The 55,714-nt window shown below is 66.2% G+C and carries 55 protein-coding genes (1 of these 55 cut by a window edge); 25 read left to right on the forward strand and 30 right to left on the reverse strand.

Annotated features, from left to right (window positions below):
* Positions 1 to 124: 124 nt before the first annotated feature.
* A complete protein-coding gene (locus I8J34_RS19560; RefSeq protein WP_214363319.1) occupies positions 125 to 361 on the reverse strand; it encodes a hypothetical protein in 237 nt (78 codons plus the stop codon).
* A gap of 802 nt (positions 362 to 1,163) precedes the next feature.
* Here I8J34_RS19560 and I8J34_RS19565 point away from each other — a divergent pair.
* Positions 1,164 to 1,571: a VOC family protein gene (locus I8J34_RS19565; protein WP_214363320.1), complete on the forward strand. Its 408-nt coding sequence runs from the start codon at positions 1,164 to 1,166 to the stop codon at positions 1,569 to 1,571.
* On the opposite strand, the gene I8J34_RS19570 is transcribed toward I8J34_RS19565, so the two are convergent.
* On the reverse strand, positions 1,568 to 1,873 hold the full coding sequence (locus I8J34_RS19570) for an enolase C-terminal domain-like protein (protein ID WP_214363321.1): 306 nt from the start codon (positions 1,871 to 1,873) through the stop codon (positions 1,568 to 1,570). The genes I8J34_RS19565 and I8J34_RS19570 overlap by 4 nt on opposite strands.
* A gap of 7 nt (positions 1,874 to 1,880) precedes the next feature.
* On the opposite strand from I8J34_RS19570, the gene I8J34_RS19575 reads away from it, so the two are divergent.
* Entirely contained in the window at positions 1,881 to 2,246 is a 366-nt protein-coding gene (locus I8J34_RS19575; RefSeq protein WP_214363322.1) for a hypothetical protein, read from the forward strand.
* A gap of 98 nt (positions 2,247 to 2,344) precedes the next feature.
* Here I8J34_RS19575 and I8J34_RS19580 read toward each other — a convergent pair whose 3' ends face one another.
* From I8J34_RS19580 to purL, 4 genes are all read right to left on the reverse strand, one after another.
* Entirely contained in the window at positions 2,345 to 2,773 is a 429-nt protein-coding gene (locus I8J34_RS19580; protein WP_230411924.1) for a hypothetical protein, read from the reverse strand.
* Between the two features lie 65 nt (positions 2,774 to 2,838).
* Entirely contained in the window at positions 2,839 to 3,180 is a 342-nt protein-coding gene (locus I8J34_RS19585; protein WP_214363323.1) for a hypothetical protein, read from the reverse strand.
* Between the two features lie 313 nt (positions 3,181 to 3,493).
* Positions 3,494 to 4,354 carry a PEP-CTERM sorting domain-containing protein gene (locus tag I8J34_RS19590; RefSeq protein ID WP_214363324.1) on the reverse strand — a complete coding sequence of 287 codons (861 nt, stop codon included), beginning with the start codon at positions 4,352 to 4,354 and terminating at the stop codon, positions 3,494 to 3,496.
* Positions 4,355 to 4,676: 322 nt separating this feature from the next.
* Entirely contained in the window at positions 4,677 to 8,603 is a 3,927-nt protein-coding gene (purL, locus tag I8J34_RS19595; protein WP_214363325.1) for a phosphoribosylformylglycinamidine synthase, read from the reverse strand.
* A 203-nt stretch (positions 8,604 to 8,806) separates the two neighbouring features.
* Between purL and I8J34_RS19600 the strand changes: the two genes are divergently transcribed.
* From I8J34_RS19600 to I8J34_RS19620, 5 genes are read left to right on the forward strand one after another with little or no spacing between them, the layout of a single operon-like run.
* On the forward strand, positions 8,807 to 9,595 hold the full coding sequence (locus I8J34_RS19600) for a phosphatase PAP2 family protein (protein ID WP_214363326.1): 789 nt from the start codon (positions 8,807 to 8,809) through the stop codon (positions 9,593 to 9,595).
* Positions 9,592 to 10,509, forward strand: coding sequence for a lysylphosphatidylglycerol synthase transmembrane domain-containing protein (locus I8J34_RS19605; protein WP_214363327.1), 918 nt, complete (start codon positions 9,592 to 9,594; stop codon positions 10,507 to 10,509). The genes I8J34_RS19600 and I8J34_RS19605 overlap by 4 nt, the downstream gene beginning before the upstream one ends.
* A complete protein-coding gene (locus I8J34_RS19610) occupies positions 10,506 to 11,558 on the forward strand; it encodes a glycosyltransferase family 2 protein (RefSeq protein WP_214363328.1) in 1,053 nt (350 codons plus the stop codon). The genes I8J34_RS19605 and I8J34_RS19610 overlap by 4 nt, the downstream gene beginning before the upstream one ends.
* A complete protein-coding gene (locus I8J34_RS19615) occupies positions 11,555 to 13,102 on the forward strand; it encodes an ArnT family glycosyltransferase (protein WP_214363329.1) in 1,548 nt (515 codons plus the stop codon). Before I8J34_RS19610 ends, I8J34_RS19615 begins: the two co-directional genes overlap by 4 nt.
* Positions 13,099 to 14,553 (forward strand): ArnT family glycosyltransferase, encoded by a 1,455-nt coding sequence (locus tag I8J34_RS19620; protein ID WP_214363330.1) that lies wholly within the window; start codon positions 13,099 to 13,101, stop codon positions 14,551 to 14,553. The genes I8J34_RS19615 and I8J34_RS19620 overlap by 4 nt, the downstream gene beginning before the upstream one ends.
* Positions 14,554 to 14,601: 48 nt before the next feature.
* On the opposite strand, the gene I8J34_RS19625 is transcribed toward I8J34_RS19620, so the two are convergent.
* The 6 genes from I8J34_RS19625 to ppsA all read right to left on the reverse strand — a co-directional run bounded on the left by I8J34_RS19625 (position 14,602) and on the right by ppsA (position 20,368).
* Entirely contained in the window at positions 14,602 to 15,459 is an 858-nt protein-coding gene (locus I8J34_RS19625) for an SPFH domain-containing protein (protein ID WP_214363331.1), read from the reverse strand.
* 9 nt (positions 15,460 to 15,468) lie between these two features.
* Positions 15,469 to 15,924 (reverse strand): NfeD family protein, encoded by a 456-nt coding sequence (locus I8J34_RS19630; RefSeq protein ID WP_214363332.1) that lies wholly within the window; start codon positions 15,922 to 15,924, stop codon positions 15,469 to 15,471.
* A 33-nt stretch (positions 15,925 to 15,957) separates the two neighbouring features.
* Positions 15,958 to 16,404, reverse strand: a complete 447-nt coding sequence (locus I8J34_RS19635) for a bactofilin family protein (RefSeq protein ID WP_214363333.1) — start codon at positions 16,402 to 16,404, stop codon at positions 15,958 to 15,960.
* Between the two features lie 78 nt (positions 16,405 to 16,482).
* Entirely contained in the window at positions 16,483 to 16,836 is a 354-nt protein-coding gene (locus tag I8J34_RS19640; protein ID WP_214363334.1) for a hypothetical protein, read from the reverse strand.
* Between the two features lie 17 nt (positions 16,837 to 16,853).
* On the reverse strand, positions 16,854 to 17,783 hold the full coding sequence (locus I8J34_RS19645) for a M23 family metallopeptidase (protein WP_214363335.1): 930 nt from the start codon (positions 17,781 to 17,783) through the stop codon (positions 16,854 to 16,856).
* Positions 17,784 to 18,001: 218 nt separating this feature from the next.
* Positions 18,002 to 20,368, reverse strand: a complete 2,367-nt coding sequence (ppsA, locus tag I8J34_RS19650) for a phosphoenolpyruvate synthase (protein WP_214363336.1) — start codon at positions 20,366 to 20,368, stop codon at positions 18,002 to 18,004.
* Between the two features lie 109 nt (positions 20,369 to 20,477).
* On the opposite strand from ppsA, the gene ppsR reads away from it, so the two are divergent.
* The 3 genes from ppsR (at position 20,478) to I8J34_RS19665 (ending at position 23,814) form a co-directional block, all read left to right on the forward strand.
* Entirely contained in the window at positions 20,478 to 21,308 is an 831-nt protein-coding gene (gene ppsR / locus I8J34_RS19655) for a posphoenolpyruvate synthetase regulatory kinase/phosphorylase PpsR (RefSeq protein WP_214363337.1), read from the forward strand.
* Between the two features lie 80 nt (positions 21,309 to 21,388).
* The gene (locus tag I8J34_RS19660; protein ID WP_214363338.1) at positions 21,389 to 22,558 is read left to right on the forward strand and encodes a DUF2863 family protein; all 1,170 of its coding nucleotides are present in this window, start codon (positions 21,389 to 21,391) and stop codon (positions 22,556 to 22,558) included.
* Positions 22,559 to 22,677: 119 nt separating this feature from the next.
* The gene (locus tag I8J34_RS19665; protein WP_214363339.1) at positions 22,678 to 23,814 is read left to right on the forward strand and encodes an ABC transporter substrate-binding protein; all 1,137 of its coding nucleotides are present in this window, start codon (positions 22,678 to 22,680) and stop codon (positions 23,812 to 23,814) included.
* Between the two features lie 27 nt (positions 23,815 to 23,841).
* Here I8J34_RS19665 and I8J34_RS19670 read toward each other — a convergent pair whose 3' ends face one another.
* Both I8J34_RS19670 and I8J34_RS19675 read right to left on the reverse strand, forming a co-directional pair.
* Positions 23,842 to 24,747 (reverse strand): alpha/beta fold hydrolase, encoded by a 906-nt coding sequence (locus I8J34_RS19670; RefSeq protein ID WP_214363340.1) that lies wholly within the window; start codon positions 24,745 to 24,747, stop codon positions 23,842 to 23,844.
* Between the two features lie 11 nt (positions 24,748 to 24,758).
* Positions 24,759 to 27,110 (reverse strand): DNA internalization-related competence protein ComEC/Rec2, encoded by a 2,352-nt coding sequence (locus tag I8J34_RS19675; RefSeq protein ID WP_214363341.1) that lies wholly within the window; start codon positions 27,108 to 27,110, stop codon positions 24,759 to 24,761.
* A 68-nt stretch (positions 27,111 to 27,178) separates the two neighbouring features.
* On the opposite strand from I8J34_RS19675, the gene I8J34_RS19680 reads away from it, so the two are divergent.
* Positions 27,179 to 27,745 carry a DUF2062 domain-containing protein gene (locus I8J34_RS19680; RefSeq protein WP_214363342.1) on the forward strand — a complete coding sequence of 189 codons (567 nt, stop codon included), beginning with the start codon at positions 27,179 to 27,181 and terminating at the stop codon, positions 27,743 to 27,745.
* Between the two features lie 36 nt (positions 27,746 to 27,781).
* On the opposite strand, the gene I8J34_RS19685 is transcribed toward I8J34_RS19680, so the two are convergent.
* The 3 genes from I8J34_RS19685 to I8J34_RS19695 form a co-directional block, all read right to left on the reverse strand.
* Positions 27,782 to 29,803, reverse strand: a complete 2,022-nt coding sequence (locus I8J34_RS19685) for a methyl-accepting chemotaxis protein (RefSeq protein ID WP_214363343.1) — start codon at positions 29,801 to 29,803, stop codon at positions 27,782 to 27,784.
* A 204-nt stretch (positions 29,804 to 30,007) separates the two neighbouring features.
* Positions 30,008 to 30,688 carry a lipoprotein-releasing ABC transporter ATP-binding protein LolD gene (gene lolD / locus I8J34_RS19690; protein WP_214363344.1) on the reverse strand — a complete coding sequence of 227 codons (681 nt, stop codon included), beginning with the start codon at positions 30,686 to 30,688 and terminating at the stop codon, positions 30,008 to 30,010.
* On the reverse strand, positions 30,681 to 31,934 hold the full coding sequence (locus I8J34_RS19695) for a lipoprotein-releasing ABC transporter permease subunit (RefSeq protein ID WP_214363345.1): 1,254 nt from the start codon (positions 31,932 to 31,934) through the stop codon (positions 30,681 to 30,683). The genes lolD and I8J34_RS19695 overlap by 8 nt, the downstream gene beginning before the upstream one ends.
* 137 nt (positions 31,935 to 32,071) lie before the next feature.
* On the opposite strand from I8J34_RS19695, the gene I8J34_RS19700 reads away from it, so the two are divergent.
* From I8J34_RS19700 to I8J34_RS19710, 3 genes are read left to right on the forward strand one after another with little or no spacing between them, the layout of a single operon-like run.
* On the forward strand, positions 32,072 to 33,088 hold the full coding sequence (locus I8J34_RS19700) for a hypothetical protein (protein WP_214363346.1): 1,017 nt from the start codon (positions 32,072 to 32,074) through the stop codon (positions 33,086 to 33,088).
* Complete coding sequence (recJ, locus tag I8J34_RS19705; RefSeq protein ID WP_214363347.1) at positions 33,085 to 34,776, forward strand: single-stranded-DNA-specific exonuclease RecJ; 1,692 nt, start codon at positions 33,085 to 33,087, stop codon at positions 34,774 to 34,776. The genes I8J34_RS19700 and recJ overlap by 4 nt, the downstream gene beginning before the upstream one ends.
* Before the next feature lie 15 nt (positions 34,777 to 34,791).
* Positions 34,792 to 35,169 carry a winged helix-turn-helix domain-containing protein gene (locus I8J34_RS19710; protein WP_214363348.1) on the forward strand — a complete coding sequence of 126 codons (378 nt, stop codon included), beginning with the start codon at positions 34,792 to 34,794 and terminating at the stop codon, positions 35,167 to 35,169.
* A gap of 17 nt (positions 35,170 to 35,186) precedes the next feature.
* On the opposite strand, the gene I8J34_RS19715 is transcribed toward I8J34_RS19710, so the two are convergent.
* From I8J34_RS19715 to mltG, 6 genes are read right to left on the reverse strand one after another with little or no spacing between them, the layout of a single operon-like run.
* Entirely contained in the window at positions 35,187 to 35,888 is a 702-nt protein-coding gene (locus I8J34_RS19715; protein WP_214363349.1) for an ankyrin repeat domain-containing protein, read from the reverse strand.
* Positions 35,889 to 35,894: 6 nt separating this feature from the next.
* A complete protein-coding gene (locus I8J34_RS19720) occupies positions 35,895 to 36,659 on the reverse strand; it encodes a TatD family hydrolase (RefSeq protein WP_214363350.1) in 765 nt (254 codons plus the stop codon).
* A 3-nt stretch (positions 36,660 to 36,662) separates the two neighbouring features.
* A complete protein-coding gene (locus tag I8J34_RS19725) occupies positions 36,663 to 37,022 on the reverse strand; it encodes a PilZ domain-containing protein (RefSeq protein WP_214363351.1) in 360 nt (119 codons plus the stop codon).
* On the reverse strand, positions 37,019 to 38,065 hold the full coding sequence (gene holB / locus I8J34_RS19730; RefSeq protein ID WP_214363352.1) for a DNA polymerase III subunit delta': 1,047 nt from the start codon (positions 38,063 to 38,065) through the stop codon (positions 37,019 to 37,021). The genes I8J34_RS19725 and holB overlap by 4 nt, the downstream gene beginning before the upstream one ends.
* Positions 38,062 to 38,694: a dTMP kinase gene (gene tmk / locus I8J34_RS19735; RefSeq protein ID WP_214363353.1), complete on the reverse strand. Its 633-nt coding sequence runs from the start codon at positions 38,692 to 38,694 to the stop codon at positions 38,062 to 38,064. The genes holB and tmk overlap by 4 nt, the downstream gene beginning before the upstream one ends.
* Positions 38,691 to 39,704, reverse strand: a complete 1,014-nt coding sequence (gene mltG, locus I8J34_RS19740) for an endolytic transglycosylase MltG (RefSeq protein WP_214363354.1) — start codon at positions 39,702 to 39,704, stop codon at positions 38,691 to 38,693. Before mltG ends, tmk begins: the two co-directional genes overlap by 4 nt.
* Positions 39,705 to 39,836: 132 nt before the next feature.
* Between mltG and ygfZ the strand changes: the two genes are divergently transcribed.
* The 3 genes from ygfZ to I8J34_RS19755 are packed head-to-tail and all read left to right on the forward strand — an operon-like array spanning position 39,837 to position 41,955.
* Positions 39,837 to 40,883: a CAF17-like 4Fe-4S cluster assembly/insertion protein YgfZ gene (gene ygfZ / locus I8J34_RS19745; RefSeq protein ID WP_214363355.1), complete on the forward strand. Its 1,047-nt coding sequence runs from the start codon at positions 39,837 to 39,839 to the stop codon at positions 40,881 to 40,883.
* A 29-nt stretch (positions 40,884 to 40,912) separates the two neighbouring features.
* Positions 40,913 to 41,203 carry a DUF4936 family protein gene (locus I8J34_RS19750; RefSeq protein WP_214363356.1) on the forward strand — a complete coding sequence of 97 codons (291 nt, stop codon included), beginning with the start codon at positions 40,913 to 40,915 and terminating at the stop codon, positions 41,201 to 41,203.
* Positions 41,194 to 41,955: an NRDE family protein gene (locus I8J34_RS19755; protein ID WP_214363357.1), complete on the forward strand. Its 762-nt coding sequence runs from the start codon at positions 41,194 to 41,196 to the stop codon at positions 41,953 to 41,955. Before I8J34_RS19750 ends, I8J34_RS19755 begins: the two co-directional genes overlap by 10 nt.
* Here the strand turns inward: I8J34_RS19755 and I8J34_RS19760 are convergent.
* From I8J34_RS19760 to tadA, 3 genes are read right to left on the reverse strand one after another with little or no spacing between them, the layout of a single operon-like run.
* On the reverse strand, positions 41,942 to 42,373 hold the full coding sequence (locus I8J34_RS19760) for a GNAT family N-acetyltransferase (protein ID WP_214363358.1): 432 nt from the start codon (positions 42,371 to 42,373) through the stop codon (positions 41,942 to 41,944). The genes I8J34_RS19755 and I8J34_RS19760 overlap by 14 nt on opposite strands.
* Entirely contained in the window at positions 42,370 to 42,846 is a 477-nt protein-coding gene (locus tag I8J34_RS19765; RefSeq protein WP_214363359.1) for a L,D-transpeptidase, read from the reverse strand. The genes I8J34_RS19760 and I8J34_RS19765 overlap by 4 nt, the downstream gene beginning before the upstream one ends.
* Position 42,847: 1 nt before the next feature.
* Complete coding sequence (gene tadA / locus I8J34_RS19770; RefSeq protein ID WP_214363360.1) at positions 42,848 to 43,315, reverse strand: tRNA adenosine(34) deaminase TadA; 468 nt, start codon at positions 43,313 to 43,315, stop codon at positions 42,848 to 42,850.
* 114 nt (positions 43,316 to 43,429) lie between these two features.
* On the opposite strand from tadA, the gene I8J34_RS19775 reads away from it, so the two are divergent.
* The gene (locus I8J34_RS19775; protein WP_214363361.1) at positions 43,430 to 46,300 is read left to right on the forward strand and encodes a PAS domain S-box protein; all 2,871 of its coding nucleotides are present in this window, start codon (positions 43,430 to 43,432) and stop codon (positions 46,298 to 46,300) included.
* A 12-nt stretch (positions 46,301 to 46,312) separates the two neighbouring features.
* Here the strand turns inward: I8J34_RS19775 and I8J34_RS19780 are convergent, their stop codons facing one another.
* Complete coding sequence (locus tag I8J34_RS19780; protein WP_214363362.1) at positions 46,313 to 46,501, reverse strand: DUF6116 family protein; 189 nt, start codon at positions 46,499 to 46,501, stop codon at positions 46,313 to 46,315.
* Positions 46,502 to 46,590: 89 nt separating this feature from the next.
* A complete protein-coding gene (locus I8J34_RS19785) occupies positions 46,591 to 46,890 on the reverse strand; it encodes a hypothetical protein (RefSeq protein ID WP_214363363.1) in 300 nt (99 codons plus the stop codon).
* 318 nt (positions 46,891 to 47,208) lie between these two features.
* Between I8J34_RS19785 and I8J34_RS19790 the strand changes: the two genes are divergently transcribed.
* The 4 genes from I8J34_RS19790 to I8J34_RS19805 are packed head-to-tail and all read left to right on the forward strand — an operon-like array spanning position 47,209 to position 49,930.
* Entirely contained in the window at positions 47,209 to 47,523 is a 315-nt protein-coding gene (locus I8J34_RS19790; RefSeq protein WP_214363364.1) for a hypothetical protein, read from the forward strand.
* Between the two features lie 27 nt (positions 47,524 to 47,550).
* A complete protein-coding gene (locus I8J34_RS19795; protein ID WP_214363365.1) occupies positions 47,551 to 48,276 on the forward strand; it encodes a proteasome-type protease in 726 nt (241 codons plus the stop codon).
* Positions 48,277 to 48,284: 8 nt separating this feature from the next.
* Positions 48,285 to 49,127, forward strand: a complete 843-nt coding sequence (locus I8J34_RS19800) for an N-formylglutamate amidohydrolase (RefSeq protein ID WP_214363366.1) — start codon at positions 48,285 to 48,287, stop codon at positions 49,125 to 49,127.
* Complete coding sequence (locus tag I8J34_RS19805) at positions 49,124 to 49,930, forward strand: transglutaminase-like domain-containing protein (RefSeq protein ID WP_214363367.1); 807 nt, start codon at positions 49,124 to 49,126, stop codon at positions 49,928 to 49,930. The genes I8J34_RS19800 and I8J34_RS19805 overlap by 4 nt, the downstream gene beginning before the upstream one ends.
* A gap of 15 nt (positions 49,931 to 49,945) precedes the next feature.
* On the opposite strand, the gene I8J34_RS19810 is transcribed toward I8J34_RS19805, so the two are convergent.
* Positions 49,946 to 50,635 carry a Crp/Fnr family transcriptional regulator gene (locus tag I8J34_RS19810; protein ID WP_214363368.1) on the reverse strand — a complete coding sequence of 230 codons (690 nt, stop codon included), beginning with the start codon at positions 50,633 to 50,635 and terminating at the stop codon, positions 49,946 to 49,948.
* Between the two features lie 464 nt (positions 50,636 to 51,099).
* Here I8J34_RS19810 and I8J34_RS19815 point away from each other — a divergent pair, with 464 nt between their 5' ends.
* On the forward strand, positions 51,100 to 51,303 hold the full coding sequence (locus I8J34_RS19815; RefSeq protein ID WP_214363369.1) for a hypothetical protein: 204 nt from the start codon (positions 51,100 to 51,102) through the stop codon (positions 51,301 to 51,303).
* A 203-nt stretch (positions 51,304 to 51,506) separates the two neighbouring features.
* On the opposite strand, the gene I8J34_RS19820 is transcribed toward I8J34_RS19815, so the two are convergent.
* On the reverse strand, positions 51,507 to 52,220 hold the full coding sequence (locus I8J34_RS19820) for a Crp/Fnr family transcriptional regulator (protein ID WP_230411925.1): 714 nt from the start codon (positions 52,218 to 52,220) through the stop codon (positions 51,507 to 51,509).
* Positions 52,221 to 52,889: 669 nt separating this feature from the next.
* Between I8J34_RS19820 and I8J34_RS19825 the strand changes: the two genes are divergently transcribed.
* Together I8J34_RS19825 and I8J34_RS19830 are read left to right on the forward strand one after the other, a co-directional pair.
* Positions 52,890 to 55,322 (forward strand): bifunctional diguanylate cyclase/phosphodiesterase, encoded by a 2,433-nt coding sequence (locus I8J34_RS19825; protein WP_214363370.1) that lies wholly within the window; start codon positions 52,890 to 52,892, stop codon positions 55,320 to 55,322.
* A 303-nt stretch (positions 55,323 to 55,625) separates the two neighbouring features.
* Positions 55,626 to 55,714 carry the 5' end (the start) of a hypothetical protein gene (locus I8J34_RS19830; RefSeq protein ID WP_214363371.1) on the forward strand. 127 nt of this gene lie beyond the right edge of the window, so only the first 89 of its 216 coding nucleotides appear in the window; the start codon lies at positions 55,626 to 55,628; the stop codon falls past the right edge of the window.

Below are 55,714 nucleotides of genomic sequence, written 5' to 3' on the forward strand. Positions count from 1 at the left end.
GCTCGAACCGATCGGGTATATCCCGCCTGCAGAAGCTGAGGCAAACTACTACAGGCAACTCGCCAGCGAGGCCGCCATCCCGGCCTGACTTAAACCAAACGGCCTCCACCGAACCCGGGGCGATTCAAACGGCCTCGTCAAGCAAATCCACATCGGTGTCGCTTCCACGCTCCAATACGACCAATTCTCCACTCTCTCCGTCCGCGTAGTGGTTTAGTAGAATGGCATGCAACGCTTCCGAATTTTTCGATCCGCGGGTCTTGTAGAAAATGTCGTAGACCGCATCCAGGCCGATGCGACCTTCGCGGTACAAGCGCTGAATGAACTCAACCTGGGTGGGTATATTGATTGCCATGCTCATCCTTTAAATACTCCACTGCAATCTGATCCGCACCACAAGGCTCATGGGTTCGACATGGAAGCGCAGAGGAAACTTAACAGCACAGTATTTTGTGCGTTCCAACTCAACAGCCGGATTAGTATTTGACCGTGTAGAGTGCAACAAACAGCACTGGCCATGAATCCATTAACCGGCTGATGAGCGAGGTGATCAATTCACTGGCGATACTCCTCCACCAATGGCGTTGGTCCGCTGCTGAACCAGGTCCAGATCCGGATCCGGGCGCGGCGGCAACTGTGGGGGATTGTATTCGGGCAGCGGCCGGGTGCAAGCGTTTTGCATAGTACGGTGCTACGCCGGGTGTGATCGAGTTCGTGAAGCTTTCGCACTGCACCAACTCCTTCGGCGGCAGTAGCTGCGATGGAAGGTGAGGCGCACGCTCAGACCGGGGGCGATGGCGTCGCACTCTTCCTAGGCGCGGGTAGCGTCGTCGCACAGGCGGGCGGTCTGGTTGCTGGCTTCGGTCAAGGCCTGCTGCAGCTCGATGCGTGGCACCTTGAACAGCGCTCGGCGTTGCACCAGACGCGGATCTCGTCCTTGTCGTTGGGTTCGCCGATGAAGTAATAGGCCAGCCCGGCGGCACACAGCGGCTCGGTAATACCGGCGCGGTCGCTCCGGCGTATTGCGCTTGGCCGCCCGCGGTTGGGCTGCGCGGACGCCGCTCGGCCCGCAACACTGGATTGCCGGTGCTTCCCGTCCTAAGCTTGATCACGGCCACAAGGCACTTGGTAGCGCCCGGCACTGGGCGAAAGGATTACTACATATGCTGGCCAATACGACAGTTACGACGATGCTCCCGGTCGTCGACATGGCTCGGGCGCGCGAGTTCTACGAGAAACGTCTCGGACTGGTGCCCGGCGGGTTCCGACCCGACGGCAAGTTCGTCTATCGGGTTGGGGGCAGCACGCTAGCGCTCTTTCCGAGGCCGGAAGGCACCAAGGCCGAGCACACCGCGATCAGTTTCCAGGTGCCGGACATTGTGGCGAGCATCGACGCGCTGGAAAAGGCGGGCGTCGTGTTCGAGGATTACGATTTCCCCGACTTCAAGACGGTCGATCACGTCTGCGTGCTGGGCGCCGAGAAGGCGGCCTGGTTCAAGGATACGGAAGGAAACTACCTGTGCCTGCACGAAGATATCCCACAGGACGCTCCACTGCCCTCTGACACCTAGATCACCGGGTACCGCGCCACCGCAGACTCATTCCACTCGATGCCGGAACCTGCGCGTTCATCGAGCACAGCGCGACCATCGAGCCCCTCCAGCAGCCGGGCGATGACCGGGTCGGCATATTCCTGCCACTGGGCGGTCGGCGTGGCACACAGCGGGTGGGTACTGACCTCGATGAACAGATGATGTGACAGCCGGATGCCATAGGCGGCGGTCGGCATCTCCAGCCAGCCGCTGACGCCGCCGATCTTCGTCACACCCGGCACTATCAGATCGCAGGCCGAGGCATCGACGGCATGGCGCATCTACAGCGTGCTCCACCAGTTTTCGCCGCACTGCACCGACAATGGTGTGCCGCAAGCCCCGGCACGCTGCGTGGCCGGCCTCGACGAACTCCACTCCGCGTTCGACCTCGTCGAACTCGCGGAAGAGACCGGCCGCGATCTGCGCTCCGCCTTACGCGACAGCCTCTCGCTGCACGCCCGCAACCTCGCCACCAACGCGTTGCGCCTGTCGATCGAACTGACCGACCCGGAGGAGCCGATGCGGGCCGGGGAGACCCAGCACGGCACCCAGATCGAACGCAGCCAGCAACTGTTCGCCGACATCAAGAGTTTGTCCAGCACCGACATGCCGATGCTGTCCGTCACCTTGTGGGAGCTGCGCAACCTGGCCTGACCCACCGTGCGGCGCCAACACGGCGGCGCGCGGGGCAACTGGGCACCACTGGCGCGGCGCCCGGTGGGACGATCTGGTGCCGGGCAACGGCGAGTCGGCTACAGCCGTTGCCACACCTGAACGAGGCCGACCAGATGCACCAGGCCGATCACCAGGCAAATGGTGGAGGAGACCACCCAGAACGCGGCACTATTGCCGGGAAATGCCGGTTGGATCAGTGGAAAGGCCAGCGCCCGGATCAGGTAGATGGCCGTAATGCAGATCAACACACCGCGCACATACGGCAGCGGCCAAATCACCCCTGCGCCCGATAACGCATAGAGAGCCCAGACACTCAGCAGAACGCCAACGGCAAAGGCAACGAGACGAGGATACCAGTGCCCCACTGCCGCCAGGGCGACGATCGGCTCACCAGCCCCGAGCAGCCGGAAGCCATTCGCTCCCCAGAAGATGCACGAGAAATGCAAAACCGCCGCGATCTGGCTGAGCGCGGCACCCATCACGAGCCATGTGTTGTAGGTCATCATCGTCAGGGCTGTCATGTCCGGCCGGCGTGCCGGCTTCAACCGCCAGCACCTGCGTGTAGCCGCGATCAGTCCGCCGACGGCGTCGTGGCCATGGCGCCGCCCTGCATCGCCAGCGCATTGGCTTTTGATTTCAGATAGCGGGCGAGCTGGGCAAAGCGTTGCAGGGGCTCGATCCCGGGATGTCGCCCCGCCTGCTGGGGCAGCGCGTTGACCGACACCGAATGGTGGCGGTCGTCTATGGCAAGTGTCAGCGATGTGGTCGACGCATCGGCAATCCGCAACCGGGGCTCGCCGGCCTGCGACAGCGCCTGGTCAATGGCGTCCGCGTCGATCTCCAGCGCGCCATACCGTGACACAACGGTGTCGAGCAAGGCAGTGGCCTCTGCCCGTGACAGCTGAACTGCCATGCGGGCTCCGCCAGGGCGCGGCGCTCTAACACTGGCAAGGCCAGCGGCAGACAGCGTCAGGAGCGGCCCGTCCGTTCGGGGGCGCTGGCCGCCCGAGATATCGAACACGAGGACGAGATCGGGCTGATCGCCGATCTGGTCGGCGCCAGCGTGGCGCAAGCCGAACCCGCCAGCCACGAGTGCAGCGACACAGCATCGGATCAACCAGCGTGAGATCAACGGCGCTCGCACAGCACCCTCCTGTCAAAACAACGGTTGTGAGATTCACGCCGGCGCAGAAGCATCCTCCTGCGCCGGGTCCTGACGCAGTCGATCAGGCAGCGCGACGGCGCTTGGCAATACCGAGGCCGGCCAGGCCGGTGAGCATCATGAGCCAGGTTTCGGGTTCGGGCACCGGACTCACAGTGGTGTAGCCAATATCACGGAAGGCCCCCAGCGTGGCGTTGCTGAAGGTCGCATTGGCCACAGCATACGGCGTCATCAGCTCGAGGTCGTTCGTGGCGTTCGGCTGGCTTTGGTCAGCGACGCAATTCGGGTCGCCATTGACCTGGGCGCGCCAGCATTCGCTCCAGTGGCCACCACCATCTTCGAGCAGGATGCTCGACACGTTCTGACCGAACTCCTGGTTGAACGCGGCCACGGCCTGTGCGCCGATGTAGTTGTTGCCGGACAGAACACCGTTCTCGGCGAACAAGGTGCCGAAGCCAAGGGCATGAGCCATTTCGTGCTGAACGGAATCGATGAACTCCTGCATTAGGAACTCACCGCGGGTAAACGGCGTGTCGCCCGGCCCCCAGTCCTGCGAGTCGAACTGCATGAAGCCGCTGGTCGGCAGCGTAAATCCTCCCGAGGTCTGGATGAGGTCGGGGCCGGCGTAGGCCAGCGAGTTGTACTCGCCATCTTCCGGCGCGAACGCAGCCGTGATCGTGAACGTGGGAATGCTGATATTGCCCTGGTAGCCGGTGATCTTGCTCTCCCAGAACTGGGCGGCGCTTTCGAAGGCGGCCTTTTGTTGCGTCGAGAAGCTGATCGGTGTGCCGGTGCCCCACGACGGCTGTGTATCGCCGGCTTCTAGAAAATTGATGACAATGTCAAATCCTGGCAAAGCGAGCGCAGGTGTTGCGGACAGCGCCATCGTCACGGCGGCGGCTGACGCGAGCAAACGTGTCTTCATGGAAAATCCTTTGTGCTATCGGGCGACGGTGTCGCAATGGGGTCGTAAATTGCTGTTGGATGAATGCCGTCTGCGCCAGACAGTGCGGATCTGACATGACATCCACCGCGATCGTAACAAGCAAATTACATACCGCAAAAGCATATTCCATTCAGAAACAATTGTTTGACATTCTCCACAGGTACGCACTTGTCATGCACTGTAAAAGAATTCGACAAATAGCGTTGGCCCATCAGCGGGCAATACCGGCACTCCGCCTGCCCAAAGAGAAACGGAGCGCCAAACGCGCTCCGTTTCTCGATCATAGGGCTGCTGCGGCCGGTCACCCTACCCAGTGCCGCGCATTACGGAACATACGCATCCAGGGCGAATCCTCACCGCTGCCGGCCGGGTACCACGACATCTGCGTGCTGCGGTGGGTGCGCTCGGGGTGCGGCATCATGATGGTGAAGCGGCCGTCGGCGGTGGTGACACCGGTGATGCCCTCGGGCGAGCCGTTGGGGTTGAAGGGGTAGCGCTCGGCCACCTCGCCGTGGTGGTCGATGAAGCGGATGGCGCGGATGACCGACGCCTGCGCATCGCCCTCGAACACTGCCCGGCCTTCGCCATGCGAGACGACGATGGGCATGCGGCTGCCGGCCATGCCGTCGAAGAAGATCGACGGGTTGTCGAGAATCTCGACCTGGCTGAAGCGGGCCTCGAACTGTTCGCTGCGGTTGCGGTGGAAGGTGGGCCAGTGCTCGGCGCCGGGGATGATGGGCGCGAGGTGCGACATCATCTGGCAGCCGTTGCACACGCCGAGGGCAAAGGTATCGTCGCGGCCAAAGAAGGCTTCGAAGGCGTCGCGCAGCTTGGGGTTGAACAGGATGGACTTGGCCCAGCCCTGCCCCGCACCGAGCACGTCGCCGTACGAGAAGCCGCCGCAGGCGGCGACGCCTTTGAAGTCGGCCAGCGCGAAGCGGCCGTTCTGCAGGTCGGACATATGCACGTCGAAGGCTTCGAAGCCTGCGCGGGTGAAGGCGGCGGCCATTTCGACATGGGAGTTCACGCCCTGCTCGCGCAGCACTGCGATGCGTGGGCGAGCGCCGGTGGCGATCATCGGGGCGACGATGTCTTCGTTGGCATCGTAGGTGAGGCGCACGCTCAGGCCGGGGTCGGTGGCGTCGGCGATGGCGTCGAACTCTTCCTGGGCGCAGGTGGCGTCGTCGCGCAGGCGAGCGATCTGGTAGCTGGTTTCGGTCCAGGCCTGCTGCAGTTCGATGCGCGGCGCCTGGAACAGCAGCTTGGCGTTGCGCCAGACGCGGATCTCGTCCTTGTCGTTGGGCTCGCCGATGAAGTGGTAGGCCAGCCCGGCGGCACGCAGCGGCTCGGTGATGCGGGCGCGGTCGCTGCGGCGGATCTGCACCACGGCGCCGAGTTCTTCGGCGAACAGCCCGCCGAGGAGCTTGTCATGGAAGCGGCCCTTGAGGGTGTCGGGCTTCTTGTCGAGGCCGTCGACATCGTTCATCCACTCGTCGTAGCAGACGGTGTCGAGCACCAGCGACAGGCCGCAGTGCGAGGCGAAGGCCATTTCGCACAGCGTGGCCCACAGGCCGCCGTCGCTGCGGTCGTGGTAGGCGAGCAGCAGGTCGTCCTGGCGGAAACGCTGGATGAGCGCGAAGAATTGCTTGAGCTGCTCGGGGTCGACATCCGGCGCGTGCTCGCCGACGCTGTTGTAGGCCTGCGCCAGCGCGGAGCCGCCGAGGCGGTTGCGGTTGTTGCCCAGGTCGATGAGGACCAGCTCGGTGTCTTCATGCGCGAGTTGCTGGAGCTGCGGCGTGAGCGTGCGGCGCACGTCCTGCACCGGGGCGAAGGCGGTGACGATGAGCGACAACGGCGAGACCACCTGTTTGTCGTTGCCCTCCTCCTGCCAGGCGGTCTTCATCGACAGCGAATCCTTGCCGACCGGGATCGACAGGCCAGCGCGCTGGCAGAACTGCGAGACGGCGGTAACGGTGTCGAACAGGCGCGCATCTTCGCCGCGGTGGCCGGCGGCGGCCATCCAGTTGGCGGAGAGCTTGATCTGCTTGATGTCGGCGATGTCGGCGGCGGCCACGTTGGTGATCGCCTCGCCCACCGCCATGCGGCCACTGGCCGGGGCGTCGAGGCAGGCGACCGCGGTGCGCTCGCCCATGGCGAAGGCCTCGCCCTTGTCGCCATGGAAGCTCATCGAGGTGACGGCGACGTCGGCGACCGGCACCTGCCACGGGCCGACCATCTGGTCGCGTGCGGTGAGGCCGCCCACGCTGCGGTCGCCGATGGTGATGAGGAAGTTCTTGGAGGCCACGGCCGGCATGCGCAGCACGCGGCGGCAGGCGTCGTCGAGCGTCAGGTCGGTGAGGTCGAAGGGCGGCAGGAACACGGCGCGGCGCGACACGTTGCGTGTCATTTTGGGCGGCTTGCCGAGCAGCACCGACATGGCCATATCGACCGGCTTGTTGTCGAACTGGCGGTCGGTCACGGTGAGCTGGCCATCGTCGGTGGCCACGCCGACCACCGCGAAGGGGCAGCGCTCGCGCTCGCAGAGGGCGCGGAAGGCGTCGAGCGATTCGGGGGCGATGGCCAGCACGTAGCGCTCTTGCGACTCGTTGCTCCAGATCTCGCGCGGGCTCATGCCCGGCTCTTCGATATGGATTTCGCGCAGCTCGAATCTGGCGCCGAGGCCAGCCGAGTCGGCCAGCTCGGGCATGGCGTTGGACAGGCCGCCGGCGCCGACGTCATGGATCGACAAAATCGGGTTGGCTTCGCCCTGCTGCCAGCAGCGGTCGATCACTTCCTGGCAACGGCGCTGGATCTCGGGGTTGCCGCGCTGCACCGAGGCAAAGTCGAGATCGGCCGCGTTGGTGCCGGTGGCCATGCTGGAGGCCGCACCGCCGCCGAGGCCGATGAGCATGCCCGGGCCGCCGAGCTGGATCATCAGCGTGCCGGGGGCGAACTGTTCCTTGAAGGACTGCTCGGCCTGGATGTTGCCCAGGCCGCCGGCGATCATGATCGGCTTGTGATAGCCGCGTACCTCGCCCTGCACTTCCTGCTCGAAGGTGCGGAAATAGCCGGCCAGGTTGGGACGGCCGAATTCGTTGTTGAAGGCGGCAGCGCCGATCGGACCTTCGATCATGATGTCGAGCGCCGAGGCGATACGCTCGGGCCGGCCGTAGGGCGTCTCCCACGGCTGCTCGAAGCCGGGGATCGCGAGGTTGGACACCGAGAAGCCGGCCAGGCCGGCCTTGGGCCGCGAGCCGCGCCCGGTGGCGCCCTCGTCGCGGATCTCGCCGCCGGCGCCGGTGGCCGCGCCCGGGAAGGGCGAGATCGCCGTCGGGTGGTTGTGGGTCTCGACCTTGGCGAGGATGTGCTGCGTTTCGGTGCAAAAGCGCCATTGGCCGTCGGCGTTCGGATAGAGCGCATCGACCGTGGCGCCTTCGATCACCGAGGCGTTGTCCGAGTAGGCCACCACGGTGCCCTCGGGCTGCGCCTTGTGGGTCTCGCGGATCATGCCGAACAGGGTTTTCTCTTCGGGCCGGCCGTCGATCACCCAGTCGGCGTTGAAGATCTTGTGGCGGCAGTGCTCGGAGTTGGCCTGCGCGAACATCATCAGCTCGACATCGGTCGGGTTGCGGCCGACACGGGTGAAGTTGTCCACCAGATAGTCGATTTCATCGTCCGACAGCGCCAGGCCCAGTTCGCGGTTGGCTGCCTCGAGCGCACCACGACCGGCGCCGACCACGTCGACCGTGGTCAGCGGCTGCGGGCTGTAGTGATGGAACAGCGCCTCGGCCGCTTCCATGCTGTCGAGCACCGATTCGGTCATGCGGTCGTGAATCAGCGGCAGTATCGCGGCGCGCATCGCCCCCAGGCCGCCCTTGGCCCGCACCGTGTAGGCGATGCCGCGCTCGATGCGCACCACGGCGTCGAAGCCGCACTGACGGGCGATGTCGGTGGCCTTGGACGACCAGGGCGAGATGGTGCCCAGCCGCGGCGTCACCAGCAGCAGCTCGCCCTCGGTGGGGGCGTCGAGGCCGGGGTGGGCGCCGAGCAGATCGGTGAGCCGGCCCATGGCGACCTCATCGAGCGGAGCGCTCAGCTCGATGAAATACTGAAACTCGGCATAGACGCCGTGAAAACGCGGGATCGTGCGGCCAAGCGTTTCGCCAAGGCGGGCCAGGCGGGGGGCCGATAGCGCCGATGCGCCGCGGAGAGTAAGGATTTCAGTCATGTGATCGACGGGGACAGGCAGAGGATGTGTGCGGTGCGCCCATGGGCGGCGGCCGGCAAAAAACGAAGGCGGAATTATACCTGAGCCAGCGCACCGGCACGGGCGCCGATTGCGCCATCGAGACGCCCGGGCGTTGCGGTGCGCGAGCGTCGCCCAGCGCGCTGAGGCTGATAGAATCCGCTTTTTGTTACCGCGCCTCCTTCATGACCCCTCACCCGGCCAGCGCTTCGCTCCCCATCGGCTGGTGCCTTGCGCCACCGCTGGTGCTCGGCCTGGCGGCGCTCGCCACCCTGCTCGGCGATGGGAACATGGCGGGTTTCGTCACGCTCAACCAATGGTCGAGCGCCCTGCCCGGCGGCTTTTGGGCATCGGTGACCGATACGGCCAGCGTCCTGTCGGCGGGGGCAGTGCTGGCGCTCTGCCTCAATGTAGCGCCGCGCGCGGTGTTCGCCGCGGTCTTGTCCTGGCCGGCCGGCATCATTATGGTGCGGGGTCTGAAATATCTGCTCGATGAGCCGCGCCCGCAGGATGTGCTCGCCACCGACAGCCTGCAACAGATCGGCGTCACGCTGTCGGGCCACAGCTTTCCCTCCGGCCACACGGCCACCGCATTTACCTTGATCGCTGCGTGGATCCTGACCACGCCGGCCTGCCGCCGCGCCCTGCCGGCCATCCTGTTGTTGCTGGCCGGCGCACTGGTCGGCCTGTCGCGCATTGCCGTGGGCGCGCACTGGCCGGGTGATGTGCTGGCCGGCGCCGCCGTGGGCTGGCTGTGCGGCACGATCGGCGCCGGGCTGGCCAGCCGTTGGCCGCTGTGGCGCTCGCGCCGTGCCCTGCTGGCGCTGGTGGCGGCCGGCATCGTGGTGTGCCTGGCGCGGGTGTTCGTCGTCACCGGCTATCCGCAAGCGCAGCTTTGGTCAACCGCGCTCGGCCTGGCCGGGCTGGTGGCCCTGGGGCGGGCCCTCCAACGTTTGCCGGCCGCACGCCCATGAGCGTCAAGCGCATCTTCGCCGTCCTTGTGACGCTGGCCCTGCTGGCATGGTTCGTCTCGGCCGGGCAATGGTCTGCCCTCGGCGCCCTGATCCGCGAGACGCCGATCGGCTCGCTGGCCATCGCCGCAGCCGGTTTCGGGCTCAGCTATCTGCTGCGCGCCCTGCGCGTGTGGGACGAATTCCGCCATGACGCCAGCGGCCGTTTCGGGGCCTGCCTGCGCATCGTGCTGATCCACAACGCCATGGTGAATGTCGTCCCCTTTCGCGGCGGCGAGGCGGCGTTTCCGATCCTGCTGGCGCGCAATTTCGGCACGCCGCTGGGGCGCGCCGTGGCCTCGCTGGTGTGGTTTCGCCTGCAGGACGCCTTCGTGGTGATGGCGCTGGCGCTGGGCATCTGGCCGGGCTTGCCGGCCTGGCTGCGCGCGGCCGGCATGCTGGCGGTCGTAATCACCGCCTTTGGTCTGCCGCGCTGGGCGCGCCGCGCGCATGCCTGGCACGAAGGCAGCCCGTGGCAGGCCCGCCTCGGCCGACTGCGCAACGCCTTCGCCAACTCGACCCGCCATGCCCGCTTCGGCTGGCTATGGACGATCGCCAACTGGTCGGTCAAACTGGCGGCCCAGGCATGGCTGCTGTCGGTGCTGCTGAGCGCATCGATCGTGGTCGGCGCTGCCGGCGCGCTGGGCGCCGAACTGGCGGCCATCCTTCCGGTCCAAGGCGTGGCCGGTTTTGGCACCTATGAAGCCGGGGCGGCGGCGGCGCTGCTGCCCAACGGCATCGATTTTGAAACCGGACTGCAGGTGGCCCTGGCCCTGCATCTTTTTGTCATTGCATGCTCCTGCGGTGCCGGCGCCCTTGCCTGGTTGGCCGGCCTGGGCATGCCATCCGCCCCAAAACAAGGCATTGATCGTCAATGAACACTTCTCCGTTGCCGCACGCTGAGCCGCGCATCCCCGACAACCTGCCCAAGCACCGCCTGTCGGTGGTGGTGCCGATGTACAACGAGGCGGAAAACGTCGAACCGCTGCTCGAGCGCATCCATCTGGCGCTGGGGCCCTATCCCTGGCCGTGGGAAGTGGTGCTGGTCGATGACGGCAGCTCCGACGCCACGCCGATGGAGCTGGAGCGCTGCGCCAAGAAATTCGGCCCGCATGTGCGCGTGGTCGTGTTGGTGCGCAACTTCAAGCAGACCGCTGCCATGCAGGCCGGCCTCGACGCCGCCCGCGGCACGGTGATCGCCACCATGGACGGCGACCTGCAGAACGATCCGATCGACATCCCGCGCATGGTCGGCCGCCTGCTCACCGAAGACCTCGACCTGGTCGCCGGCTGGCGCAAGGACCGGCAAGACGGCCTGTGGCTGCGCAAGATTCCGTCGCGCATCGCCAACCGCCTGATCGCCCGCCTGACCGGCGTGCAGCTCAAGGATTACGGCTGCAGCCTCAAGATCTTCCGCGCCAGTGCGATCAAGAACGTGCGCCTGTACGGCGAAATGCACCGCTTCATCCCGGCCTGGCTGGCCACCGTCACCACACCCAAGCGCATCGCACAGGAAGTGGTGGCGCACCACCCGCGGGTGTTCGGGCAGTCGAAGTACGGTATCTCGCGCACCTTCCGCGTGGTGCTCGACCTGGTGTTCGTGTACTTTTTCATGCGCTACCGCACCCGGCCGGGGCACTTCTTCGGCGGCATCGGCATCGCGCTGGGCGGCGTCGGCGGGCTGATCCTGGCCTATATGGCGGCGATCAAGATCTTCCTGGGCGAGTCGATCGGCACCCGGCCCTTGCTGTTCGGCGGCTTCTTCCTGGTGATCGCCGGCGTCCAGATGGTGACCTCCGGCGTGCTGGCCGAGCTGCTTGCCCGGGTGTATTTCGAATCCGGCATCACCAAGCCCTACCTCGCCCGGCCGACACAGGAAATGTCCGACGCCGCCGGCTGGGCGCAGCACGCCGAGCACGCCGAATGACAGCAGCTGGCGGACAGCCGCGGCGGATCGTCGGTTGGCTGGTATTCCTCCTGCCGCTGATCAGCTATCTGGCCTTCCTGGGCAGCTACCCGCTGTTCGATGTCGACGAGGGCGCATTCTCCGAGGCCACCCGCGAGATGTTCGAGCGCGGGGATTTCCTCTCGACCTACCTCGACGGCGAGCATCGCTTCGACAAGCCGATCCTGATCTACTGGCTGCAGGCGCTGGCCTATCTGGTGCTGGGGCCCAGCGAATGGGCCTTCCGCCTGCCCTCGGCACTGGCGGCGATCGGCTGGAGCTACGCCACCTGGCAGTTCGCGCGCGAGCGTTTCGGCGCGCAGACCGCGCTGGCCGCCTTGCTGGTGGTGAGCACCGCCATCGGGCCCTTCGCCATCGGCCGTGCGGCGACCGCCGACGCCCTGCTCAACCTGTGGCTGGCGCTGGCCTTGTTCGATGCCTGGCGGCACCTGGAATCCGGCCGGCGTGCGCCGCTGCTGCGTACCTATGTGTGGATCAGCCTCGGCGTGCTGACCAAGGGGCCGATCGCCATCATCGTACCGGTGGCGGTGACCTTCCTCTATTGCCTCAGCCGGCAGCAGTGGCGCACCTGGCTGCGCGCGATCGGCGACCCGGTCGGCTGGGCGCTGCTGGTGGTGCTGGTGGTGCCCTGGTATGCCGCGGCGCTGGGCATCCACGGGCAGAAGTTCATCGACGGCTTCATCCTCAAGCACAACGTCAAGCGCTTTACCGGCACGCTAGAAGGCCATGCCGGCAGCCTGTTCTACTACGTGCTCGCCGTGCCGCTGCTGCTGCTGCCCTGGACCGGCCCGCTGTTTGCCGCCTGCCGCCAGATCCGCAAGGACATGGCGACGGGTGTGCGGCACTACCTGTGGGTGTGGGCGGCGTTCGTGGTGGTTTTCTTCAGCCTATCGGGTACCAAGTTGCCGCATTACGCGCTGTATGGCGCCACGCCGCTGTTCCTGCTGATCGCCGCGCACCGCTTCGACCATGGCCGCACCTGGGCGCATGCGATTGCGCCGACCGTGCTGTTCGTGCTGTTCGCGCTGGCGCCGGCGATCTTCGGCTTCCTGGCCGAGAGCGAGGCCGGCAACGCCTTCTACCGCGCTCAGCTGTCGCGCGCCATGGACCTGGCCGGCCTGCCCTATTACGCGGTCACCCTCGGTGCGCTGGTGCTGTGGCTGGTGCTGCTGACGAGCAAGACCACCGGCACCTGGCGCAAGCTGGCGGTTGCCGCGGTCCTGCAGATCGCGGTGCTGACCAGCACCGTGGTGCCCTATGTCGGCGAGGTGTTGCAAGGGCCGGTGCGTGACGCCGGCCTGAAGGCGCACGCGCTGGGCGAGTCGGCGGTGCGGATGCGCTTCGACGCGCCGAGCTTCAGCGTCTATGCGCAGGCGCCGACTCCGTCTCGAGCGCCCGAGCCGGGCGAGTTGGTCATAACCCGCATCGACCGCGTCCCCGAGGCCGGTTTCGACACCGTGTTCGCCGAAGGCGGCGTGGTGCTGCTGCGCCGGCAAACGCCATGAACGCGGCGCAGTCCTTCCGCTGGCTGGCGCTGATCGCGGTGGCGGTGACCGGCTACCGCATCTGGGTGATCGGCCATCTGGGCATCGATCCGTATGTGGATGAGGCCTATTACTGGGGTTGGTCGCAGGCGCTCGACTGGGGGTACTACTCCAAGCCGCCAGTCATCGCCGCCACGATCGCCGCCGCCGAAGCCTTGCTCGGCCATACGCTGCTGGCGCTCAAGCTGCCAGCCTTGGTGTGCTACCCGCTGACCGCGCTGCTGCTCAATGCGATCGGTTGCCGCATGTTCAGCCCACGCGTCGGTTTCTGGTCGGCGCTGGCCTTCCTGACCCTGCCACTGGTGTCCACGCTCGGCCTGTTCGTCTCCACCGATGCGCCCCTGCTGCTGTTCTGGGCGCTCGGCATCTACGGCCTGGTGATGGCCCGCCAAACCAATGCCTGGCGGCACTGGCTCCTGGTCGGCGCGGCCTTCGGCCTCGGCATGATGTCGAAATACACCATGATCGCTTTTGCCGGCTCGGCGCTGCTCGTCCTGCTCGCCGAACCCGGCGGGCGGCGCCAGTTGCTTGGTGCAAAACCGTGGGTGGCTTTTGCCCTCGGGGTGCTGATCTTCACGCCCAACCTGTGGTGGAACGCGCATCACGATTTCCCGACCTTCCGCCATACCGCCGAGATCACGCGCCTGGAATCCCGCGGTCTGGCGCCCGGCGAGTTTGTCGAGTTCATCGGTGCGCAGTGGCTGTCCTTCGGCCCGCTGCTGACGCTGGGCCTGCTGTGGGCCTTTTTGCGCACGCGGCGGCTGTGGCATGACGAAGCCTATCGCCGCCTGCTGCTGTTCGTGCTGCCGCTCCTGCTGCTGGTGTCCTTTCAGGCGCTGACCGGCCGCGCCAACGGCAATTGGGCTGCTCCGGTGTTCGTCGCCGCCAGTGTGCTGGTCATCGCTTTTTTGGCCGACGCCGGCCGCTGGAAGCTGGCGATCGGCGCGGTGGCGCTCAATGCCGTGCTCGGCGTGGTGGTCTATCACCTGCCGGACATCGCACGCGGTATCGGCGTCGAGCTGACGGCGAAGAGCGACCCCTACAAGCGGGCACGCGGGTGGTTTGCGCTGGCCGACCAGATCGCGCCCTTCGTCGCCGCCCATCCCGGCGCCGTGGTCGTGGCCAAGGATCGCGAAACGCTCGCCCAGGTCATCTACAGACTCCAGCCGCCTCACTACGCCAGCTGGAATCCGGACGGCGGCGTGGCCGACCATTATCAGCTGACCACCGACCTGAACCGCTACCGCAATCGCCCGGTGCTGTTCCTGTCGCGCACCGGGCAGATCGACGATGTGGCCGCGCATTTCGAGACGGTCAGCCCGCTCGGCGAGGTGGTGGTGCCGGTGCATCGCAACTTCGAGCGGCGCCTCAGCCTGTTTCTGCTGAGCGGCTTTCGCGGCTACCCGGAATGAACAAAGGCGGCCCGCGGGCCGCCTTGTCCTTCCCTGCCTGGTTGCGGCTTAGCGCGCGGCTCGGCTGAACAGGCCCTTGACGGCCTCCTGGATATCGGCCGGCATCACCACCACCTTGGCGTTGTCGGACTGGCTCAGGTCCCGCATCGCCGCGATGTATTTCTCACCCAGCACGAACTGCAGCGGCACCGGATTCTCGCCGACCGCACTGGCCACCCGGCGAACCGCCTCGGCCGAGGCCTCGGCCAGCATCACCTGGGCACTGGCATCGCGCTTGGCCGCTTCGAGACGCGCCTCGGCTTCCAGCACGGCGGACTGCTTTTCGCCTTCGGCACGCGTGACCATGGCCTTGCGCTCGCGCTCGGCGGCCGCCTGCATCTCCATGGCCTTCTGCATCGACTGCGACGGGTTGATGTCCTGGATCTCGACCGACTTGACCGTCAGGCCCCAGTCGACCGCTTCGTCCGCAATGCTCTCGCGCAGCCGCGCCTTGATCTTGTCGCGCGAGGACAGCGCCTCGTCCAGATCCATCTCGCCGAGGATCGAGCGTAGCGTGGTCATGATCAGGTTGCGGATGGCTTCGCCGAAGTCGGTCACGCCATAGACCGCCTTGACCGGGTCGGTCACCTTCACGAAAGCCACCGCATTGGTGAGGATGACCGCGTTGTCGCGGGTGATGACTTCCTGCTCCTGGACATCGAGGATCAGGTCCTTGGTCACCAGCTTGTAGGCGACGTTGTCGAGGTAGGGAATGATGATGTTGAGGCCGGGGATGATTGTGCCGTGGTACTTGCCCAGGCGCTCGACGATCCATTCCTCGCCTTGCGGAACGATGCGCACCCCCTTGGCAATGGTGATGATCACGAAGATCAGCACCGCGACCATGACGATCAGGACGTCGGACATGCTTTTTCCTTAGTGTTGTTGTTTGATGACTTTGACGTAGCTGCCTTCGACCGACACGACCTGCACCCGCTCACCCGCGGCGATGTTGTCGTCGGCCCGGCATTCCCACTGCTCGGCCCCGAGCACGGGCTTCTGGAAGCGCACCTGGCCGGGCTGGTAAGGCGCCACCAGGGTGGTCAGCAGACCGATCTCGCCGATCGCCGCGCCGCTGGTCTGCCCCACCCGGGTCTTGTGGGCGTCGGTACGAAACACGCGAAACCACATGACCGTCAGCGCGACCGATGCCAGGGTCCATGCCAGCAGCTGGGTGGTCAGGGACAGGCCGGGCGCCAGCAAGAGCAGCAAGCCGAGCAGCACCGCGCCGAGCCCGAACCAGATGATGAAGAACGCCGGAATCGCCAGTTCGGCCAACATCAGGACGATACCCAGCACCAGCCAGTGCCACCAGGCAGGAAGCCATTCCATTGCGGATTCTCGGGTGAGTGCTGCGTGAGTGACTTAGTCTTTGCCGCTGGCGGACGCCGCCGCAGGCGCCGGCGTGTTGCCGAATTTCAGCACCTTGGTGCCGCTGTCGGCCGTGTCTTCGAGCTTTTCGAGCTTGCCTTCGACCGATGCCCCGCAGTCCATCTGCAACTGGCTGTAGCTGATGTTGCCGGTGACGCGGGCCTTGGGTTGAAGTTCGAGAAAATGGGTGACCGACAGATCGCCGACGATGGTGCCGTTGATGACGGCATCATGCGTTCGCACACTGCCCTCGATGCACCCGCGCTCGCTGAGCACAAGCAGGCCGAGCTCATCACCCTTGTTGATGACATTGCCTTCGATCCGGCCGTCGACACGCAAGCCCCCGGAGAAAATCACATCACCGACGATTTCAACGTTGTCTGCGATCAGACTGGAGAGCTTGTTGATTTCAATCGATTTTGCTTTCTTCTTGCCAAACATGGGCGAATCTCCTGTGACGTTGGGCCAGACCTCGCCAACAACTTCCGCGAACGATGATCGCGGTTCCAATCAATGGATTTACGGCTTCTTCTGCGCGTTCTTGAAGAACTTCAATTCATCGCTGAGGCGGTTGAGCTCGGTGCTGCGCTGGCTCAGCTCCTTTTCGAGCTGCGCCCGGGTCGCCTGCTCGACGCTGAGATTCATGCGTTGCAGTTCGAGTTCGTCGCGCAACGTCGCGTTCTCGCGTTCGAGCTCGATCACCCGCCGTGCGGGGGCAAGCTGGGCCTCGAAATACTCCTTGCCGGCGAAGCCAGCCGCCACCAGGATCACCACCAGAATCAGCGGGGTCCAGTTTCTGCGCTGCTGCTTTTCAGTCGCCAGGACAAAGGCGTCGTTGCACAGGTCGCGTGTTTTCGAGTGACGTCGAAACAAGGCCACGGGATCGACTGTCAGGAACCGGCGAGGTAGAGCGCCGGATCGACGAACTCCCCGCGATCCAGGATCTCGAAGTGCAGGTGCGGGCCGGTCGAACGACCGGTGGAGCCGACGGTGGCGATCTTCTGCCCCGGCGTGACGACATCACCGGCCTTGACGAACAGTTTGGAGGCATGCGCGTAGCGGGTCACCAGGCCATTGCCGTGGTCGATTTCCACCTTGTTGCCATACTCGGTGTGATAGCCCGCGACAATCACCTGACCACCGGCGCTGGCACGGATCGGGGTGCCGGCAGGCGCCGCGAAGTCCTGGCCGCTGTGAAAGGCGCGACGCCCGGTGAAGGGGTCGTAGCGGTTGCCGAAGGCCGAACTGCGGTGCCCTTCTCCGACCGGCGCCCGACTGGGGAAGATCATGTACGACAGTTTGCGCTGAGAGGCCCGTTCGTCGATCGAGGCGAGCACCCGGTCAAGGCGGGCGAGTTCTTCTTCGAGCAAGTCCAGACCGGTCTGGGCCGAATCGACGTTGAAGGATTGGCTGTGGATGATGCGCTCGCCGAGCGGCGGGATCATCGGGCCGCCGGCCGGTCCGGGTTTGGGCTGACCGGGCGCGGTGCCGACCTTGAGGCGCTTTTCGAAGGCGTTGAGTACGCCGACGCGATTGGCCAGCGTCTTGGCGTCGGATTCGAGGCGGAACAGACGGCCGGTCAGCTCGCCGAGCCGATCGATGACGAACTTGTCCTGCGGGGCCTCGTTGGCCGTCGCGGTTTCATCGACGGCAGCGACCACGATCGGTGCCGCCGGTTCGACCAGCGACATGCCGAGCCAGATACCGCCAGCCAGCGTGAGTAGTATTGCAGCCGAGACGCCCAGCAAGAAAGTCCGCCCGCTTACTGTGCGGACCTTGGACTGGGTCAGCGCCTTGGCGGAGAGAATGACGAAGGCCATTCGTTTCCACTCCGTCGAGTCTGTCTGATTCGCTGCCGATGGCATATGCCAGCAGCGGCGCGATCATCCCACACTAAAGAACCGACAGGATTGCGCTAGCGCAATGCCTGACGACGATAACCGGGCGAGTCTAGCACTGTCTTGTCAACAATCAAACCGTCGCGGGGCCGACCTTCGTTCGGTCATCCCCGCGGCGGATACGGCAGTACGATCAGGCCTCAGTTCTTGCGGTGAGCCGCCAGCTTCAGCCAGGTATCGACCACGGTATCCGGATTCAAGGAGATGGTCTGAATCCCCTCGTCCATCAACCATTCGGCAAAATCGGCGTGATCTGAAGGGCCTTGACCACAAATCCCGACATATTTGCCCAGGCGGTTCGCTGCCTGGATGGCCATCGACAGCAGTTGCTTGACGGCCGGATCGCGTTCGTCGAAGGCATGGGCGACCAGCCCGGAGTCCCGATCCAGGCCGAGCGTGAGCTGGGTCAGGTCGTTGGAGCCGATCGAGAAGCCGTCGAATACTTCCAGGAACTGCTCGGCCAACAGCGCGTTGGACGGGATCTCGCACATCATGATCAGCTTGAGATCGTTGAAGCCGCGTTCCAGCCCGTGTTCGGCCAGCAGGTCGACCACGCCGCGCGCCTCTTCGATGTTGCGCACGAAGGGCACCATCAATTGGACGTTGGTCAGCCCGAGCACGTCACGCACCCGCTTCATGGCGATGCATTCGAGCTCGAAGCAGTCACGGAAGCTGTGGGCGATGTAGCGCGAGGCGCCGCGGAAGCCCAGCATCGGGTTCTCTTCTTCCGGCTCGTAGATCTCGCCGCCGAGCAGCTTGCGGTATTCGTTCGACTTGAAGTCGGACAGACGCACGATCACCGGCTTCGGATAAAAGGCGGCGGCGATTACGGCGACACCCTCGACCAGCTTCTCGACGAAGAACTCGCGCGGGCTCTCATAGCCGCGCGAACGGCGCAGGATCTCGTTGCGCAGATTGGCCGGCACTTGATCCAGTTCCAGAATCGCCTTGGGGTGGATGCCGATCATGTTGTTGATGACGAATTCCAGGCGCGCCAAGCCGACGCCTTCGTTCGGGATCTGGGCGAACTCGAAGGCCAGCTCCGGGTTGCCGACGTTCATCATGACCTTGACCGGAATCTCCGGCAGGTTGCCGGTGTCGGTGGTGATGACTTCGAAGTCGAGCTTGCCGCGGTACACATAGCCGGTGTCGCCTTCGGCGCAGGAGACCGTGACCGAATCGCCCTCATGCAGCAGTTCGGTGGCGTTGCCGCAGCCGACGATGGCCGGGATGCCCAGTTCGCGCGCGATGATGGCCGCGTGGCAGGTCCGCCCGCCGCGGTTGGTGACGATCGCGCTGGCGCGCTTCATCACCGGCTCCCAGTTGGGATCGGTCATGTCGGTGACCAGCACGTCGCCGGGCTGAACGCGGTTCATCTCGGCCGCATCCTGGATGACGCGCACCGGACCGACGCCGATGCGCTGGCCGATGGCGCGGCCATGGGTCAGCGACTTGCCGTACTGCTTGAGGCGGTACTTCTCCATCACGTGGCCGGACTGCTGGCTCTTCACCGTCTCCGGGCGTGCCTGCAGGATGTACAGCTTGCCGTCCACGCCGTCCTTGCCCCACTCGATGTCCATCGGGCGGCCGTAGTGCTGCTCGATGATCACCGCGTAGCGCGCCAGTTCGAGCACGTCGGCGTCGGTCAGCGAGAAGCGGTTGCGGTCGGCTTCGGGCACGTCCAGCGTCTGCACCGATTTGCCCGCGACGGACTTGTCGGTGAACACCATCTTGATCAGCTTGGAGCCGAGGTTACGGCGCACCACCGCAGGGCGGCCCTGCGCCAGCGTGGCCTTGTGCACATAGAATTCGTCCGGGTTCACCGCGCCCTGCACCACGGTTTCGCCCAGGCCGTACGAGGCGGTGATGAACACCACCTCTTTGAAACCCGATTCGGTGTCGAGCGAGAACATCACGCCCGAGGCGCCGGTATCGGAGCGCACCATGCGCTGCACGCCGGCGGACAAGGCCACGTCGGCATGGGCGAAGCCCTTGTGCACGCGGTAGGCAATGGCACGGTCGTTGTACAGGGAGGCGAACACCTCCTTGATGGCATGCAGGATGTTTTCGTAGCCGTGGATGTTCAGGAAGGTTTCCTGCTGGCCGGCGAAGGAGGCGTCGGGCAGGTCTTCGGCGGTGGCCGAGGAGCGCACGGCAAAGCTGCCCTCGCCTTCGGCGGTGATCTTGACGTAGGCCGCCTTGATCGCGTCTTCGAGTTTGGCCGGGAACGGCAGATCGACGATCCACTGGCGGATCTCGGCACCGGTCTTGACCAGCGCATCGACATCGTCCACATCCAGCGCGTCGAGCGCGGCGTTGATCCGGTCGGCCAGTCCCTGGTGGGCGAGAAACTCGCGATAGGCATCTGCCGTCGTTGCGAAGCCGCCAGGAACACGTACACTGGCGGGCAATTGGCTGATCATCTCTCCGAGTGAGGCGTTCTTGCCGCCGACCTGGTCGACGTCCGACATACGTAGCTCTTCAAACGGGATAACGTAACGGCTCATGGGGCTCTTCCAGAAGGAGTCAGAAAAACTCGAAAGGCGGAGTTTACAAGCAATTGTTGCTTTGCCGCAAAGTTGGGTATACCCGAAACGTGAAACCATAGCGCATCCCATGACCGAACTCTCCACACGCACCGTTTTTTTTATCTCCGACGGCACCGGCATCACGGCCGAGACGCTGGGCCACAGCCTGCTCGCGCAGTTCCCCGAGATGCGCTTCAAACAGGTCCGCGTCCCCTTTGTCGACTCCATCGAAAAGGCGCGCGACTGCGCGGCCCGCATCCGTGAAGCCGGCCGTGGCGACGGCGCGCGCCCGATCGTCTTCAATTCGCTGGTCGAGCCCGAGCTGGTGGCCGGGCTGCGCAATGCCGACGCGCTCTTTCTCGATCTTTTCGAGCGTTTCATCGAGCCGCTCGAGATGGAACTGGGGCAGCGCTCCACGCATACGGTCGGACGCTTTCACGGCATTGCCGACAGCCTCGACTACAAGAACCGCATCGAGGCCATCAACTTCGCGCTGGCGCATGACGACGGCGTGTCGCATGCCGAGCTCGACATCGCCGACGTCATCCTGGTGGGCGTGTCGCGTTCGGGCAAGACGCCCACCAGCCTGTACCTGGCCATGCAGTTCGGCGTCAAGGCGGCCAACTACCCGTTGATTCCCGAAGACTTCGAGCGCAACAAGCTGCCGTCCGAGCTGCACAAGCACCGCCGCAAGCTGTTCGGGCTGACCATCAGCGCCGAGCGCCTGTCGCAGATCCGCCAGGAGCGCCGCCCCGAGAGCGTCTATGCCTCGCTCGAAAACTGCCACTTCGAGATCGACGCGGCCAAGCGCCTGATGGAGCGCGAGCGCATTCCATGGCTCGATTCGACCGCCCGCTCGATCGAAGAGATCGCCACCAAGATCATGCAGGACGTTCATCTGAACAAACGGGGTTACTGAGCGACGCGTGTAGAATGGCGCCCCTTCTTCGCGGGCGTGCTCACTTTCGGGTCCCCGTTCAACTTCCAGGGCAAGCACTCATGAAACGTCCACGTACCAAACGCCGCAGCGGTCTCGGCCCCGACGCCGAGCGCCTCGTCTGGCTGGCGAACGGCCTGGCCGAATCCGGCAGCCGTGCCGAAGATCGCTTCTGGGAGGTCCGCCTCACCGAGCAGATCGACCAATTGCTCGACGAGGGTGACGAAGACACCATCAATATCGCGCTCGACCAGCTCTACGCCAGCAGCCTGACGGCCTACGACGAACTGGCCGATTTCGTCGAGTCGCGGGCCGAGAACGCCGGCCGCAAACGCGACGACGAAGATGTGCTGCTGATCGCCGCGCCCATGCTGTCATGGTCGCGCTACCGCATTCCGGCGCCGGCGCTGTCCTCGGCCGTGCTGGCCAACCTGCGGGTGCACCTGCAAGCCCATGTGCTGGCCGACGGGGTGCGGTTGTCCGTCGCCAACTGCCTGTTCAGCCCCGACCAGCTGCCGGTCGGCTACTGCAACACGGCCCGCTTCGCCGAAGACATCGGCCAGGCGGCGCGGCTCGATCAGGATCTCGAGATCGATGCCGGCTCGCTCGCCGAGACCACCCAGTTCCTGTCCGACACCCGCTACCTGTTGTTCGCCGTTGCCGTCGCGCGTGGCAAGCCGATGTTCCGCTGGCAAGAAAACGGCGGCGACCGGGAGCATGCGCTGACCCAGTGGCGCAATCAGGGCGGCGCCTGCCTGGTGCCGTTACTGCCGGGGTGTGCCGTCGAAGTAGTGCTGCCGGACGCCTACTTCGCCGCCTCCCGACGCGCCGACCGCGAGAGCCGCGCCTACGCCGTGCGTGCATCGGTGGCCTTCCTGGGCACTGCGCTCGAGGCACCGGCCAGCCACCTGCGCGCGGTCATCGCCCCGTTTCACGATACCCAGCTCGAGGAATTCCGCATCGGCCTGACCCTCAAGGAGGGCGAGCAGGTGGTCCATGGCATCGTCTGGCCGCTGCTCGGTGCGGAGGACGACGGCGCCGACGTGCTCGCGCAGATCGAAGCGACGCTGCGCGAGTGCGGCGTCACCGACATCGTCTCTCTCGACCATCGCTTTCCGATGGAATATTGCGATGACTGCGGCGCACCGCTGTATCCCTCCCCCGACGGCGAGGCGGTGCACGCCGAACTGCCGGAAACGCCCTCCGACCCGATGCCGCGGCACTTGCACTGAGGGCATGCCCGGTGGTGGTGGCCGCTCAGGCGCCGCCGGGCCAGACAGTCTCAAGTTTGGGGCGGCCGCGGTCGATAACGTCCGGGTGTTTCCACATCAGAGACGGAGCGGCACATCCCATGAAAAAAATACAACGCACCCTGAACGCGCTAGGGCTCGGCCTGACCTTGTTGGCAGCGCCGCTGGCCACCCAGGCGGCCGACATCATCATCGGTCAGGTCGCCCCGTTCAGCGGTACGCTGGCCCCTACCGGCAAGGGCGTGAACCTGGGCATCCAGGCGTATTTCGGGCGCGTCAATGCCACGGGCGGCGTGCGCGGCAACCGGCTCAAGCTGGTCACGCGCGATGACGGCTACAAGGTCGACGAAACGCTCGCCAAGACAGCCGAGCTGATCGACAAGGAACAACCGGTCGCACTGGTTGGCCTGGTCGGCACCGGCAACGTGGCCGCCGTGCTGAAGAAAGGCCTGCTCGAAAAGGCGGGGATCCCGCTGGTGGGCGTCCGCTCCGGGGCCGGCATCCTGCGCACACCGGTGCCCTCGCATATTTTCCATACCCGCGCGAGCTATGCTGCCGAGGTCGACACCATCGTCCGCCAGATGCAGAGCATGGGACTCAAGCGCGTCGCGGTATTCCACCAGGACGACCCCTTCGGCGAGGACGGCTTGGCCGCCGCCAAGAAGGCGCTGGCAGCTTCCGGCATGGATCTGGTGGTGGTCGGCACCTACCCGAAAGGCACGACCGAGGTGGCCGAGGCGGTCAAGGCGATTCATGCCACCGACCCCAACGGCATCATCATGGTGTCCAACACCGCAGCCAGTGCCGCCTTCGTTAAGGGTATGCGCGAAGCCGGCAGCTTCGCCATGATGATCGCGGTGTCGGTCACCGCCGGCCCCCAGGTCGCCGAGAAGATCGGCAACACGGTGGCGCATGGACTGGGCATCGTCCAGGTGGTGCCCAAACCCGAATCCCAGGCCATCCCCATCGCCCGGGATCTGGCCGAAGACCTCAAGCGCATCGGCGCCAAGGAAGGCCCGGACCACACCATCCTCGAAGGCTATCTGATGGCGAAGGTGCTGGTCGAAGGCATCCGCCGTGCCGGCGAACCGACACGGCCGCGCATCCTGGCCGCGCTCAACGAGCTGGGCACCTATGATGCCGGCGGCGTCACCATCCGCTATTCGCCCGACAATCATGACGGCGCCGACTACACCGACATCTCGATTCTCAATCGCGCCGGAAACCTGCTGCGCTGACCCGGCCCGGCCGGGGCCCTGCCCCGGTCAGGCGCCCGGGTCGGACAGCAGGAACTGACTCACCGCGTCAATCTGGCGGCCGTCGAGCAACATCGGCGCATGGCCGATGCCTTCGAACTCCACCAGCTTGGCGCGCGGGCCGCGATGCGCCATCTCCTGCGCCGTGGTGTGCAACAGCAGATCCGATTCGGCGCCGCGAATCAGCAGCGTCGGGCAGCGGATGGCGTCGTACACCTCCCACAGGTCGACATCCTTGACCAGCGGTGACTTGCGAAACGGGACGGCAATCCCCGGGTCGTAGACCATCGCCACCCCACCCTCCACCGGCCCGACCGCATGCTCCGTCAGATGCCGCCACTGGGCATCGGTGAGCGGTCCGAAGGGGGCGCTCACTTCGCGGATGTAACGCTCGGCCGCCCCCAAATCGGGGAACACCGGCGCCATGCCGACATACTCGGCGATGCGATGGATCGATTCGACCGTGATCATCGGGCCGACATCGTTGAGCACCAGGCGGGTGATCGGCGTGTCCGGCATGGCGGCCAACAGCATGCCGATGATCCCACCCATCGAGGTGCCCACCCAATGCACCGTCGGCACATCGAGCCGCGCGATCAGCGTCACCATGTCGGCCACATACTGCGGAAAACCGTAGTCGGCCTTGACCTTCAGCCATTCGCTGCGGCCGCGCCCGACCACGTCCGGGCAGACCACGCGATAGCGCTGCGACAGCGCGGCGGCCAGAAAGTCGAAGTCGCGGCCGTTTCGGGTCAGGCCATGGACACACACCAGTACATTCGGGTTGGCCGGATCGCCCCACTCCGTATAGGCCATGCGGTGCAAGCCGTGGGCACTGGCGCATTGCACCGACCGTCGACGCATCGCGGCGGGGGGCGCGCCGAACCAGCCGCTCAGGGATTTCAGGACGTCCATTTTTCGATCGCTCATTCGGCGGGGGAAGCGGTCTCCAGTCTAGCATCGGCCGCAGCCGCCGAGAGCTGTTGCGGGTGCCAGTAGCGCAGGTTCTCGGCGGCTTCGGCGCCGAGGCGAACGCCCGAGCTGTCGATCCGTAACCACACCGCGCCCTGGGTGTCGGTGCGCCACACCTCGGCCCCCGCAGCCTGCCAGCGCGCCACCACCGCGGCTGCCGGGTGGCCAAAGGCATTGCCATGAGCGCTGGAGAACACCACCGCGCGGGCACCTGCCGCGTCCACCAGCGCGTCGCTGGACGAGCTGCGGCTGCCGTGATGGGGTGCCACCACCACCGAACTGGGCGGCCAGCGCCCCTGTTCGGCAAGATGTTGCTCGATGCGGGACTCGATGTCGCCGGGCAGCAGCAAGGCGCCCGACTGTGTCGAGATGTGCAGGACGCAGGAGCGGTCGTTGTCCTTGCGGTAGGCCTCGCCCGATGCGGGGTGCAAAAAGCGGAAGGTCACGCCGTCCCATGTCCAACCCTCACCGGCGTGGCAAGGCCTGCCCGGCACCGGCGTTTCCAGCCGAACGCCCTCGCCGGCAATTGTCGCCTGTACATCGATGCCCGCCAGCACACTGCGCGCACCGCCGGCATGATCCTTGTCGTCATGCGAAATCACCATCAGATCCAGCTGCCGCAGCCCGAGGCCCTGCAAGTAGGGCAGCACATGCCGGGCTCCGGCATCGCCACCCCGGTAGTAGCTCGGCCCGCTGTCGTACAGCATGTCGCGCGACGCCGTGCGCACATGCACGGCCAGGCCTTGCCCGACATCCAGTACGCGCGCTTCGAAGGTCCCCGGTGCGGGGCGCGCCGGCAGCCACAGCAAGGCCGGTAACCAGGCCAACCAGCCCAGCGTTCGCCATGGGGTTCCACGCGGCAACAAGGCCCAGGCGGAGCCTGCCAGCGCCAGCACCACCAGCGCGACCGGCGGCGTCGCCCGGGTCCATACCGACCACGGCCAGGCGGCGGCCCAGGCCAGCATGTCCATCAATACGCCCATCACCAGCGCGGCGAGCAACAGCAGCCCGTCGATCGGCAGGACGGCGCCGGCCAGCACCAGCGGCACCACCACCAGGCTGACCAGCGGAATCGCCAGCGCGTTGGCCAGCGGCGACACCAGTGACATCTGCCCGAACAACACCAGCAACACCGGGGCGGTCAGGCAGGTGACGGACAGCTGCGCGACGGCGAAGGCGCCGACCCGGCCGCGCACACCATGACGCCCCGACAGCACCAGGAGCAGTGCCGCGACGGCGCCGAACGACAGCCAGAACCCGGCGGCCAGCACGCACCACGGGTCGAACAGCATGACGCCGAGCAAGGCCAGCATCAGCACGCGACCGGGCGTGGGGCGCCGTGCGCTCATCCAGGCGGCACAGACGATCAGGAGCATCAGCAGGCTGCGGGTCACCGGCACCCCGAAGCCGGCCAGCGCGCCGTAGACCACGGCGGCCAGGGCCGCCGCCACAACACTCGCCCGCTGCGCCGGCAGCCACAGCACCGCGGCCGGAAAACGGCGCCACAGCCATCCCCACAGCCCCCCGAGGAGCGCTGCCACGATCGACACATGCAGGCCCGAGATGGCGACCAGGTGGGCGGTTCCGGTATTGCGCAGAATGGTCCATTGCGTGTCGCTGATCCCGCCCTGATCGCCGACCGCCATGGCGGTCAGCACCCCGACGGCGTCGGGAGGGACAAGCACCGCGATACGGCGGCGAATGTCATCGCGCCAGCGGTCGATCCGCGCCGCGAGGTCGGTGGCCGGGGGCGCGGCCAGGCGCTCGACCGTGCGCGCATAGCCCAGCGCCCCCACGCCTTCGGCGAAGAGATGACCGGCGTAGTCGAAACCGCCCGGATTGCGCTGCGAACGAACGCGCTTGAGACGCAGCTCCAGCACCACCGGCTGGCCGGGCGCGAGCGCGGGGATCGGCGCGGCGGCATCCGGATACCAGCTCACCGCGATCCGGCGCGGCACACCGGCAACGCCGGCGTCGGGCACGAACGCGAAACGCACGCCGTCTGCACGATGTTGCACCAGCCCGCGCACCTGCCCGGCCAGCGACAGGGTGACGCCGTCGAGTGCTGGATCGAGCTGGTCGGCCAGGCGCCAGTGCGCACGCGCACTGCCGTAGGCGAAGCCGACCGCGATGCCCAGCGCCAGGCAGGCGAATGCTCGCCCCCTACGCGACGAAACCCGGCGATAGCCGATGGCCAGCATGGCCGCGGCGGCCAACAGCGCCGCGCAGCCGCCGAGCGACAAGACCGTCGCCCGCTGCTGAACCGCGAGCAGCGCCAGCAACACGCCGAAAATTGCCATTTGCATAATGGCGGCACTTTAGCGTGTTCCGGGTGCGCCGACGCAGGCTGTGCGTAAAATAGCGCCGACACACCATGCGAAAGTTCCTCAGACGCTTCCTGCCCGACCACGCCAGCGTGCACAACAACCGCTGGCTGCGCCCGTTGCAGAGTACCCTGCTGCATCCGAGCCTGTGGCACCTGAACCGCCACTCGGCCGCCGGCGCGGTCGCGGTCGGCCTGTACTGCGGGCTGATCCCCGGGCCGTTCCAGATGCTTGGCGCCGCGCTCGGCTGTGTGGTCTTTCGGGTCAATCTACCGCTGGCACTGGTCAGCACCCTTTACACCAACCCATTCACCATCGTCCCGCTTTATTTTCTCGCCTACACGCTCGGCAATGCCCTGGTGGGCGGCGGCAGCACGTTCGTGCCGCCGCCCGAATTCGGGGGCATGTCGATGGGCGAATGGCTGACCGCGCTGACCGCGTGGATCACCGGCCTGGGCTACCCCTTGCTGGTCGGCCTGCTGCTGTTGGCCAACGGGCTGGCCCTGACCGGCTACTTCGCCGTCCGTGCGGCTTGGCGTTGGTATCTGGTGCGGGCCTGGCGGGCACGCCAACGCAAGCGTGCGGCCGCCAAAGACAAGGGCGCGACAGGCGCGTAGCCGGTCGCGCCCCGAGCGGGCATGAGCGAAAGACGCTCAGACCTTGAAGCGCGCCACCTCGTCGCTCAGCGAGCGGGCCAGGGCTTCGAGCCGTTCGGCCGTACGCGCCGATGCCCGCACCGCCGCGCTGTTCTGCTCGCTCATCTGGGCGATCGCCTCGACGTTGCGGGCGATGTCGGTGCTGGTGGCGCTCTGCTCGCGCAAGGCGGCGGAGATGTCCTCGACCGCCACCACCACGTTGGCGGCGCCGGAGTTGATCTGTTCCATCGATTCGCCGGCGCGCTTGGTCAGCACCACCCCTTCCTGAACCCGCGACACCCCGCTTTCCATGGTGCCGACGGCGCGTTGCGTCCCGGTCTGGATGGCTTCGACCATGTTGGTGATTTCGCCGGTGGCCTTGGCGGTGCGCTCGGCCAGTTTGCGGACCTCGTCGGCGACCACGGCAAACCCGCGGCCGGATTCTCCGGCCCGCGCCGCTTCGATGGCGGCGTTCAGCGCCAGCAGATTGGTCTGCTCGGCGATTTCGCGAATGGCATTGACGATGGTGGAAATCTTGCCCGACTGCTCGCCCAGGTCGCGGATGACCGTGGCCACCTGATGCACCGACTCGGCGATGCGCTCCATCTCGACCACCGACTGGCGCACCACATCCCCGCCTTCCTGCGACAGGCGCCCGGAGTCGGAACTCTGGCTCGAGGCCACCTGGGCATGACGGTTGATCTCGTCGATGCTCACCGTCATCTGCTCGACCGCGGCGGCCATGCTTGCCGCCGCTTCGCTCTGGCGCTCGGAGCCGGTCGCCACCTGGTTGGAGCCCACGGCCATCTCGGCGGCCGCCGCGCGCAGGTCTTCCGCGCTGCGTTTGACCTGGGAGATGATCCCGGCGAGGCGCTGGGCCATGTCGTTGAACTGATGGGCCACGTCCGACAACTCGTCGCGTGCCGAAAACTCGACCCGGGTGGTGTAGTCGCCCTCGGCCATCTGCTTGGTCCCCGCCGTCAGCTCGTGCACCGATCCGACGATGGACAGATACATGCCGATCAACAGGTAGCCGGCGACAACGATGGCGATCAAGGACACCGCCATCTGAATGCCCAGCGTCCGGGTCAGCCGGCTGGCCCGATGCTCGAGCAGTTCGGTGGTGCGCGGCAGCAGCGTGCGCTCGCTGTGGCCGATCAGGCTGGAGATGGCCTGGGTGCCCACGGCGAAGAATTCCTCGGGCTTGGCGCTGAATTTCTGGTCGATGATCTGCTGCTGGGTCAGCTCCCGCAAGGCTTTGTAGGCCGCCGAGATCTCCTCCCCGGCCTGATTGAGCGGCCCCGACAGTTCCGGATTGTGGCCAGCCGCACGACGGAAGCTGTCTATCAGCTCGGCATGCGTCACCTCCAGCTGGCCCAGTTGGCGGACGATGGATTTCTCGTCATCGAGCGTCAGCACGCCACGCGCGATGACGCCGGTTCCCATGCCGCGCAGCCGCCCGAGCCGCTCGGACAACTCCGGCACGGACTTGATCAAGGCGCTGACCAGGTTGGCCGCATCCACGTCCGGATCGAAAGCCAGGCGCGAGTTCGAGCCGATGTCACCGATCAGCGACAGCATGTCTTCGATCATCTGGGTGTGCGCCTTGAAATTGGCTCCCCGTTCGTTGGGCGTGCCCGACTTGAGCGGTGCCCAACGCGTCTTGATGTCGCCCCAGGGGCGCTCGAGGCCGAAGTCGGCCCCCGGCCCGGCCAGCGCGGCGTCCATGGCGGCCACCGCCTGATCGACCTTGCCGGCCAGTTCCGCAACCTTCGGCGCCAGACTCTGGTCGCCGCCGAGCAGGCCGGAGGTCATGCCCCGGTGCTGCTGCATCAGGGTGAGCGCCTTCAGGCTGCTGTCGAAGACCTGCAGACCGGACAGCTCGTGCGCCGTCATGTTGCGGGAGACCTGGGCCTCGGTATAGACCTGAAGCAGCAGGAAGCTCGAGGCGAGTGCCGCCACCCCACCGATCAACAGGAACTTGGTGGTGTAACGCAGGTGGTTCAGCAGACGTACAGCGGGAGCGAACAGGACTCGCATGACTGTCTCCGGACAGTGGTGAACATACGAGGGCTATTCACGTCACAATTCGGCCTGGCTTTAGCCAATCGGTTGCGATGCAGCATGCGCCGCATCATCGACTATCACCAACGACCGAGAGGCGCACGCCCGGCGTTTGACATGCAAGCGCCCAATGGCGGCCCCGGCGGACGATCCCGGCCCGCCGGGGGCATGATACGAAGGTCAGCCCAGACGTCCGTCGGACAGCGTCAGCACCCGCCCCACCCGCTCGGCCAGCGTCACGTCATGGGTCACGATGATGAAGCTGGTGCCCTCGGCGGCGTTGAGTTCGAGCATCAGGTCGAACACCGCACCGGCGGTCTTGCTGTCGAGGTTGCCGGTCGGCTCGTCGGCCAGCACGCAGGCCGGGCGCGTCACCAGCGCACGGGCAATCGCGGCCCGCTGGCGCTCGCCGCCGGACAGCTCGCCCGGGGTGTGGTCCAGCCGGTGCCCCAGGCCCACCTTGTCGAGCATGGCCGCCGCCTGGGCGTCGGCCTCGGCGCGCGGCAGGCGCCGGATGTAGAGCGGCATGGCGACGTTTTCCAGCGCGGTGAATTCGGGCAGCAGGTGATGGAACTGATACACGAAACCCAGTGCCCGATTGCGCAAGCGCCCGCGTGCGGCGTCCGACAGGCGCGAGACGTCCTCCCCGTTGATGCTCACCTGGCCGGCCGACGGCGTATCGAGCCCGCCGAGCAGATGCAGCAAGGTGCTCTTGCCCGAGCCCGAGGCCCCGACGATCGCCACCCGCTCGCCGGGGGCCACGCTCAAGGCCACCTCACGCAGCACCTGGACCGCATCGTTACCTTCGCGAAAACGCTTCGACAGCCCTTCGCAGGCCACCACCGACGTCGCCTTATTCATAGCGCAGGGCCTCCGCCGGATTCACGCGCGAGGCACGCCAGCTCGGATACAGCGTGGCGATCAGCGTCAGCACGAAAGACACGGTGACGATGGTGATGACATCGGCCGGCAGCACCTTGGAGGGCATCTCGGTCACGTAGTAGATCTCCTTGTTCCACAAGGTGGTGCCGAGCAGGCGCTCGAGCGCCGGGATCACCACATCGAGATTGGTCGCCAGCGCGATACCGCCGGCCACACCGGCCACCAGGCCGACCACGCCGATGATGGCGCCCTGCAGGATGAAGATGCTCATGATCGAGCCCGGGCTGGCGCCCAGGGTGCGCAGGATGGCGATGTCGGCATATTTTTCCTGCACCGCCATCACCAGCGTGGACACGATGTTGAAGGCGGCCACGGCGACGATCAGGAACAGGATGATGGTCATCATCGTCTTCTCCAGCGCCACGGCGCGGAAGAAATTGGCATGGCTGCTGGTCCAGTCGGACAGCAAGGTACGCGCGTCGAACTGGTTGGCCAGCTCGCGGATCACGCGCGGCGCAGCGAACAAGTCGTCGAGCTTCAGGCGCACGCCGCTGACCCCGTCGCCCATGCGGTAGAGCACCTGCGCGTCGTTGAGGTGGATCAGCGCCAGACCGGCATCGAACTCGTACATGCCGGCCTCGAAAATCCCCACCACGGTGAATTGCTTGAGCCGCGGCAGCACGGCGGCCGGCGTCACCAGCCCCTGCGGGGCGATCAGCGTCACCTTGTCGCCGGCGCGTGCGCCCAGCGCGCGCGCCAGATCGATGCCGAGCACGATGCCGAAGCTGCCCGGCTGCAGCGCATCGAGCCGGCCGACGCGCAAGGTCTTGGCGAAATCGGCCACCTTCTCTTCTTCCGAGGGCAAGATGCCGCGCACCATCACGCCGCGCACGTTCTGGTCGAAGGAGAGCATGCCCTGCGCCTGCACGAAGGGCGCCGTGCCCTGCACATCCGGGTGCCCGGCGGCGATCTGCGCGGCCTGCTGCCAGTTGTCCATGTCGCCCGAGGCCGCGGTGACCTGGGCATGCGAGGCAACGCCGAGGATGCGCGTGCGCAACTCTTCCTGGAAGCCGTTCATCACCGACAGCACGACGATCAGCGCCGCCACGCCCAGCGCGGTGCCCAACATCGACACCAGGGAAATGAAGGAAATGAACCGGTTGCGCCCCTGCGCCCGCTTTTGCGAGCGGGTGTAGCGCAAACCGATGAGCGTTTCATATCGCATCGGGCAATCGGCCTCGAATCAGCAAGGCCGCCATTGTGCCCAATGTCGGCCAACGATGCGATGAAACGCGCAGGGCGGCGGGCCGAACGCCCTGGCCCTGCATGCTAAACTCGGCGCCTGCCATCGGGTCACCACTCATGCACCTGCACCTCGTCACCCCCGGCCTGCTGTGGCCCAGCGCCCAGGCGCGCGGCTTCGCCAGCGGCCTCGACCTGCCCGCCCTGTCGCATATTCTCGGCCGCGCCCATCACGAGCGCCTGCCAGCCGGCACGCCCGAACAAACCTGGCGCCGCCTGTTCGGCATCGATGACACGATCGGCGACGCCCCGCTGCGCCGCCTGGGCGAGGCCGATGCGCTGCGTCGCGACACGCCGCTGCTGTGCGCCGACCCGACCCATCTGCACTTCGCCAGCGAATACCTGCTGCTCACCGATGCCGGCGAACTGGCCATCGCACGCGAGGAAGCCGACGCGATGGTCGACACGCTGAACGCGGAGTTCGCAGACATCGGCCGTTTCGAAGCACCCGCGCCTGAGCGCTGGTATCTGCATCCGCACACACCGCCGACAGCACACCTGTCGCCGCTGTCGGCGGTCACCAGCCGGCCGATCGTGCATTTTCTGCCCGCGGGCGGCGACGCCCTCGTCTGGCAGCGCACCATGAACGAAATCCAGGTGGTGCTGCACAACCACCCGCTCAACCAGGCGCGCGAAGCCCGCGGCCAGCGCCCGGTCAACAACGTCTGGTTCTGGGGCGCCGGACCGCAGCCCGCCGCACTGAGCGCGCCCCTCACCCAGATTGCCGCCGACTCGCCGCTGGTGCGCGGCATGGCCCGCGCCGGCGGGGTCGAACCGCTCGTGCCGGGGGCCTTCGAGCAACTGGCCTCTGCCGATGCGCTGGTGGAACTGTCCGCCGCCTACCATCCCAGCCTGTATCTGGATCTCGACCCCTGGCAGCAGGCCCTGCGCGCACTCGAACAGCACTGGTTCGCACCGGCACTCGCGGCGTTGAAGCGCGGCGCCCTGAAGACGCTGACACTGACGGTGCCCGACGAGCGCGGCGGTGTGCAACTGACGCTCGGCCTCAGCCAGCGCTGGCGCTTCTGGCGCGCGCCGCAATCCCTCGAAGCCTTCACCCTGAGCTGCCATCCATGACACGCATCGTGCCTCGCCAGGCCAATCAGGCCACCGTCCGCCGGCTGGCCGAGGCCGGCCTCCACCCCACCCTCGCCCGCCTGTATGCCGCGCGTGGCATCGCATCGACTCGCGAACTCGACGACAGCCTCGCCACCTTGCTGCCGCCCACCCAGCTGCAGGGCGCCGCCGAGGCCGCCATCCTGCTCGCCGATGCCATCGAGGCCGGCGCGCGGATGCTGGTGGTGGCCGACTACGACTGCGACGGCGCCACCGCCTGCGCCGTGGCCGTGCGCGGGCTGCGCGCCATGGGCGCCGAGGTGGCCTACCTGGTGCCCAACCGCTTCGAATACGGCTATGGCCTGACGCCGGCCATCGTCCAGCTCGCCGCGCAGAGCGAGCCCGACCTCTTGATCACGGTGGACAACGGCATCGCCAGCGTCGACGGCGTCGAAGAAGCCCGCTCGCTGGGCATCGCCACGCTGATCACCGACCATCACCTGCCGGGCGACACGCTGCCGGCCGCCGACGTGATCGTCAATCCCAACCAGCCGGGCTGCGCCTTTCCCAGCAAGGCGCTGGCCGGTGTCGGCGTGATGTTCTACACGCTGCTGGCGCTGCGCGCCGAACTGCGCCAGCGCGGCGCCTTCGCCGACGGCAAGGGGCCCAACCTGGCCACTTTGCTCGATCTGGTCGCGCTCGGCACCGTGGCCGACGTGGTGCCGCTCGATCACAACAACCGCGTCCTCGTCTCACAGGGGCTGGCGCGCATGCGTGCCGGGCAGATGTGCGCCGGCGTGCGTGCGCTGTTCAGCGCCGCCGGTCGCGACGCCAACCGCGCCAGCACCTTCGACATGGGCTTCGGCCTCGGGCCGCGCCTCAACGCCGCCGGCCGACTGGCCGACATGTCGCTGGGCATCGAATGCCTGATCACCGACGACATGGCGCGTGCCATGAACATCGCCCAGGACCTCGACCGCCTCAATCGCGAGCGGCGCAGCATCGAAGCCGACATGCAGTCCGACGCCCTGCAGGCGCTCGACGGTTTCGACCCCGGCGAACGCGCCAGCATCGCGCTCTTCGAGCCGGCCTGGCACCAGGGCGTGATCGGCATCGTGGCCGGGCGCATCAAGGAGAAATTCCACCGCCCGGTGATTGCCTTCGCGCCGGGCGACGAGGGGCAGATCAAGGGCTCGGGCCGCTCGATTGCCGGGCTGCACCTGCGCGATGCGCTCGACCTGGTCAGCAAACAGATGCCGGACCTGATCCTCAAGTTCGGCGGGCATGCCATGGCCGCCGGCCTGACGCTGCGCGCGGAAGACTTCGAGCGCTTCGCCGCGACCTTCGACGCCGTGGTCAAGGCGCTTATCGACCCGGCCGATCTCACCCGCCGACTCGAAACCGACGGCCCGCTTGAGACCGGCTACATGACGCTGGACATGGCCCGCCGGCTGGAACATGCGATCTGGGGACAGGGTTTTCCGGCGCCGGTGTTCGACGACGTGTTCGAGGTCGAACGCCAGCGCCTGCTCAAGGACCGCCACCTCAAGCTCTCGCTGCGCAAGAGCGGCAGCCGTTTCGAAGCCATCTTCTTCAACCATGCCGAACCCGTGCCGGCCGAGATCCGCGCCGCCTACCGTCTGGCGGTGAATGAATACAATGGCGTAAGCTCCGTGCAGTTGATGCTTGAACACATCGAACCGGCCTGAGATCCCAACCCCGCCATGACCGCCCGCCTGCGCTACCAAGTCCGCATCATGCTCGACGACAAGATCGCGCTCGGCCCGGGCAAGGCCTCGCTGCTCGAAGCCATCGGCCGGCACGGTTCGATCTCGGCGGCGGCACGGGAGATGGGCATGTCTTACACCCGCGCTTGGGCGCTGGTCGATGCCATGAACCGCTGCTTTCGCCAGCCACTGGTGCTGACCGTGACCGGCGGAAAACGCGGCGGTGGTGCCGAGGTGTCGGAAGCGGGTTACGAGGTGCTGCGCCAGTATCGGGCCATGGAGGCGGCCGCCGACGGCGCGCTCGAGGGACTGTTCGACGCCATGCGCCCGAGCCTGCGCGACCGGCCGGATCTGCCGGAAGAGTCCTCGCGCTGAACCGGCGCTGAGCGCGCCTACTCGATCTGGATGCGCATCGTGCCCGGCTTGGTCTCCTGAGCGGGCTTGGCCGGCGCCTTGGCGGCCGCGGGCACCCGGCGGGCGATCAGTTCGGCGATATCGGTGTTGCCGTTTTCCAAAGCCCAGCTGTAGGCGGTGCGCTGCTGGTCGTTCACCAGCGTGGCATCGGCGCCGCGGTCGAGCAGCAGCCTGACGGTATCGATATGCCCGTTGCGGGCCGCGAACATCAAGGCCGTGGCCTGGTTGGGCGCGCGCTGATCGATCTGTGCGCCGCGATCGAGCAGCTTCCGGGCAATCTCTGTACGACCTTCGAAGGCCGCGTAGACCAGCGGCGTCCACCCATCGTGGTTGAGCGGTGCGCCGGCCGCCAGCAGGCGCTCGACGATCGGCTCATGCCCCTTGAGCACCGCCATCATCAGCGCACTGTCGCCGGCGGCATTGCGCCGGCTGCTGCGCGCACCGCCGCGCAGCAGCAGATCCACCACCGCGACTTGCCCCTCACGCGCGGCGAGCATCAGCAAGGTATTGCCGCTGGCGTCGACGGTGTCGGCTTCCAGCCCCTGACGGATCAGGCCGCTCAGCGTGTTGGTATCGCCCATCCGGGCGGCATTGATGGCGTCGTCGTAGGCACCGGCCTGTGCTTGGCTAGCGGCGGTCAGAACAAGCGCCACGAGGGCGGCGCGTTTGATGAAAAGCATGGGGCCTCACACGATATCGAACAATGTCATGAAGTTGTCGGTCGTCTGCCGTGCAATGGTTTCGACCGGCACGCCGCGCAATTCGGCGATGTGCTCTGCGACATGTTTGACGAAGCCGGGTTCATTCTGTTTGCCGCGATGGGGCACCGGCGCGAGATACGGCGAGTCGGTTTCGATCAGCATCCGGTCCAGCGGCACGTAGCGCGCCACCTCCTTCAAGGCCTTGGCGTTCTTGAAGGTGACGATGCCGGAGAAGGAAATGTAGAACCCCATGTCGAGCGCCGCTTCGGCCACCTCGCGGGTTTCGGTAAAACAATGCATCACCCCGCCAGGCACCGAGGCCTTCTCCTCGCGCATCAGGCGCAGGGTGTCGTCGGCCGAGTCGCGGGTGTGGATGATCAGCGGCTTGTTGCAGGCATGGGCGGCCTGGATGTGGGTGCGAAAGCGCACCCGTTGCCACTCGGGGCGGTCCTTGTGCCAGTAGTAGTCCAGCCCGGTCTCGCCGATGGCCACCACGCGCGGATGGGCCGCCAGTGCCAGCAGGCGGTCGACATCGGGCTCTTCGCATTCCTGGTTGTCCGGATGCACACCGACCGAGGCATAGAGGTGCGGGTGCGCCTCGGCCAGTGCCAGCACGCGCGGAAAAGTCTCGAGCTTGACGCTGACGCACAGCGCCAGCGACACGGCGTTTTGCGCCATCAGGGCGAGGATCTCGTCCTGGCGTTCGGTCAGCTCGGGGAAATCGAGGTGGCAGTGAGAATCGACGAACATGGCTCAGAGGGTATGCGTCGGCCGGTTGGAACCCAGGTGGCCGGCCAGGATGGTTTCGATGCGCCCGCGCAGCAGCTTGCTGGCGTCGTCATCCGCGAAATGCACGCCGACGCCCTGGGTCTTGCCGCCCTGCACGCCGTGCGGCGTGATCCACACCACCTTGCCCGCCACCGCATGCTTGGCCGGGTCTTCCATCAATTGCAGGAGCATGAAGACTTCGTCGCCGAGCTTGTAGTCGCGGTTGGTGGGGATGAAGATGCCGCCGTTTTTCAGAAACGGCATGTAGGCGGCGTACAGCGCCGACTTGGAATTGATGTTCAGCGACATCACGCCCGGACGGGCGGCGGCAGCGGGTTTGTTCATGAACGACCTCCGGGTCGGCTGACGGCACGCGCGTACCGCAGCAACATGTCTTCGATCAACAACCTGGGGTTCAACGGGTGCTTGACCACCCGGCGAATCTGCACCAGGGCATTGTAGCAGTCGAGCATGACGGCTTGATCGGCCCCGGCGGCACAGCGGTCGAACTGCGCCTGGCAGTCCGGAAAGTAGCGCGCCCGGGCGCCCAGCAGCGTGGCGCACAGATCCCACATCCAGCGCAGCATCCAGTCGGCCAGACGCGGCAGATCGAAGCCGGCGGCCACCGCCTCCTTGCTGCGCAGCCAGGCCTCCCAGTCGCCGGCGAGCATCAGCGGGTCCTTGCGCCCGATGCGGCCCAGATCGTCGACAAAGCGCTGACGCATGGCGGCGCCGTCGCTGGCGGCCAGTTGGGCGGCGGCCAGCGGCATGCCGCCGGTCAGCGCCAGCAGGCCGGCGTCGGCGCCTTCGCTACTGTGCTGGAGCCAGTCCAGGGCCGCAGCGGCGTCCGGGCGAGCAAAATCCCATTGCTGGCAACGGCTGCGGATGGTCGGCAGCAAGCGGCGCGGCGCCGAGGAGACGAGGACGAACACGGTGTGCTCCGGCGGCTCTTCGAGCAGCTTGAGCAGGGCGTTGGCGGTGTTGCCGTTCATGGCCTCGGCCGGATCGATGATCACCACCCGCTCACCCGATTGGTGGCCGGTGACGGTCAGTTGCTCGCGCAACTGGCGCACCTGGTCGATGACGATCTGGCTGGACGGCTTGGCCTTGCTGGCAGGTGCGGGGTCGGCGGCCTCGGCCTGATCGGCTTCCGGCACCAGGCGGCGCAGGTCGGGATGATTGCCGGACAGGCGCAGGCGGCAACCCGCACAAACCCCGCAGGCCAGGCCGTCGGCGGCTGGCGTGGCGCACAGCAGATGGGCGGCATAGGCTTCGGCGAACACCCGCTTGCCCTGCCCCGGCAAGCCGGCCAGCAGGATGGCGTGGGCACGGCGGGCGCCGGTGGCGATCAAGCGGGCCCACAGGTCGCGATGCCAGGTGTGGATCATGCGAAGAAGCGCCCGGCCAGCGTGGCGGTGATGGTCGCGGCGATGTCGGCCGGCGTGCGGCTGGCATCGATCACGCAGAAGCGCCCCGGCATCGCCGCGGCGCGCTCCAGATAGGCATCGCGGACACGCAAGAAGAAGTCCTGCTGCTCGCGCTCGAAGCGGTCCGGTGCGGCGCCGGTGCCGGCCACGCGGGCGGCGGCGATGGCCGGGTCGAGATCGAAGAGAAAGGTCAGGTCGGGCTGGAAGCCCGGGTGCACCCAGGCTTCGAGCGCGGCGAATTTGACTGCGTCGAGTCCGCGGCCGCCGACTTGGTAGGCATAGGTCGCGTCGCTGAAGCGGTCCGACACTACCCAGCGTCCGGCCGCCATGGCCGGTGCGATGCGCTGTGCCAGATGCTCGCGCCGGGCGGCGAACATCAGCAGCGCCTCGGTCTCGATATCCATGGCCTCATGCAGCAGCAGTGCGCGCAGTTGCTCGCCCAGCGGCGTACCGCCAGGTTCGCGTGTCTGCTCCAGGCCGATGTCGCGTGCTTGGAGCCAGGCGCAGGCCGCGGCGATCTGGCTGCTCTTGCCCGCGCCGTCGATGCCTTCGAAGGTGATGAATCGCGCGGGGGTGCGCGTCGCGCTCATGATCCCTTGCCTTTTTGCTGCAGTTGGAACTGGCGCACCGCTCGGTTGTGTTCGTTCAGATTGCGCGAGAACTGGGAGCTGCCGTCGCCCCGGGCGACGAAATAGTAGAACTCCGAGTGCGCCGGATTGAGCACCGCTTCGATGGCCGCCTCGCCGGGCATGGCGATCGGCGTCGGCGGCAAGCCCGGGCGGGTGTAGGTGTTGTAGGGCGAATCGCGCTCGAGATCGCGGCGGCGCAGATTGCCGTCGAAGGTGTGGCCGATGCCGTAGATTACGGTCGGGTCGGTCTGCAGCAGCATGCCGATACGCAGGCGGTTGATGAACACCGAGGCAATCAGGGGGCGGTCGTCGCCCTTGCCGGTTTCCTTCTCGACGATCGAGGCCAGAATCAGCGCCTGGTAGGGCGAATCGAACGGCAAGCCCTCGGCGCGCTTGGCCCACAGATCGTTCAGCCGCGACTGCATCTGGCCGTAGGCGCGACGCAGCACGTCGAGGTCCGAGGTGCCCCGCTCGAAGTGGTAAGTATCGGGAAAGAACAGGCCCTCGGCGTTTGTCTCGGCGGCGCCGATCTGACGCAACAGCGTGTCTTCGTCCATGTCGCGGCTGTCGTGTTGCAGATCGGGATGCGCGTCGAGCGCCGCGCGCATCTGGCGGAAGGTCCAGCCTTCGATCAGCGCCAGGCTTTGCAGCACCACGTCGCCGCGCACCAGCTTCTCGACGATCTGGCGCGGCGACACACCGTTTTCGAAGACATAGCTGCCCGCCTTGATGCGATGCGCATGCCCGCCCAGGCGCGCGAACCAGTAGAGCGTGGCCGGGCTCACCGACACGCCGCCCTCGGCCACCGCGCGGGCCGCCTGGCGCATGCTCGCGCCGCGCGGCACCTGCACTTCGACACGCTCGCCGACCACGCTCAAGGGCTGGTCGATGTACCACACCAGCGACATCGCGGCGGCAGCGATGACCAGCACCGGCAAGATCAGGGCCAACAGGATCAGGCGTTTTTTCATCGGCAGCGGCCGGGCGTTGCGGCCCCGGCGGTTCAAGCGCAACAGAAAGGAAAAGCGCGGCGGAAAGATGCCGACGCGCAGAGCGCCCTATAATATCGCATTCATTCCGGCACCGAGCGCATACAGACCATCATGGACCTCTGGACACAACTTCTCGCATCCTCCGATCTGCACCTCGAAGGCGACGCCGTGTGCCGAGCCAAACCCGCTGTCGACATCGTGCGCGCACGCGATGGCGACATCATGGTGCCGATGGTCCATCTGGGGCTGATCGACGCGGTCGGCGACGATGCCGCCGCCTTCCTGCACAGCCTGTTTTCCAACGACGTCAAGAAACTCGCCCGCGACGCGGCCCAGTGGACCAGCTTCAACAGCCCCAAGGGGCGCATGCTGGCGAGCATGCTGCTGTGGCACGGCGAGGCCGGCTACCGCCTGGCGCTGTCCGCCGATCTGCACCCCGCGCTGCTCAAGAAGCTGTCGATGTATGTGCTGCGCAGCAAGGTCAAGCTCGCGGACGGTCGCGGCGGTCGCGCGCTGCTCGGCCTCAGCAGCGCCACCTTGTCGGAGCGTCTCGGCGGCGCCAAGCTGCCGGTGCCGGCGGCGCCGATGCGCACCGTCAGCCGCGAGGGCATCACGGTGATTCGCCTCGACGCCCGGCGCGCACTCATCGACGCCCCGGCCGAGCGCATGGCCGACATCTGGACCGCGCTCGGCACGCTTGGCGTGGCGCCCGCCACGACCCTGGCCTGGCAATGGCTGGACGTGCAGGCCGGCATCCCGATGGTAACCGAGCAGACGCAGGACGACTTTGTCGCCCAGATGCTCAACTATGAATTGATCGGCGGGGTGAACTTCCAGAAGGGCTGCTATCCCGGCCAGGAGATCGTCGCGCGCACCCAGTATCTGGGCAAGCTCAAGAAGCGCATGTACCGCCTGACCGCCCCGGCCAGCGCCGCGCCGCACACCGGCGACGAGCTGTACGCCCCGGCCTTCGACAGCCAGTCGGTGGGCAAGCTGGTCACCGTCGTGCCGTCGCCCAATGGCGGTTTCGAAGCCTTGGCGGTGTTGCAGATGCAGGCCGCCGAGGCCGGCGAGATCCATCTTGGCGCGACCGACGGCCCCAAGCTGCGGCTCGCCACCCTGCCCTACACGCTCGAGCCCGTGCAACGGGGCGCATGAGCACGCCGGCACGGCTGCCCGAAGGACGCATGTCTGCTCGAGTGAGCGACCTCTATGTCTACTACCGGGTCGATCCGGCCCGCACGGATGACGCCCGGCGTGCCGCGCAGCGTGTGCTCGACGCGGTGGCCGAGGCCACCGGCGTGAGCGGCAGCCTGCATCGGCGCGCCGACGATCCATTGACCTGGATGGAGGTGTATCGGGCGGTGCCTGACGCCGATCGCTTCCTGCCCGCGCTGGCGCATGCCGCGCATGCGGCCGATATCGACGCGCATCTCGACGGTGCGCGGCATGTGGAGCATTTCGTCCCGTGTGCCTGATCGCCGTGGCCTGGCGCCAGCACCCCGACTACCCGCTGATCGTCATCGCCAACCGCGACGAGTTCTTCGAGCGCCCCACGGCGCCGGCCGCCTGGTGGCCCGAGATGCCCGATTTCCTCGCCGGGCGCGACCTGCGCGGCGGGGGCACGTGGCTCGGTGTCGGGCGCGACGGCCGCTTTGCCGCACTGACCAACTTCCGCGATCCGACCCGCTTGCGTGACGACGCACGCAGCCGCGGCGATCTGGTGGTGCGCGCCGCGACCGGCGACCTCCCGGCCCAGGCGATCGGGCAACAGATCGCCGCCGAGCGTGCCCACTACAACCCGTTCAATCTGCTGGTCTGCGACGGCGAGGCACTGGTCGTGGTCGAGAGCATGACCGGCCGCTGCAGCACGCTCGAACCGGGCATCCACACCCTCTCCAACCACCTGCTCGACACCCCGTGGCCAAAGGCACGGGTCGCGCGGCGCGGCCTCGAGACGGCGACCGGGGGCACCCCCGATGTCGACGCATTGATCGATCTGCTGCACAACGACCGGCCGGCTGCGGACGCCGAGTTGCCCGCGACCGGCGTGCCGCTGGCCCTGGAACGCATGCTGTCGAGCTGCTTCATTCGCGCGCCGGGCTACGGCACCCGCTGCACCACCGTCGTGCTGCGTTCGGCGGACGGCCAGGTGCGCTTCGTCGAGGCGCGCTGGAATAGCGAAGGCCAGCCCGACGGGCGCACCGACGAATCGTTTACGGTGCGCTGACCTCCAGCCGCCGCTGCATGGCCTGATGCGGCAAACCGGCTTCCTGATAGACCGCGCCGACCTCGACGAAACCATGCCGACGGTAGAAGGCGCAGGCGTGGGTCTGCGCGTTGAGGCACACCTCGGTCAAGCCGCGCCGCCGGGCTTCGTCGATCAGCGCGAGCAACACCCGGCTGCCCAGCCCGGCACCCCGATGCGCGGCAGCCACCGCCATCCGGCCGATGTGCCCGTCCGGCAGCAAGCGCCCGGTGGCGATGACCGCACCGCTGGCGTCGGTGATCGCCGCATGGCGCGAGCGCGCATCGAAGGCGTCGTGCTCGATCTCGGCCGGCACGCCCTGCTCCACCACGAACACCGCCACGCGCAACGGCATTACCCGTGGCTGCGCGGCCGGCCAGTCGAGAATCTCCACGTTCATCGGATCTCCACCTCGGTGTCGGTGTCGACCAGCTCGAACAGCTCGACCACATCCCGGTTGGCCATGCGCACGCAGCCGTGCGAACGCGGCACGCCCATCGGTTCGGTGTCCGGCGTGCCGTGGATGTAGATGTAGCGCTGCATGCTGTCGACCTTGCCCAACCGGTTGCGGCCCGGCTCCAGGCCCGACAGCCACAGGATGCGGCTGAGAATCCAGTCGCGCGACGGATGGGCGGCGCCGAGTGCCTCGCTCCACACCTCACCGGTCGGCCGCCGCCCGACGAATACCGCGCGGATCGGCTGGCCGCCGCCGATGCGTGCGCGAATCCGGTGACGACCGCGCGGCGTACAGCCCGAATCCCGACATTCGCCCGGACCGTTGGTCGCGGTCGATACCCGGTAGCGGCGCAGTACCGTGCCATCGGCGTCCATCAAGCGCATCTCCTGCGTGGCCAGATCGATCAGCAGCTTCATGTCAGCTCTTTTGTCGCGCCACCGCGCGACGCATGGCGAAAAAGTCGGACAGCATCCGGCTGCATTCCTCCGCCAGTACGCCGCCTTCGATGCGAGCATGATGATTGAGCCGCGCCTCGGAGAACAAATCGAGCACGCTGCCGGCCACGCCCGTCTTGGGATCGCGGGCGCCGTACACGATGCGGGCGATGCGCGCATGCATCATCGCGCCGGCGCACATCATGCACGGCTCGAGGGTGACGAACAGCTCGCAGCCAGGCAGACGGTAGTTGCCCAGCCGGGCCGCCGCATCGCGCAGTGCCACCACCTCGGCATGAGCCGTCGGATCATGGCGGCCGATCGGCTGATTGAAGCCCCGACCGACGATCTGGCCCTGATACACCACCACCGCGCCCACCGGTACTTCGCCGGCATCCGCGGCCTCTTGCGCCAGCGCCAGCGCGGTGCTCATGAATGCGTCATCATGCATGGGCTCAAGTTCACTCCGGATAATTCGTCATTCTACTCATAGCCGGCTCTGCGCTTGCAGGCGCACAACGGCTAAACTGGGGCACTCCGTTTCCAGCGATCGGGTATCGAGGCATTGAAGACGTCCGTTTCTTCCTATCCAGTCATAGCGCTTGGCCTCGCCTGGGGCCTGTGGCTGATCGCCCAGTTCGTCGCCCCCGGCACCATGGCATGGGCGCTGGTGCCTGCGCTGGCCTCCGTCTGGGCGGTACGCGCGGCCAGACGCCAAGCGCCGACAGTCGACACCCCGGCCCCGCCCGACCACACCGACGCCCCGACGGACAACAAACGCCCGCCCTCGCCCGACACCCTGGCCCGGGATGTCGAGGAGGCCCTCGCCTGCCGCGGGCACATCCTCTACCGCCTCGACCTGAAGCGACAGGCCTACGACTACATCTCGCCCGTCATCGGAAACCTGATCGGCCATGCGCCGAGCAGCCTCATCGAAGATGGCGGATGGGTTCATCTGCGTTCGCGCATTCCGCCGGGCGACACCGAACTGATCCGCGAACGTACCCGCCAGGCCCTTGAAGCCAGCCCGGCCGGCCCCTGCGACATCGAACTGGAGTACCGCATCCAGGACGCGCGCGGGCAGATGCGATGGCTGCGCGACTCGGTGCGCCTGATGCGCGACGACGCCGGGCGCGTTTGCCATACCACCGGCGCGGCCATCGAGATCACCGAAACCAAGGCCGCCGAGGAGCGCCTGCGGGTGACCTTGCGGGCCATCGGCGACGCAGTGATGGCCACCGACACCGCCGGCCGCATCACCTTGTTCAACCCTGGCGCCGCCACCCTGACCGGCTGGCAGGAAGACGAAGCGCTCGGCCGGCCGATCGACGAGGTGCTGGTCTTTGCCCCCAATGCCGACAAGCACCCCGTGGCCCTGCCGATCGACGCCGTCCTGAAAACCGGAACGGCCATGCGCAGCCCCGAGGCGATGATCCTGATCGATCGCCACGGCCAGCGCATTCCGGTGCTCGACAGCACCGCACCGATCCAGATGGCCGGCGACCCGGCGCCGCTCGGCGCGGTCATCGTGCTGCATGACGAGCGCGCCAGCAGCGAATCGCTGCGACGCCTCAACGAGAGCGAAGCGCGCTACCGGACGCTGGTCGAAAGCTCGCCGGTGGGCATCTTCCACTTCGACCGCAAACAGCACATCACCTTCGTCAACACCCGCTTCTCCGACATTCTGGAGCGCCCGCACGAGCAACTCGTCGGCCTGGACCTGCACACCCTCGCCGACGCGGCCGTGCTGCCGGCCGTGCGTGCCGCGCTCGAAGGGCATCAGGGTCGCTACGAAGGGCCCTACCACGACCCCCAGTCGGGTCGGGAAATCCGCTTCTCGATCCGTACCGCCCCGGTGTTCGACGCGGCCGGCGAAGTGGTCGGTGGGGTCGGCATCGTCGAGGACAACACCGCCAAATACGATGCGGAGCGCAAGCTGCGCGAGAGCGAGACGCGCTACGCGCTGGCCATGCGCGGCACCAACGAGGGGCTGTGGGACTGGAACCCGCTGACCATGGAGCTGTTCCTCTCCTCGCGCCTGATGGCCTTGCTGGGCGAGGCGGCCGAATCGCTGCGCACCACCAGCGACGCCTGGCTGGCACGCATGCACCCGGACGACCGCGACGTCTATTACCTGCGCATGGTCGCCCATCTCAAGGGCGAGACCCAGCACTTCGAGCTTGAATTCCGCATGGCCACGCATGACGGCAGCTACCGCTGGTTCCGCTCGCGCGGCATTGCGCAGCGTGACGAAAGCGGCAACGCCTATCGCATGGTCGGCTCGATGGGCGACATCACCGCCCGCAAGCGCGCCGAAATGCAGCTGACCAACGAGCTGGCCTTCTCCCGCACGCTGGTCGACAGCCTGCCGGTCGGCCTGTGCGTGGCCCGGCGCGACGGCAGCCTGACCCTGCTCAACCCCTACTTCAGCCGGCTCACCGGACACACTGCCGACGACCTCGACCGCCTCTCGGTTGCCGATCTGATCATCGCCGAAGACCGCCCGGTGATCCTCCAGCGCCTGGAGCGCGCCTTCGACGAAGGGGCCGCGTGGGCCGAAACCCAGGTCGAAGCGCGCGACGGACGGCGCCTGCCGGTCAGCTTTCTGGCGCGCCGGGTCACGCTGCACGACATCGACCAACTCCTGTGCATCGCCACCGACATCTCCGAGCGCAAGAATGCCGAGCTGCAAATGCGCAACCTCAACCGCGAGCTGGAGATCCGCGTTACCGACCGCACCGCCCAACTCGCCGCCGCCGTCAAGGAACTCGAAACCTTCAGCTACTCGGTGTCGCACGACCTGCGCTCTCCGCTGCGCGCCATCGACGGCTATGCCCGAATCATTCGCGACGACTATCACGAGGCCTTCACCCCGGAGGCGCACAAGCTGTTCGAGCGCATGCTGGCGGCCGTCTCGCGCATGAGCGAGCTGATCGACGACCTGCTGGAGTTGTCGCGCGTATCGCGGCGCCCGCTCAACCGCAAGTCGATCGACCTCAGCCACATGGCCGGACAGGTCGTCGGCGCATTGGCGCAGAACCAGCCTCAGCGCCAGGTCGAGGTGCATATCGCCCCCGACATGACCGTTTTTGCCGACGCCAAGCTCTTGCAGATCGCGGTCGAGAACCTGCTCGGCAACGCGTGGAAATTCACCGCCAAGCGCCCCCAGGCCGAGATCCGCTTCTTCACCGCCAAAGCCGGTCCCGAGACCGTGTTCTGCGTCGAGGACAATGGCGCCGGCTTCGACATGCGCTATGCCGACAAGCTCTTCGGCCCCTTCCAGCGCCTGCATACCGACCGCGACTTCGAAGGCACCGGTATCGGCCTGGCCACGGTGTCGCGCATCATCCAGCGCCATGGCGGCCGGGTATGGGCCGAAGGCGAAATTGATCGCGGTGCGCGCTTTTACTTCACGCTGGGCAGCATCGACAAGTAAGCCCGCGCCCGCTCAGCGCCGCCCTTTGCGCCACAGGCCGAACAGCACGGTGAGCAAGCCGAACAGCAACTCGTCGGCAAACGGCAGCGGATCGGGCACCAGCAGGTCGACGATGAAGAGCACGGCGGTCAGCGCGAACACCTGCGGAAACCGCAGGCGCCCGGCCCATTGCAGGATCGCGCCGATCAAGGGCGTTGCCATCGCCATCCTCCGAGAGGTTCGCCGACCGGCAAATCGCCCGCGGCATTGCCGTATCGTAACGCGCAGCGGCTTTGCCGGCCGGCGCCCGATCAATCGTCGTCATCATCATCGTTTCGGTCACGGCGATCGCGCCGGTGCGTCTGGACGGGCATTGGTCGATCACCAAAGGCCGCGCGGAACACCTCCGCCGCCGTGAACGCGCAGTCAGGATGCTCGGACACCGTATCCAGCATGGCCGTATCCGGTTTGGCCCGGTCGCCGACCTGCGCCTGGATTCGGGCGCGGATCTGCTCGCAGGTTTCGGTCCGCGGTGTTGCCGCGTGGGCCTGCCCTGCCAGCAAGGCAACGAGTGCAAGCGCGGAGAGCGATTTGAAGCAGGTGGTCGTCATGGCGAGCTCCGGTGTGTGGTCGATGGCTGCACTATGCCGGCGGGGCGCTGAACGACTCCTGAATCTTCCGTTCATCCCGGGTTCATCCGCCCTGCGCCGCCAATCGGCGGCCACGGGCACGCCATCCACCCTGCGCCCAAGCGCAGGCCCGAGGGGGCGCGCCACGCGAGCATTCCAACGCACCGGGTCATCCGATTGAAAAAATGCTCCTGCCTATGTGCGCTAGCGCATAGAACGGTGCCGACCGAGGGAGCAAGCTGGGCCAACACGATCAGGAACGCCCATCCGCCAACATGTATGGCCGGGCGAGGCGTTCTCATGCAAATCACCGACAAGGGCGGCATGGACAAGAAGCAGTTCACCATCGAAATGGCAAATGAATTCCATCGGCGCATGGCGTCCATCATCGACGCTGTCCAGGCCGGAATCTGGGAGGCCGGGCTGCACGATCTGCTCGGCTACGATTCCGACTACGGTTTTGGCCAGCAGCGCGGCATACAAACCCTGGTCCTGAAAACGGGCCACCGCTCCGCCTATCTTCGGCTGTACTGGGACGCCATCCTCGGCGAATCCCAAGCCGACCGACAGCTTGTCGACGACGCCGTCAAGCGCGCCATCAACACCTTGGTCTGAGCGCTCTTCGCGCATCGAGGCACCGTCATGACCTACTGCGTCGGCATACAGCTCGACAGCGGATTGATTCTCGCGTCCGACTCGCGCACCCACGCCGGGGTCGACAACTTCGCCTGCTTCAGCAAGATGAGCGTGTTCGAGCGCCCCGGCGACCGGGTGATTGCGCTCCTCAGCTCCGGCAACCTGGCAGGCACCCAGGCGGTCATCGGTCTGCTCAAGCAGCACGCCGCCCGCTCGGCCGACGGCAGCCTGTGGCAGGCCGAGTCCATGTTCGACACTGCGATGCTGGTGTCGGATGCCATGCGAGAGGTGGATCGACGCGACGGCCAGCACCTGACGGAAAGCGACGTCGGGTTCAACGCCTCGTTCATTCTCGGCGGCCAGATCGTGGGCGAGCCGCCACGCCTCTTCCGGATCTACGCCGAAGGCAACTTCATCGAGGCCGGCCAGGAGACCCCCTATCTTCAAACGGGCGAAACCAAGTACGGGAAACCGATCATCGACTGGGTCATCACCCCGGCCACCCCGCTCAACGAGGCGGCAAAGTGCGCCCTGGTGTCTTTCGATTCCACGATGCGAAGCAACCTGTCCGTCGGCATGCCCATCGATCTGCTCTGTTACGAGCGGGACAGTCTCGAAGTCCGGATGCGTCGCCGCTTCGATGTCGGAGATGCGTACTTCGGCGCGCTCGGCAAGCAATGGAGCGAGGGCACGCGCCAAGTGTTCCGAGAGCTGCCCGACCTGGACTGGTAGGGCGCTCGATGAGCACGGCCCCCATTCTGCGCAGCGCGGACCATGATCATGAGGCAAGCGCGCGGCTGGTGATCAGCTGCGAGCATGGCGGCAACCGGATTCCCGCGCACTATCGTCATTTCTTTCAGGCCCACCAGGCCGTGCTGACAACCCACCGCGGCTACGACGCCGGCGCCCTGCGCATGGCGCGGGAACTGGCCGCCGCATTCGACGCCCCGCTGGTGTTCGCCACGGTGAGCCGCCTGCTGGTGGACCTGAATCGCTCTGTCGACCATCGTCATCTCCATCTGGCACAGATCCGAAGCGCACCGGCCAGCGTGCGGCAAGGCATCTTGCGCCAGCATTATCAACCGTACCGGAATGAGGTCGAGCGCCTCGTCAGACAGGCGATCGCCGACCACGGCCGGGTGATCCATCTCGCGTCACACAGCTTCACCCCGGAATTGAACGGCAAAGTGCGTCATGCCGACATCGGGCTGCTCTACGATCCGGCCCGGCCCGGCGAAGCGCAGTTTTGCGAGCGCTGGAAAATGGCCCTCAAGCAATGTGCCCCGGCACTCGTCGTTCGCCGCAACTACCCTTACGCCGGCAAAAACGACGGGCTGGCCCGTCACCTTCGCCGCGCGCTGCCGCCCGACACCTATTTGGCAATCGAGCTGGAAATCAACCAGAAACACGTCGCCGGGAATGCCCGCGCATGGGCCCGGCTGCGACAGGTGATCGTCGACGCCCTGCGCCAGGTCCTGGACCGCGCCGGGCCCGATACCGCATCCATTCCGCCGCCCTCTTCCCCCTCATCGTCAGCGCCGGCCAGCGGGTCGCGCCGGCGGCAAGCAGGAGCACTCCCATGAAGATTCGCATTGGCTACGAACTGATCTACGAATGCCCTCAACCAACGCCCATGATCCTGAGCTTGAGCGTGCACTACTCGCGCGTGTCGGACATCATCAGGCCGGACCATCTGATTGCCGATCCACCGGTCCCGATCACCGCCTATCGCGACAGCTTCGGCAATTGGTGCAGTCGTATCGTCGCGCCCAAGGGCCTGCTCAAACTGTCTACCGATGCCCTGGTGAACGATACCGGCCTGCCCGACAGCATTGTTCCCGAGGCGAGGCAGACACCGGTGGAAACGCTGCCCGACGAGACCCTGCTGTTTCTCCTGGGAAGCCGTTACTGCGAGACCGATCGCCTGTCGGAGACCGCCTGGAGGCTGTTCCACACGTCACCGCCGGGATGGGCGCGCGTCCAGGCGATCTGCGACTTCGTGCACCACCACATCGCTTTCGGCTATGAACACGCGTGCTCCACCAAGACGGCATGGGAAGTCTACCGGCAGAAAGCTGGCGTCTGCCGCGACTACGCCCATCTGGCCATCACCTTCTGTCGTTGCATGAACATTCCCGCCCGCTACTGCACGGGCTATCTTGGGGATATCGGCATGCCGCCGCCCTACGGCCCAATGGACTTCGCCGGCTGGTTCGAGGCCTACCTCGACGGCAATTGGTACACCTTCGATGCGCGCAACAACATGCCGCGCATCGGGCGGGTGCTGATCGCCCGCGGCCGCGACGCGGCCGACGTGGCCCTCAGCAACACCTTCGGTCCCAACACCCTGAAGCAATTCAAGGTATTCACGGACGAAGTGGTCTAACCGAGCCCGGCCCCGCTACCCCATCACCTTGGCGTAGACGGTGTTGTCGGCGGCGTAGCACCCGCAGCAAACGGATTCCAGCGCCGCCCGATCGACAATCGTGATATCGCCGCGCCGATAGCCGATCAGCCCGCGCGCCCGCAGCGAAGATGCCGCCTTGGTCACACCGACGCGGCGCACACCGAGCATGTAGGCAAGAAAATCATGGGTGACATGGAATGTTGGCGAATGGGCACGGTCGCCACTCATCAAGAGCCAGCGGGCGAGACGTGCTTCGACCACGTGGAAGCGGGAGCAGGCGGCGGTTTGGGCCAGCTGACCGAGGACCACTGCGATATAGCGCTTGAGGACGCCCTGGAGCGCGGAACTGAGGGCCAACTCGTGGCAAAACCGCGCCGCATCGAGGCGGAGGGCCATGCCCTCCCCTTGCACCACCGCGTGGAAGGGGGAACGGTCCACACCGAGGCTCAGCGAAATCCCGAGCATGCCTTCATCGCCGACCAGACCCACCTCCAGGCCGGAATGGCCGCTGACGGGCATGACCAGGGAAATGAAGGACTGGGTCGGAAAATAGACATGGCGAATGGGATCGCCGGGCTCGGTCAGGACGTCTCCGAATGCGAGCTTCACCGACTCACAGCCCGACAAAAAGCGCCGACGGTCCTTGGACGGCAAGGCAGAGAGCAGCCGATTGGCCGGGGGCATGGCGGTGCTCCTGAATGATTGTCTTCGCAGCTTGAACGCGCCAGGCGCCGACGTCTGGACGCTGGCGCACAGAAGGGGCGATCCGTGGGCAATCTCGGGCCACCTCGGAGTCGGGCACAGCCGGGCGCCGGGAATCGGCGCAATTACCGACTGGAGGGGTCAGTTGACAAGGCGCCGTGCGGCATCGGATGCCGGCGTGGCAACGGACAACCCTGGCTCTGTACGGCAGCAAACGGACAATGGGGGGACGGATCTCTAAGCTCGTTTCATCGGAGCCCGCAGGCCCGGAGCAATGCGAAATCGATGAACGCAGCGCGCCCCAGACGATGGCACGTGTTTGTCCGGCTCGACCTACCGATGCGGCACGCCCAGGCTCACCCATGAAGGAACGATATGAACACGCTCAACGTCAACAGGATTGCCCTGAATCTTGGCTTCGTGCCAAGGGGATCACGAGGAACTACATGATGATGAAACTCAAAAGACACACTGGCGCAACCTTGCTCATGGGTGCGCTGCTCGTCGCATTGTCCGGCTGCCAGAAGGACGAAGGCCCGATGGAACGGACCGGCAAGGAAGTCGACAAAGCGATGGAAAAAACCGGACAACAGATCGAAAAGGCCGGCGACGCCATCCAGGATGCCGCCAAGGGCGACGACAAGAAGTAATCGATGCGCCGCGCCCCACGGGTACCGCTACCGGGGCGCGGTTTCGCCCATCGGCCGCGACCGGGGCTGCCGGTTTCCACCTCCCGTGCGGCCAGAAGCCTAGGCTGCTTTGACGGATGCTCACCCTGGGGCCTTGGTGGCCCCGGGGCGCCCCTCCTGTCCACGGGGAAAGCCCCGAATGGATAAGCTGCCACAAAGTGCCGCTAGTCTGTATAGGGCAACAGCCGGTCGAACTCCTTCTTCACCACCGCGTAGCACTCACAGGTCCGTGCTTCCAGACCGGCACGATCCAGCACCGCGATGTGGCCCCGGCGGTATTCGATCAGACCCGCCCGCTGCACGTTGCCGGCAGCCTCGGTGACCCCCTCGCGGCGCACGCCGAGCATGTTGGCGATCAGCTCTTGGGTCATGACCAGCTCGTTGGTGGGCAGACGGTCGAGAGACAGCAACAGCCAACGGCAGAACTGTTGGTCCAGGGAGTGATGCCGGTTGCACACGGCCGTCTGGGCCATCTGCGTGATCAGGGCCTGGGTATAGCGCAACAGCAGGCGCTGCATCGGTCCGGCGCGCAGGAATTCGTCCTTGAGCAACTGCCCCGGCAAACGGTAGGCAAGGCCGGCGCTTTGCACCACGGCCCGACTGGGCGTGGTTTCGCCGCCCATGAAAAGCGACACACCGACGACCCCCTCGTTGCCGACCACGGCGATCTCGGCAGACGCGCCGTCTTCCATCACATACAGCAGGGACACGATGGCCGTGGTCGGAAAATAGATATGGCGCATTTGCGCGCCGGATTCATACAGGACGTGCCCCAGCGGCATCGGGGTCTCTTCCAGCTTGGGGAAAAGGCGCTCGCGGTCTTCAACCGGCAAAGCGGCGAGAAGGTGATTCTGGCGCGGGTCTTGGGTTTCAGGCACGGGTGTTCTCCAAACACAGCAATGTGCGAAAGCCCGCGTCGGAACGACAGCCATTCCGGGCCTCCGCCGTGTTTTACTTTAAACAGGCCGGACAGGCCATGTATGTGCGCTTTCGTACAGCCCGGCGAGACTTCGAGCGAGCCGCTGCCTACAGCATACCGCGCCCCGCATCGAACAAGCTTGCCGCCACCGCACGGACCCGGGTTCTGTTCGACACCGCACAGATCTTCGCGGATGGCACCTTTAGCCTATACAAGCCGTCGCGAGTTCCGACCTCCCGGCGGCGCAGGATCGCCTCGCCACCCGAGCCACCGACGGTGGTATGCGGAGGCCTGTGTGATGAAAACAGTCGGACGAGAGGACGCATGACATGAGCCGAGACATCTTTGCACAGAGCCGGGTGTCGTTCAGAGGCGGGGCCATCGCCAACAATGCGCCACTGCCGATCGAGTGTTTTGGCACAGCCGGCCGGGATGGGCGTATACGTTTCCTGCGCCTTGGCCTCAGACACGCAGCCGAGGCTGCTCTTCGGACGGGCGTGCAGCGACGCCCGATGCGCGACACGCTCCGGCTGAGGGCGCACGCGGCACACTCCGAACACCCCGAGCCGTGAAACCGGCCCCGCTCCGGCTCCTTCTCGTCGAGCATGACCGCTGCGCCGACGAAACCATGCCCCTGGCGCTGACGGTGGCGGATCGCGCCGCCTATCGGGTTGAGCGGGTGACGGGACTGGCAGATGCCCTTGCCCGGCTGAATCAGGATGGATTCGACGTGGTCGTGCTCGACGGCGCACTGCCGGATCGGCATCAGAGTGTCGCCGCCTTGAGACAGGCGACGCCGCATGCGCTGATTTTGCGCTTCAGCGCAGAGCACGAAGGCGGCATTGAATGGCGGGTCGTCGGCGATGGCACCCAGGGCCGTATCACCCGCGACGATGCCGACGCCGACGGATTTCTCCCCACCCTGGCGACGCTTGTCGCACACCGGGCGAACCAGGAAGCGCTGCATCTCAGCGAGGCGCGTTTTCGATCGATCAGCGAAGCATCTCCCTTGGGCATCTTCGTGTCGGACGATCAGGGGGCATGCATCTACACCAATCCGGCCTATCACGAGATCTCCGGCCTGAACTTCGGCGAGACTCACGGAACGGACTGGAGCATGGCCATCCACCCGGACGATCGCCCGGGCGTGCTCGCCCAGTGGCATGACGCGTTGCGGAATCAGACCCCCTTCCAGGCGGAGGTGCGTTTCGTGCGCGGGGACGGAAGCGTTGTTTGGACCCGTCTCAACCGTGCCGTCACGCAAGACGGCGCGATGTGCCTCGGGCATGTGGAAACCGTGGAAGACATCAGTCAACGAAAAGCGACCGAAGCGGTGCTGCGCGCAGCGGAGGACGACCTGTTCGCCGAACGGGAGCGCGCCCAGGTCACGCTCAATTCCATCGGCGACGCCGTACTGAGCACCAACATGCAGGGGAGCGTGACCTATCTGAATTCGGCCGCGGAGACCATGACCGGCTGGCCGCTGGCGGATGCGCTGGGTCGCCCGTTGGCCGAGGTCTTCCGGATCGTTGACGGCACGACCCGTCAGAACGCACCCAACCCGGCGCAGCGAGCCATCTCGGAGGACCGTACCGTGGGCCTTGCCGCGAATTGCCTGTTGATCCGCCGCGACGGCACCGAGTCGGCCATCGAGGACTCCGCCGCACCGATCCACAACCGCGACGGTCAGGTGGCGGGCGCCGTGATCGTATTTCACGATGTCAGCAAATCCCATGCGGCGGCGATCAAGCTGGCCCATCTGGCCCAGCATGACTTTCTCACCGGCCTCCCCAATCGGGTGTTGCTGACCGAACGGATCTCCCAGGCGATCGGTCTGGCCCACCGGCATCACGCTCAGGCGGCCCTGCTCTTCATCGATCTGGATCACTTCAAGAACATCAACGACTCATTGGGCCACGGCGTTGGCGATCAAATGCTCAAGGCCGTGGCCGAACGCCTGTCCCGATGTGTGCGCGCCACCGATACCGTGGGCCGCCTGGGGGGCGACGAATTCCTGATTCTGCTGCCGGAAATCGATCAACCCGAGGATACGGTCTGGGTTGCCGAAAAAATCCTGGCCTCCCTGGCCACGCCCTTCCTCATTGGCGAGCACGAACTGCATGTCACCCCAAGCATTGGCATCGGTATCTATCCGGACGACGGAATCGACGTCGATACCATGATGCAGAGCGCCGATACCGCCATGTACCACGCCAAGAGCAAGGGGCGGAACAACCATCAGTTTTTCACGTCCGAAATGAACGCCCGTGTCGTGCGCCGCCTGGCCATCGAGAGCCGGCTGCACCGCGCCCTCAAGCAGGGCGAATTCGAGCTGTATTACCAACCGAAGATGGATCTCGTCTCGGGGAAAATGACCGGTGCCGAAGCGCTGATTCGCTGGCACGATCCTGAGCTCGGCCTGGTCGTTCCCGAGCAGTTTATGGCGATCGCGGAAGAATGCGGCCTCATCGTTCCCATCGGCCGCTGGGTACTCCGGGAAGCCTGCCGGCAAGTCCAGACCTGGCTGGCAAATGGCTTGCACGCCGTGCCGGTGGCGGTGAACATCTCGGCGCTGGAGTTCAGGCACAAGGACTTTCTGACGAGCTTCGCGCTGACGCTGAAAGAAACCGGTGTGCCGCCCCGGTTCGTGCAGGTCGAGTTGACCGAATCGCTGCTCATGCACAATGCCGAGTCGTCCATGGCAGTGCTGCGCGCCCTCAAGCGCATGGGCATCGCGCTTGTCATCGACGATTTCGGTACTGGCTATTCCAGCCTGAGCTACTTAAAACAGTTCCCTATCGATACGCTGAAGATCGACCAATCCTTCGTGCGCGACATTGTCAGCGATGGCGATGATGCGAGCATCGTTTCAGCGGTCATCGGTATGGGCATCAAGCTCAAGCGGCGCGTCATTGCGGAGGGCGTTGAGACGCAAGAGCAACGCGCCTTCCTCCTGGCGCAGCACTGCGACGAAGCGCAAGGCTATCTGTTCGGATATCCCGTGCCCGCGAAGGAGTTCGCGCTATCGCTCGATCAACAGGTGCATGGTTTGCGCGAATAAGGCGCCACGCCGTTCGGATAGGGTTTTGACCGCGTGGAGGCGCTCAGCAGCCGTTGTGATCGTTCGGACGCAGGTCCCGCCGATCAGAAGCACCGCCCTCGTGATCGTCGCGATCCGGCCGGTCCACCCAGATGAGCTGTCCCGATGGTGCCCGCCGCCCACCTGCGGACGGTCGTAGGCAACGCAGCCGGAGACGAGCCCGGTAGTGGCCATCGGCAATACCGTCAGTGTGATCGTGGTCCTTCGTGAACGACATGCATGGCTCGACAGCCGCCATCTCGCCCGGGCCGCCGGCATCGTGCCATGTCGTTCATCCAGGGCATGGACTTCGTCCTGGATGTCGATGCGACATCCGGCGTGAATTCTGAAACGCCTTGCGGCGATTTCGACGT

This window comes from Denitromonas iodatirespirans (genome assembly GCF_018524365.1).
In the GTDB taxonomy this organism is placed as follows: Bacteria; Pseudomonadota; Gammaproteobacteria; order Burkholderiales; family Rhodocyclaceae; genus Nitrogeniibacter; species Nitrogeniibacter iodatirespirans.

Coding starts and splice junctions, on each gene's coding strand:
- lolD (WP_214363344.1), bottom strand. CDS start 30,688: ATGAATAAGGCGACGTCGGTGGTGGCCTGCGAAGGGCTGTCGAAGCGT.
- I8J34_RS19785 (WP_214363363.1), bottom strand. CDS start 46,890: ATGACGACCACCTGCTTCAAATCGCTCTCCGCGCTTGCACTCGTTGCC.
- I8J34_RS19800 (WP_214363366.1), top strand. CDS start 48,285: ATGAGCACGGCCCCCATTCTGCGCAGCGCGGACCATGATCATGAGGCA.
- I8J34_RS19675 (WP_214363341.1), bottom strand. CDS start 27,110: ATGCAAATGGCAATTTTCGGCGTGTTGCTGGCGCTGCTCGCGGTTCAG.
- I8J34_RS19720 (WP_214363350.1), bottom strand. CDS start 36,659: ATGTTCGTCGATTCTCACTGCCACCTCGATTTCCCCGAGCTGACCGAA.
- ppsR (WP_214363337.1), top strand. CDS start 20,478: ATGACCGAACTCTCCACACGCACCGTTTTTTTTATCTCCGACGGCACC.
- I8J34_RS19725 (WP_214363351.1), bottom strand. CDS start 37,022: ATGAACAAACCCGCTGCCGCCGCCCGTCCGGGCGTGATGTCGCTGAAC.
- I8J34_RS19780 (WP_214363362.1), bottom strand. CDS start 46,501: ATGGCAACGCCCTTGATCGGCGCGATCCTGCAATGGGCCGGGCGCCTG.
- holB (WP_214363352.1), bottom strand. CDS start 38,065: ATGATCCACACCTGGCATCGCGACCTGTGGGCCCGCTTGATCGCCACC.
- I8J34_RS19765 (WP_214363359.1), bottom strand. CDS start 42,846: ATGAAGCTGCTGATCGATCTGGCCACGCAGGAGATGCGCTTGATGGAC.
- I8J34_RS19645 (WP_214363335.1), bottom strand. CDS start 17,783: ATGGCCTTCGTCATTCTCTCCGCCAAGGCGCTGACCCAGTCCAAGGTC.
- I8J34_RS19570 (WP_214363321.1), bottom strand. CDS start 1,873: ATGCGCCATGCCGTCGATGCCTCGGCCTGCGATCTGATAGTGCCGGGT.
- I8J34_RS19585 (WP_214363323.1), bottom strand. CDS start 3,180: ATGGCAGTTCAGCTGTCACGGGCAGAGGCCACTGCCTTGCTCGACACC.
- I8J34_RS19590 (WP_214363324.1), bottom strand. CDS start 4,354: ATGAAGACACGTTTGCTCGCGTCAGCCGCCGCCGTGACGATGGCGCTG.
- I8J34_RS19700 (WP_214363346.1), top strand. CDS start 32,072: ATGCACCTGCACCTCGTCACCCCCGGCCTGCTGTGGCCCAGCGCCCAG.
- tadA (WP_214363360.1), bottom strand. CDS start 43,315: ATGCATGATGACGCATTCATGAGCACCGCGCTGGCGCTGGCGCAAGAG.
- I8J34_RS19565 (WP_214363320.1), top strand. CDS start 1,164: ATGCTGGCCAATACGACAGTTACGACGATGCTCCCGGTCGTCGACATG.
- I8J34_RS19560 (WP_214363319.1), bottom strand. CDS start 361: ATGAGCATGGCAATCAATATACCCACCCAGGTTGAGTTCATTCAGCGC.
- I8J34_RS19665 (WP_214363339.1), top strand. CDS start 22,678: ATGAAAAAAATACAACGCACCCTGAACGCGCTAGGGCTCGGCCTGACC.
- I8J34_RS19680 (WP_214363342.1), top strand. CDS start 27,179: ATGCGAAAGTTCCTCAGACGCTTCCTGCCCGACCACGCCAGCGTGCAC.
- ppsA (WP_214363336.1), bottom strand. CDS start 20,368: ATGAGCCGTTACGTTATCCCGTTTGAAGAGCTACGTATGTCGGACGTC.
- I8J34_RS19600 (WP_214363326.1), top strand. CDS start 8,807: ATGACCCCTCACCCGGCCAGCGCTTCGCTCCCCATCGGCTGGTGCCTT.
- I8J34_RS19605 (WP_214363327.1), top strand. CDS start 9,592: ATGAGCGTCAAGCGCATCTTCGCCGTCCTTGTGACGCTGGCCCTGCTG.
- I8J34_RS19660 (WP_214363338.1), top strand. CDS start 21,389: ATGAAACGTCCACGTACCAAACGCCGCAGCGGTCTCGGCCCCGACGCC.
- I8J34_RS19810 (WP_214363368.1), bottom strand. CDS start 50,635: ATGCCCCCGGCCAATCGGCTGCTCTCTGCCTTGCCGTCCAAGGACCGT.
- ygfZ (WP_214363355.1), top strand. CDS start 39,837: ATGGACCTCTGGACACAACTTCTCGCATCCTCCGATCTGCACCTCGAA.
- I8J34_RS19715 (WP_214363349.1), bottom strand. CDS start 35,888: ATGCTTTTCATCAAACGCGCCGCCCTCGTGGCGCTTGTTCTGACCGCC.
- I8J34_RS19795 (WP_214363365.1), top strand. CDS start 47,551: ATGACCTACTGCGTCGGCATACAGCTCGACAGCGGATTGATTCTCGCG.
- I8J34_RS19580 (WP_230411924.1), bottom strand. CDS start 2,773: ATGATGACCTACAACACATGGCTCGTGATGGGTGCCGCGCTCAGCCAG.
- mltG (WP_214363354.1), bottom strand. CDS start 39,704: ATGAAAAAACGCCTGATCCTGTTGGCCCTGATCTTGCCGGTGCTGGTC.
- I8J34_RS19635 (WP_214363333.1), bottom strand. CDS start 16,404: ATGTTTGGCAAGAAGAAAGCAAAATCGATTGAAATCAACAAGCTCTCC.
- purL (WP_214363325.1), bottom strand. CDS start 8,603: ATGACTGAAATCCTTACTCTCCGCGGCGCATCGGCGCTATCGGCCCCC.
- I8J34_RS19710 (WP_214363348.1), top strand. CDS start 34,792: ATGACCGCCCGCCTGCGCTACCAAGTCCGCATCATGCTCGACGACAAG.
- I8J34_RS19825 (WP_214363370.1), top strand. CDS start 52,890: ATGCCCCTGGCGCTGACGGTGGCGGATCGCGCCGCCTATCGGGTTGAG.
- I8J34_RS19625 (WP_214363331.1), bottom strand. CDS start 15,459: ATGTCCGACGTCCTGATCGTCATGGTCGCGGTGCTGATCTTCGTGATC.
- tmk (WP_214363353.1), bottom strand. CDS start 38,694: ATGAGCGCGACGCGCACCCCCGCGCGATTCATCACCTTCGAAGGCATC.
- I8J34_RS19630 (WP_214363332.1), bottom strand. CDS start 15,924: ATGGAATGGCTTCCTGCCTGGTGGCACTGGCTGGTGCTGGGTATCGTC.
- I8J34_RS19815 (WP_214363369.1), top strand. CDS start 51,100: ATGATGATGAAACTCAAAAGACACACTGGCGCAACCTTGCTCATGGGT.
- I8J34_RS19805 (WP_214363367.1), top strand. CDS start 49,124: ATGAAGATTCGCATTGGCTACGAACTGATCTACGAATGCCCTCAACCA.
- I8J34_RS19695 (WP_214363345.1), bottom strand. CDS start 31,934: ATGCGATATGAAACGCTCATCGGTTTGCGCTACACCCGCTCGCAAAAG.
- recJ (WP_214363347.1), top strand. CDS start 33,085: ATGACACGCATCGTGCCTCGCCAGGCCAATCAGGCCACCGTCCGCCGG.
- I8J34_RS19620 (WP_214363330.1), top strand. CDS start 13,099: ATGAACGCGGCGCAGTCCTTCCGCTGGCTGGCGCTGATCGCGGTGGCG.
- I8J34_RS19670 (WP_214363340.1), bottom strand. CDS start 24,747: ATGGACGTCCTGAAATCCCTGAGCGGCTGGTTCGGCGCGCCCCCCGCC.
- I8J34_RS19615 (WP_214363329.1), top strand. CDS start 11,555: ATGACAGCAGCTGGCGGACAGCCGCGGCGGATCGTCGGTTGGCTGGTA.
- I8J34_RS19750 (WP_214363356.1), top strand. CDS start 40,913: ATGTCTGCTCGAGTGAGCGACCTCTATGTCTACTACCGGGTCGATCCG.
- I8J34_RS19790 (WP_214363364.1), top strand. CDS start 47,209: ATGCAAATCACCGACAAGGGCGGCATGGACAAGAAGCAGTTCACCATC.
- I8J34_RS19685 (WP_214363343.1), bottom strand. CDS start 29,803: ATGCGAGTCCTGTTCGCTCCCGCTGTACGTCTGCTGAACCACCTGCGT.
- I8J34_RS19760 (WP_214363358.1), bottom strand. CDS start 42,373: ATGAACGTGGAGATTCTCGACTGGCCGGCCGCGCAGCCACGGGTAATG.
- I8J34_RS19610 (WP_214363328.1), top strand. CDS start 10,506: ATGAACACTTCTCCGTTGCCGCACGCTGAGCCGCGCATCCCCGACAAC.